This window comes from Bradyrhizobium sp. LTSP885 (genome assembly GCF_000938305.1).
In the GTDB taxonomy this organism is placed as follows: Bacteria; Pseudomonadota; Alphaproteobacteria; order Rhizobiales; family Xanthobacteraceae; genus Bradyrhizobium.
Genome location: NZ_JYMT01000033.1, coordinates 56753 through 114423, shown reverse-complemented (window position 1 = coordinate 114423; position 57671 = coordinate 56753). Strand labels below are relative to the sequence as shown.

At 63.0% G+C, this 57671-nt stretch carries 55 protein-coding genes and 1 tRNA gene (1 of these 56 cut by a window edge); 27 read left to right on the top strand and 29 right to left on the bottom strand.

Annotated elements, in window-relative coordinates; translation table 11 throughout:
* The 6 genes from UP09_RS20695 to UP09_RS37070 all read left to right on the top strand — a co-directional run.
* Positions 1-301: the end of a nucleotidyltransferase domain-containing protein gene (locus UP09_RS20695; RefSeq protein ID WP_044540119.1), read on the top strand. It extends 950 nt beyond the left edge of the window; 301 of the gene's 1251 nt are visible here — the last part of the coding sequence; the start codon falls outside the window, past its left edge; it ends in the stop codon at positions 299-301.
* Between the two features lie 8 nt (positions 302-309).
* Positions 310-759 (top strand): type II CBASS E2 protein, encoded by a 450-nt coding sequence (locus UP09_RS38185; protein ID WP_245302084.1) that lies wholly within the window; start codon positions 310-312, stop codon positions 757-759.
* Complete coding sequence (locus UP09_RS20685) at positions 752-1879, top strand: SAVED domain-containing protein (RefSeq protein ID WP_197082707.1); 1128 nt, start codon at positions 752-754, stop codon at positions 1877-1879. The genes UP09_RS38185 and UP09_RS20685 overlap by 8 nt, the downstream gene beginning before the upstream one ends.
* A 261-nt stretch (positions 1880-2140) precedes the next feature.
* Entirely contained in the window at positions 2141-3949 is a 1809-nt protein-coding gene (locus UP09_RS38590; protein ID WP_245302082.1) for a hypothetical protein, read from the top strand.
* Positions 3950-3976: 27 nt separating this feature from the next.
* Positions 3977-5203, top strand: coding sequence for a T6SS phospholipase effector Tle1-like catalytic domain-containing protein (locus UP09_RS36605; protein WP_044540117.1), 1227 nt, complete (start codon positions 3977-3979; stop codon positions 5201-5203).
* Positions 5204-5239: 36 nt separating this feature from the next.
* The gene (locus UP09_RS37070; protein ID WP_082070215.1) at positions 5240-8698 is read left to right on the top strand and encodes a TIR domain-containing protein; all 3459 of its coding nucleotides are present in this window, start codon (positions 5240-5242) and stop codon (positions 8696-8698) included.
* 201 nt (positions 8699-8899) lie between these two features.
* Here the strand turns inward: UP09_RS37070 and UP09_RS37705 are convergent, their stop codons facing one another.
* Complete coding sequence (locus UP09_RS37705) at positions 8900-9151, bottom strand: hypothetical protein (RefSeq protein ID WP_156164692.1); 252 nt, start codon at positions 9149-9151, stop codon at positions 8900-8902.
* A 471-nt stretch (positions 9152-9622) separates the two neighbouring features.
* Between UP09_RS37705 and UP09_RS20660 the strand changes: the two genes are divergently transcribed.
* The 3 genes from UP09_RS20660 (at position 9623) to UP09_RS37700 (ending at position 11478) form a co-directional block, all read left to right on the top strand.
* Positions 9623-10891 (top strand): site-specific integrase, encoded by a 1269-nt coding sequence (locus tag UP09_RS20660; protein ID WP_052833149.1) that lies wholly within the window; start codon positions 9623-9625, stop codon positions 10889-10891.
* Between the two features lie 127 nt (positions 10892-11018).
* Positions 11019-11210, top strand: a complete 192-nt coding sequence (locus UP09_RS20655) for a hypothetical protein (protein ID WP_156164691.1) — start codon at positions 11019-11021, stop codon at positions 11208-11210.
* 16 nt (positions 11211-11226) lie between these two features.
* Positions 11227-11478: a hypothetical protein gene (locus tag UP09_RS37700; protein ID WP_156164690.1), complete on the top strand. Its 252-nt coding sequence runs from the start codon at positions 11227-11229 to the stop codon at positions 11476-11478.
* Positions 11479-11526: 48 nt separating this feature from the next.
* On the opposite strand, the gene UP09_RS20650 is transcribed toward UP09_RS37700, so the two are convergent.
* The 3 genes from UP09_RS20650 to UP09_RS20640 all read right to left on the bottom strand — a co-directional run bounded on the left by UP09_RS20650 (position 11527) and on the right by UP09_RS20640 (position 12788).
* On the bottom strand, positions 11527-11937 hold the full coding sequence (locus tag UP09_RS20650) for a hypothetical protein (RefSeq protein ID WP_156164689.1): 411 nt from the start codon (positions 11935-11937) through the stop codon (positions 11527-11529).
* A gap of 64 nt (positions 11938-12001) precedes the next feature.
* A complete protein-coding gene (locus UP09_RS20645) occupies positions 12002-12520 on the bottom strand; it encodes a hypothetical protein (protein ID WP_044540113.1) in 519 nt (172 codons plus the stop codon).
* Positions 12521-12711: 191 nt separating this feature from the next.
* Positions 12712-12788, bottom strand: a tRNA-Pro gene (locus tag UP09_RS20640).
* A gap of 69 nt (positions 12789-12857) precedes the next feature.
* Here UP09_RS20640 and UP09_RS20635 point away from each other — a divergent pair.
* The 4 genes from UP09_RS20635 to UP09_RS20620 all read left to right on the top strand — a co-directional run bounded on the left by UP09_RS20635 (position 12858) and on the right by UP09_RS20620 (position 16408).
* Positions 12858-13850 carry an L-threonylcarbamoyladenylate synthase gene (locus tag UP09_RS20635; protein ID WP_044540112.1) on the top strand — a complete coding sequence of 331 codons (993 nt, stop codon included), beginning with the start codon at positions 12858-12860 and terminating at the stop codon, positions 13848-13850.
* Positions 13851-13917: 67 nt separating this feature from the next.
* Positions 13918-15345, top strand: coding sequence for an FAD-binding oxidoreductase (locus UP09_RS20630; RefSeq protein WP_044540111.1), 1428 nt, complete (start codon positions 13918-13920; stop codon positions 15343-15345).
* A gap of 17 nt (positions 15346-15362) precedes the next feature.
* Positions 15363-15806, top strand: a complete 444-nt coding sequence (locus UP09_RS20625) for a GNAT family acetyltransferase (protein ID WP_044540110.1) — start codon at positions 15363-15365, stop codon at positions 15804-15806.
* Between the two features lie 20 nt (positions 15807-15826).
* Positions 15827-16408, top strand: coding sequence for an NUDIX hydrolase (locus UP09_RS20620; protein ID WP_044540109.1), 582 nt, complete (start codon positions 15827-15829; stop codon positions 16406-16408).
* A gap of 158 nt (positions 16409-16566) precedes the next feature.
* Here the strand turns inward: UP09_RS20620 and UP09_RS20615 are convergent, their stop codons facing one another.
* Positions 16567-17325, bottom strand: coding sequence for an SOS response-associated peptidase (locus UP09_RS20615; RefSeq protein WP_044540108.1), 759 nt, complete (start codon positions 17323-17325; stop codon positions 16567-16569).
* Between the two features lie 62 nt (positions 17326-17387).
* Between UP09_RS20615 and UP09_RS20610 the strand changes: the two genes are divergently transcribed.
* From UP09_RS20610 to UP09_RS20590, 5 genes are all read left to right on the top strand, one after another.
* Positions 17388-17888 carry a hypothetical protein gene (locus UP09_RS20610; RefSeq protein WP_044540107.1) on the top strand — a complete coding sequence of 167 codons (501 nt, stop codon included), beginning with the start codon at positions 17388-17390 and terminating at the stop codon, positions 17886-17888.
* Complete coding sequence (locus UP09_RS20605; protein WP_044540106.1) at positions 17885-18307, top strand: NUDIX hydrolase; 423 nt, start codon at positions 17885-17887, stop codon at positions 18305-18307. The genes UP09_RS20610 and UP09_RS20605 overlap by 4 nt, the downstream gene beginning before the upstream one ends.
* Positions 18308-18382: 75 nt before the next feature.
* Positions 18383-18760: a TIGR02301 family protein gene (locus tag UP09_RS20600; RefSeq protein ID WP_044540105.1), complete on the top strand. Its 378-nt coding sequence runs from the start codon at positions 18383-18385 to the stop codon at positions 18758-18760.
* Positions 18750-19406 carry an HAD family hydrolase gene (locus UP09_RS20595; protein ID WP_044540104.1) on the top strand — a complete coding sequence of 219 codons (657 nt, stop codon included), beginning with the start codon at positions 18750-18752 and terminating at the stop codon, positions 19404-19406. Before UP09_RS20600 ends, UP09_RS20595 begins: the two co-directional genes overlap by 11 nt.
* Positions 19407-19558: 152 nt before the next feature.
* Positions 19559-19825, top strand: a complete 267-nt coding sequence (locus UP09_RS20590) for a hypothetical protein (RefSeq protein WP_044540144.1) — start codon at positions 19559-19561, stop codon at positions 19823-19825.
* 63 nt (positions 19826-19888) lie between these two features.
* On the opposite strand, the gene UP09_RS20585 is transcribed toward UP09_RS20590, so the two are convergent.
* On the bottom strand, positions 19889-21223 hold the full coding sequence (locus tag UP09_RS20585) for a dihydroorotase (RefSeq protein WP_044540103.1): 1335 nt from the start codon (positions 21221-21223) through the stop codon (positions 19889-19891).
* Positions 21224-21351: 128 nt separating this feature from the next.
* Here UP09_RS20585 and ygfZ point away from each other — a divergent pair, with 128 nt between their 5' ends.
* The 5 genes from ygfZ (at position 21352) to UP09_RS20560 (ending at position 26916) form a co-directional block, all read left to right on the top strand.
* Positions 21352-22233: a CAF17-like 4Fe-4S cluster assembly/insertion protein YgfZ gene (gene ygfZ, locus UP09_RS20580; RefSeq protein WP_044540102.1), complete on the top strand. Its 882-nt coding sequence runs from the start codon at positions 21352-21354 to the stop codon at positions 22231-22233.
* Entirely contained in the window at positions 22230-22856 is a 627-nt protein-coding gene (locus UP09_RS20575; protein ID WP_044540101.1) for a DNA-3-methyladenine glycosylase I, read from the top strand. The genes ygfZ and UP09_RS20575 overlap by 4 nt, the downstream gene beginning before the upstream one ends.
* Positions 22853-23464: a YfbR-like 5'-deoxynucleotidase gene (locus UP09_RS20570; RefSeq protein ID WP_044540100.1), complete on the top strand. Its 612-nt coding sequence runs from the start codon at positions 22853-22855 to the stop codon at positions 23462-23464. Before UP09_RS20575 ends, UP09_RS20570 begins: the two co-directional genes overlap by 4 nt.
* Positions 23465-23589: 125 nt before the next feature.
* Positions 23590-24096, top strand: coding sequence for a tyrosine phosphatase family protein (locus UP09_RS20565; protein ID WP_044540099.1), 507 nt, complete (start codon positions 23590-23592; stop codon positions 24094-24096).
* Between the two features lie 126 nt (positions 24097-24222).
* Complete coding sequence (locus UP09_RS20560; RefSeq protein WP_044540098.1) at positions 24223-26916, top strand: DUF2339 domain-containing protein; 2694 nt, start codon at positions 24223-24225, stop codon at positions 26914-26916.
* Positions 26917-26919: 3 nt separating this feature from the next.
* On the opposite strand, the gene UP09_RS20555 is transcribed toward UP09_RS20560, so the two are convergent.
* The 8 genes from UP09_RS20555 to UP09_RS37065 form a co-directional block, all read right to left on the bottom strand.
* The gene (locus tag UP09_RS20555; RefSeq protein WP_044540097.1) at positions 26920-28890 is read right to left on the bottom strand and encodes a methyl-accepting chemotaxis protein; all 1971 of its coding nucleotides are present in this window, start codon (positions 28888-28890) and stop codon (positions 26920-26922) included.
* A gap of 208 nt (positions 28891-29098) precedes the next feature.
* A complete protein-coding gene (locus tag UP09_RS20550; RefSeq protein ID WP_044540096.1) occupies positions 29099-29332 on the bottom strand; it encodes a DUF6894 family protein in 234 nt (77 codons plus the stop codon).
* A 147-nt stretch (positions 29333-29479) separates the two neighbouring features.
* The gene (locus UP09_RS20545) at positions 29480-30079 is read right to left on the bottom strand and encodes a hypothetical protein (RefSeq protein ID WP_044540095.1); all 600 of its coding nucleotides are present in this window, start codon (positions 30077-30079) and stop codon (positions 29480-29482) included.
* A 186-nt stretch (positions 30080-30265) separates the two neighbouring features.
* Positions 30266-31252, bottom strand: coding sequence for an acrylyl-CoA reductase (NADPH) (gene acuI / locus UP09_RS20540; protein WP_044540143.1), 987 nt, complete (start codon positions 31250-31252; stop codon positions 30266-30268).
* Between the two features lie 45 nt (positions 31253-31297).
* Positions 31298-32542, bottom strand: coding sequence for an MFS transporter (locus UP09_RS20535; protein WP_044540094.1), 1245 nt, complete (start codon positions 32540-32542; stop codon positions 31298-31300).
* 283 nt (positions 32543-32825) lie between these two features.
* Positions 32826-34301 (bottom strand): cell wall hydrolase, encoded by a 1476-nt coding sequence (locus tag UP09_RS20530; RefSeq protein WP_044540093.1) that lies wholly within the window; start codon positions 34299-34301, stop codon positions 32826-32828.
* Between the two features lie 306 nt (positions 34302-34607).
* Entirely contained in the window at positions 34608-37535 is a 2928-nt protein-coding gene (ppdK, locus tag UP09_RS20525) for a pyruvate, phosphate dikinase (protein ID WP_044540092.1), read from the bottom strand.
* A gap of 90 nt (positions 37536-37625) precedes the next feature.
* Positions 37626-37781, bottom strand: a complete 156-nt coding sequence (locus UP09_RS37065; RefSeq protein ID WP_082070214.1) for a DUF3096 domain-containing protein — start codon at positions 37779-37781, stop codon at positions 37626-37628.
* A gap of 270 nt (positions 37782-38051) precedes the next feature.
* Here UP09_RS37065 and UP09_RS20520 point away from each other — a divergent pair, with 270 nt between their 5' ends.
* Positions 38052-38408: a DUF1236 domain-containing protein gene (locus UP09_RS20520; RefSeq protein ID WP_044540142.1), complete on the top strand. Its 357-nt coding sequence runs from the start codon at positions 38052-38054 to the stop codon at positions 38406-38408.
* A gap of 154 nt (positions 38409-38562) precedes the next feature.
* Here the strand turns inward: UP09_RS20520 and UP09_RS20515 are convergent, their stop codons facing one another.
* The 8 genes from UP09_RS20515 to UP09_RS20480 form a co-directional block, all read right to left on the bottom strand.
* Positions 38563-38934, bottom strand: coding sequence for a GFA family protein (locus UP09_RS20515; RefSeq protein ID WP_044540091.1), 372 nt, complete (start codon positions 38932-38934; stop codon positions 38563-38565).
* On the bottom strand, positions 38931-39536 hold the full coding sequence (locus UP09_RS20510; RefSeq protein WP_044540090.1) for a class I SAM-dependent methyltransferase: 606 nt from the start codon (positions 39534-39536) through the stop codon (positions 38931-38933). The genes UP09_RS20515 and UP09_RS20510 overlap by 4 nt, the downstream gene beginning before the upstream one ends.
* Positions 39537-39539: 3 nt before the next feature.
* Complete coding sequence (gene glyS, locus UP09_RS20505) at positions 39540-41657, bottom strand: glycine--tRNA ligase subunit beta (RefSeq protein ID WP_044540089.1); 2118 nt, start codon at positions 41655-41657, stop codon at positions 39540-39542.
* Entirely contained in the window at positions 41657-42592 is a 936-nt protein-coding gene (locus UP09_RS20500) for a glycine--tRNA ligase subunit alpha (RefSeq protein ID WP_044540088.1), read from the bottom strand. Before UP09_RS20500 ends, glyS begins: the two co-directional genes overlap by 1 nt.
* 242 nt (positions 42593-42834) lie before the next feature.
* The gene (locus tag UP09_RS20495; protein WP_044540141.1) at positions 42835-43026 is read right to left on the bottom strand and encodes a hypothetical protein; all 192 of its coding nucleotides are present in this window, start codon (positions 43024-43026) and stop codon (positions 42835-42837) included.
* 115 nt (positions 43027-43141) lie between these two features.
* Positions 43142-44053, bottom strand: a complete 912-nt coding sequence (locus tag UP09_RS20490) for a S49 family peptidase (protein WP_044540087.1) — start codon at positions 44051-44053, stop codon at positions 43142-43144.
* Positions 44054-44298: 245 nt separating this feature from the next.
* Positions 44299-45078 (bottom strand): tRNA1(Val) (adenine(37)-N6)-methyltransferase, encoded by a 780-nt coding sequence (locus UP09_RS20485; RefSeq protein WP_044540086.1) that lies wholly within the window; start codon positions 45076-45078, stop codon positions 44299-44301.
* A complete protein-coding gene (locus UP09_RS20480) occupies positions 45071-45298 on the bottom strand; it encodes a putative signal transducing protein (RefSeq protein ID WP_044540085.1) in 228 nt (75 codons plus the stop codon). The genes UP09_RS20485 and UP09_RS20480 overlap by 8 nt, the downstream gene beginning before the upstream one ends.
* A gap of 135 nt (positions 45299-45433) precedes the next feature.
* Between UP09_RS20480 and UP09_RS20475 the strand changes: the two genes are divergently transcribed.
* Positions 45434-46444, top strand: coding sequence for a polyprenyl synthetase family protein (locus UP09_RS20475; protein WP_044540140.1), 1011 nt, complete (start codon positions 45434-45436; stop codon positions 46442-46444).
* A 318-nt stretch (positions 46445-46762) separates the two neighbouring features.
* Here UP09_RS20475 and UP09_RS20470 read toward each other — a convergent pair whose 3' ends face one another.
* From UP09_RS20470 to UP09_RS20460, 3 genes are all read right to left on the bottom strand, one after another.
* Positions 46763-47650 (bottom strand): 4-(cytidine 5'-diphospho)-2-C-methyl-D-erythritol kinase, encoded by an 888-nt coding sequence (locus UP09_RS20470; RefSeq protein ID WP_044540084.1) that lies wholly within the window; start codon positions 47648-47650, stop codon positions 46763-46765.
* A gap of 183 nt (positions 47651-47833) precedes the next feature.
* Positions 47834-49621, bottom strand: coding sequence for a tetratricopeptide repeat protein (locus UP09_RS20465; RefSeq protein ID WP_044540083.1), 1788 nt, complete (start codon positions 49619-49621; stop codon positions 47834-47836).
* Between the two features lie 376 nt (positions 49622-49997).
* Complete coding sequence (locus UP09_RS20460; RefSeq protein ID WP_044540082.1) at positions 49998-51659, bottom strand: electron transfer flavoprotein-ubiquinone oxidoreductase; 1662 nt, start codon at positions 51657-51659, stop codon at positions 49998-50000.
* A gap of 141 nt (positions 51660-51800) precedes the next feature.
* Between UP09_RS20460 and UP09_RS20455 the strand changes: the two genes are divergently transcribed.
* Positions 51801-52625, top strand: a complete 825-nt coding sequence (locus UP09_RS20455; protein WP_044540139.1) for a uracil-DNA glycosylase — start codon at positions 51801-51803, stop codon at positions 52623-52625.
* 103 nt (positions 52626-52728) lie between these two features.
* Here UP09_RS20455 and UP09_RS20450 read toward each other — a convergent pair whose 3' ends face one another.
* The 4 genes from UP09_RS20450 to UP09_RS20435 form a co-directional block, all read right to left on the bottom strand.
* Positions 52729-54234 carry a glycosyltransferase family 39 protein gene (locus tag UP09_RS20450; RefSeq protein WP_044540081.1) on the bottom strand — a complete coding sequence of 502 codons (1506 nt, stop codon included), beginning with the start codon at positions 54232-54234 and terminating at the stop codon, positions 52729-52731.
* A 268-nt stretch (positions 54235-54502) separates the two neighbouring features.
* Entirely contained in the window at positions 54503-55237 is a 735-nt protein-coding gene (rnhB, locus tag UP09_RS20445) for a ribonuclease HII (protein ID WP_044540138.1), read from the bottom strand.
* 70 nt (positions 55238-55307) lie between these two features.
* Complete coding sequence (locus UP09_RS20440; RefSeq protein ID WP_044540080.1) at positions 55308-55757, bottom strand: VOC family protein; 450 nt, start codon at positions 55755-55757, stop codon at positions 55308-55310.
* Between the two features lie 105 nt (positions 55758-55862).
* Entirely contained in the window at positions 55863-57041 is a 1179-nt protein-coding gene (locus UP09_RS20435; RefSeq protein ID WP_044540079.1) for a PA0069 family radical SAM protein, read from the bottom strand.
* 161 nt (positions 57042-57202) lie between these two features.
* Here UP09_RS20435 and UP09_RS20430 point away from each other — a divergent pair.
* Positions 57203-57671 (top strand): glycosyltransferase (locus tag UP09_RS20430; RefSeq protein WP_502689066.1); only part of this gene is annotated, 469 nt, incomplete at its 3' end.

Genomic DNA, 57671 nt, shown 5'->3' with positions numbered 1-57671 from the left:
GCAAACCGCCTATTCCGGGAGACTGCATCTGCTCGCAAACGGCCTCGAGGCCGCCCGCAACGGCAACGTGCAACTCGAAGATCTCCAGGAGTGGCTGCGCGAGCAGTTTGGCGAACGCGTCGTCACTCGTTCGATCAAGGCCTTCAACCAGCGGATTGGGAGTCAAGTTCAGGCGAGGCAGCATGGCTATACGCGCTCGGGTGGCCTGTTCACGCCGGCCGCGCCGGCGATCATCAGCACAGCAACGAGCTTGGCGCCGGTCACCGCCCGTGCGCACACCAACATGGGCGAGCGGCGCTGAAGGTGATGATGACCATCGAAGCACAGATTGCGGATATGGCCTCCCTGTGGCCGGGCTTCAGGCTAACCAACCGAGACGGTCCGACCGCATCCTGGCAGGGGCCCGTCCGGCCCCTCCTTCAGACGTTCGCGGTGGACATCACCTATCGCGCGCCTCTCATCATCGAGCAGCTCAATGTACGTGACCTTCAACCGCGGGTACGGGTCCTGTCGCCGCCGCTGAGGCGGCGTCCGGGCGATCCTTTGGGAAGCCTGCCCCACGTCTACTATACCCAGGATGGTGACGTGAGGCTGTGCATGCTCGACCCCGATGCCGATGACTGGTCGCCCTTCGATAGTCTGGCGCATACGACCGTGCCCTGGATCATCGAATGGCTCGCGGCTTACGAAGGTTGGCGCGCCACGCGCCGATGGACGGCGAGCGGCCGCCACGTCGAGGCGGGAGGCGCCGGTGTCTAAAAGCAGCATCCCGCAGAAAATCCAATCGGCACTGTGGGCTCGCACGGCGGGCCGCTGCCAATACCGGGGATGCAACGCCGATCTGGTCGGCGACCTCGTCGCCGGCCGCCAAGACGGGATATTCGGCTTCATCGCGCACATCGTCGCGGACGTCGAGGGCGGCCCGCGCGGCGATCCTGTCCGATCTCCCCGACTTGCCTGCAGCCTCGAAAACCTCATGCTGATGTGCGCGCGACACCATAAGCTCATCGATCTCGATGCCGTTGCCGATCATCCCGAACCCGTTCTTCTGGCCATGAAGGCCGAGCATGAAGCCCGGATCGCGGTCGTCGCCGGCATCGACGCAGACCGCGCATCTCACGTCATTAGGTTCGGTGCCACCATCTGCGACAACGAAGCGCTGGTGTCGACGCAGGCGATCTTTTCCGCGATGCCGCCTGCGCGTCATCCTGCCAGCAACCAGACCCTGGACCTCGAGATGGTGGGGTGCGCCTTTCGCGACGACGAGCCGGCCTATTGGAGTACTCAGCGCGAGAATCTGAGACGACAGTTCGAGGCCAAGGTACGAGGCCGCGTTGAGCGCCAGGAGATCAGGCATCTCAGCGTTTTTGCGCTCGCGCCACAGCCCCTGCTAATTGAGCTCGGCAGATTGCTCTGCGACATCGTTCCTGCCACCGTTCACCAGCGCCATCGCGAGCCGGCAAGCTGGCGTTGGGCCTCCGATGGGCCGCCCATTGTCATTCGGATCACAGAGCCCGATGCCAAATTGTCCGGCCCGGTCGCCCTGAAACTCGGGTTCAGCGCAACTGTGACTGATTCGAGGCTGCAGGCTGTGCTGGGGGCCGATGTCGCAATCTGGTCGTGTTGCGCCGATCAGCCGCACAACGACATTCTTCGTCGGGCGGATGACCAAGCAACATTTCGCCGAGAACTCCGACATCTCTACGACCGCGTCAAAGCTCGCCACGGCGAGGAAACGCTACTTCATGTCTTTCCAGCGCTTCCGGCCTCGCTCGCGGTTGAGGTCGGACGGGTGTGGATGCCCAAGTCGGATCTTCCGCTCCGCCTTTACGATAACAACCGATCCCGAGGCTTCATTTCGACTTTTGACGTCCCCTGAGCACGGCAATCCTTCAACAATACCCGAGACGAATTTCGCGATCATAACCGGGCTATTCTTACGATGGCCAGCAGCGCGTAGACGGCCAATAGGTGTGCTCATCCGGCATAAGGACTATTGAGCTCGTCAAGAGCTCGGCGTAGAACGATATATTCTACCTTACATTGAACAACAATACTCTACCCCGTTTTCTAAGGCTCAAGATGCTATCCGACAGTCTCTGCCAGAGGGTCACAGTTCGGCCGCGGGGAGGAATGGCGTTTGATCAATAATCTGCGTGTTGGCAAAACCGCCAACTTTCATAAGCTGAAACGTGCACTAAGCAACGCCGCCGTGGATGAACTTTTCCGTCACGTCCGCTCAGCCCAGCCATCTGCATCTCAGAATCTCTTTCACCACCGACGTGAGCGAGAAGGCGACACTGTCTGGTCGGCAATCTCGTTTCTCTACGATCGCTCGCCCGCGTTTTTGTTAGAAGAGGCCGCTGTCCGCGAGCGGATCTGTGGATTTCTGCTTTTGGTCGAACATCGTGGCTACGTTGCGGTCTTCAGGTCAAAGCTCGACATGCCCTCCGGCTTCGTGACGCGGTATCTTGGTCGCGTGCCCACGGAACGTATCGATATTGCGATCGCCAAACAAGACGGCGTCTTTCAAAAAATTCGCCTCCGTAACATGTCAGTGTCGAAACACGCCATGCGAAACAAAATGTTCGAGGCCAATGACCTGCGGGAGGTTGTTGGTCCCGCGGGCGCAAATCGTTATGTACCGCAAGCTTACGCAGTCCAATCGGGAGCAGAACATTACTCGACCACTCCTAGCACAGGAAGAATCGCTCAGCGTTCGGACCGCGTCGATCACCTTACCTTGGTCGACTACGCCAGGGCCGTAATCAACGAACTGGTCGATGGGGGGAAGCCGCCCGCGCCCTTCATCCGTACCTTCGCTCGTGCCATTGATTTGGCCAGCATCTCTGCACGCCCGACAACTTTCGCCGTAGACGTATCCAGCTTGACCGACGAATTGCATGAAAGCCGCGAGATAAGGCTTGTACGTGCAAACGGCGATCGAATCATTACGCTCACCAAAGCTGAAAGTGACTTGGTGCTCGCGGAGCTTGATAGTGTGCTCAAGATCAATGGCGATGGGCACATCATGGACATCCATACGGGCGCCGGAGACGTCAGGGTGGGATCCATTGCAATCAACAAGTCTCGCGTCGCTTTGCGCGATCTCCAACTTCCGCATACCGCAAATGTGGAGGTAGAAAGCACCAAATACCCGCTCGGACAAGACCCAGCTCGAACGTCAATTCGGCGCTACATCGACCGCGAGAACCGATTCATCTTGCTATTTGACGCTCTCTCCCTCGCATATATCGACGGAACTCTGTTTCGCGATGATGGGTTAGCCGATGGCGGAAAGTCCTTCCTGCGCTACTTGCGCCCACATCCCCTGCTTGCGGGCGTAACTGATGAAAAGGGAACCTTCAAGAGCAGGCAACGTGTATTCGATGCGGACTCGACATTCGGTACGATTGAAGCGGCGATCGCCGAGGGCGATGAGGTACTTGTTTGCGACGATCTGGGCGACGAGTGGGCAGACTTTATCGGCCTCAATAACACCAGTAGCCCGCCGCGCATCACGTTCTACCACGCGAAGCATGGCAACTTGTCGCTAGGCGCTGGGCCATTCCACATTTCGGTAAGCCAGGCGATAAAGAACCTACAACGGATGAGCTTGCCAGCAGAAGCAATGGCCGCAAAAATTCGTGGCTGGAAGAAAAATTACGTCAATGGTGGTGTGAAGACATCGATCCCGCGGGTCTCGCGCGGAAATTCCGACGAGCTCGCAAGGGAATTCGAACGCGCGCGCAGTGCTCCGGATGCGGTCCGTCGAGTCTTTATCGTCACATCCTCATTGAGCCGCGGGGCCGTCGAACGCGCACTAGCCGACATCGCCGCCGGCCGCGCGCCCGACCCCTACTTTGTGCAGCTTTATTGGTTGCTGCTGTCATTCTTCTCTGCTTGCACTGAAATGAACGCACTCGGCTATATTGTTTGCCAAGAATAGTGCGGCCGCGACCAAGGGAATCCAGAAATGCGACCCGGCGCAAAACGCATCGCGTTGTTTCTCGACGGCACGTGGAACACCGTGCGGGACAATACAAACGTTTGGCGCTTGCGAGCTCTTTGCGCGGAGCAATCCGCCGATGGTGCACGGCAGGTTGTCTATTACGACACAGGTGTTGGATCTCGCAAGGGCGAGAAACTTCGAGGTGGCATGTTTGGTTATGGGCTTGATTCAAACGTCATTTCTGCATATCGCTGGCTCATTGAGAACTATGAGCCTGGCGACGATGTTTTTGTATTTGGATTTAGTCGAGGGGCATTCACGGCCCGAAGCTTGACCGGATTGATTGCAAAGTGTGGCTTACTCCAGCCAGGTGCTCCCCTTTCAGTCGAGCAGATTTTCAAGCGTTATATCGACAGCAAGGCAACACGTCCGATTTATCAATTGCAATTCGAACAACGCGAGCTGAGCCGTCGCCTCAAGCGAGGCGAAAGTTCAACGGACGAGCCGCGCATATTCCCTCCATCGCGGGAAGAGCAGTGGCTGCTCAGCTATTCACAAAGAATCAATATAGAATTCACCGGTGTATTCGATACCGTAGGCTCGTTGGGTGTTCCATTTGGCAATTTTTGGTTTTCCAGCAAGCGTTCTCAATTTCATCATACCAGATTGAGCAACCTTTATCGCCGGACCTATCAGGCACTCGCGATTGACGAACATAGACGCCACTTTTCGCCGGCGATCTGGACGAAATTCACTCCATTGCAAACTGGAGCTCAAGCGCGAACACCCAGATTGCAACCGCTTGTGGAGCAACGCTGGTTTGTGGGCGCACACGCGAACATCGGCGGTGGCTATATTGACGATCGGCTCGCGCAAATCCCACTCGCCTGGCTCGTAGAAAAAGCGACCCTCACAGGCCTCAGTTTCAAATATCCCGTCCAAATAGACCCCGGTTCGTTCCGGGACCCCGTCGCGGACTCATACTCCCAATTCGCCGGCGGGTTTTATAAGCTTGCGACGTTCGGACAACGACACCTTCGTTCGATCGGATCCGGTCGCTTCGGCGTTGCGTCGCCACCTGGATACGTCAAATCCGTCAACGAAACTATCGACGCTTCGGTGTTTGACAGATGGCGGAGCGATGCCGCTTATCGACCGCAGAATTTAGCTACCTGGGCGACTCTCAGGCAGGTTGATCCGGCCTGTCTCATGGGAGCCGTCTCAGCTGACTCTGCCGAGGTGATAACTTAACTAGCGCGATTGCCGCAGCTTTGGTAGGAGCTAACCGTGTCAACATCCGCCGATTTTGACTTCGATGTATTCCTTAGCCACAGCGCGAAGGATAAAGCCGTTGTGCGCGTCCTCGCGGAACGATTGCGTGCGGATGGACTACGGGTGTGGCTTGATGAATGGGCGATAAGGCCCGGCGATAGCATTCCAGCCAAGATCGAAGAAGGGCTAGAGCATTCACGCGTGTTGGTCCTGTGTATGTCGGCTCAGGCATTTGGTTCTGATTGGGCGCAGTTAGAAGCTGGCACATTTCGGTTTCGCGACCCCTTGAACAAGCAACGGCGTTTCATTCCGCTGCGGTTAGATATCGCTCCGATCAAGGGGTCTCTATCGCAATTCCTGTACATCAGTTGCCTCCCTGATGAACACGAGCAGGCATATGCGAAGCTTTTCGAAGCTTGTATTCCACCCATAAAACCGGCGTTTAAAGAAATAGAGGTCCCGACCGAACACGCTTCAGAAGACTTCATCGAACTGCCAATTAATCCAACGTCGAGAATTCGGGCCTGCGCATTCAGTCCAGATGGACAGCGCGTTCTCGTCGGATCTAACTCAAACATCGAGTTATGGGATTTACAGGCGCGGACTCGCCTTCGGGCGCTCGAAGGCGATTTTGGCGAGGTCCGAAGTTTGGTGTTCAGCGCCGATCAACGTCGCGCGCTGTCCGGCTCCGCTGACGGCAACGTGCGCCTGTGGAATTTGCAGAGTGGCGAGTGCCTGAGAGTACTCTCAGGTCATACTGCTGACGTGCTATCTTTATGGTGGCTTCCAAACCAGCGTCGTGCCCTATCCGGAGCGGATGACTCAGACAATACTCTGCGTCTTTGGAATGTGGATATTGGCCGGACCCTTCAGGTTTTTAGGGGCCACACTGGACCGATCTGGAGTGTGGCATGGAGCGCCGACCAAGATCACGTTCTATCCGGCTCAGGTGACATGACCGTACGGCAATGGGACGTAACAACGGGGCAGTGCCTCCGTGTACTTGAAGGCCATACTGATCGCGTTTTCGGGGTAGCATTAAGCGCGGACCGTCGATTTGCCTTGTCAGGTTCCGCTGATCATACCGCACGAACGTGGGATTTGAAGACGGGTCGATGCACGCAGGCGCTTAAAGGTCATACGGATGGCATCCGGGCTGTGGCATGGAGCGCAGATGACCGTCGAATCCTGACTGGCTCCTGGGATAACACAGTCCGGTTGTGGGATGCAGAGACGGGACGATGTCTTAGCGTACTAGAAGGGCACACAGACGAAGTCCGGAATGTGGCATGGATTGCCAATCAAAACCGCGCTCTGTCGGCCGATCAACATGGGGGCATCCGAAAATGGAATTTATCGGAACCTATTACGGTAGAGAAAGCGTCGACTGCCGCGCCCTCCGGATCTCCCGCGTCCACCTATATTCAGTACACTAACGCCAAGGTGCTGCTTGTCGGCGAGAGTGGCGCGGGCAAGACGGGACTCTCTAAAATATTGGCGGGGCAGCAGTGGCAGGATAGCGGTTCCACAGTCGGCGCGTGGGCAACGCAATGGAAGCTGCCTGTGGCTTCCCTCGATGGCGTAGAGCGAGAAATTTGGCTGTGGGATTTTGGCGGCCAGGCGGATCAACGTTTGATCCACCAACTTTATATGGATGACGCGGCCCTGGCCGCGCTGGTCTTTGACGGCCAGAAGGACGACATCTTTGAAACACTGGGCCAGTGGGACCGCGATCTCGCGCGTGTCTCAAGCAAGGCTTTCTCTAAGCTGTTGGTCGTAGGACGGGTGGATACCGGTGGCTTACGTGTTAGCCGAACCCAGGTAAAGGCGTTTGCCAAAGAGCATGGTTTCTCTGGCCTGCTAGAAACGAGTGCAAAGATTGGCATTGGGTGCGAAGAATTTAAACAAGCAATTCTCGATAACATCAATTGGGAATCGATCCCATGGCGCTCATCACCCTTGTTATTCAAGCGACTCAAAGAGGAGATTATTCGTCTCAAGGACGAGGGGCGCGTATTACTGCGCTTTAACGAGCTGCGAGAGATACTTCAACTTCGTTTGTCCGCCGAAGCGGCGCGCTTTACTGACGATGAACTAATGGCCGTGATAGGTCTGCTATCGGGCCCGGCAGTCGTTTGGGAACTAAAATTCGGTAGTTGGATACTGCTCCAACCGGAGCTGATCAACGCCTATGCTCAAGCTGTGATTCAAAGTATGCGCGAGGATAAGCATGAACGCGGCTGCATTGCTGAAGAGCGCATGCTGGATGGCAAATCACTTACCTACCAGTCCTCGACGCCACGGATTGGGGAGGACGATGAACGGTTTGTTTTGCTGGCTATGTATCAAATGCTGGTTGAGCGCGGCCTGTGCTTGCGCGAAAACACGGATCAAGGCTCACTACTTATCTTTCCAAGCTACTACCGGCGCGAACGCCCCGAATTGGTTGACCATCCGGCGGTTCAAGTGAGCTATCGTTTCAACGGATTCGTCGATGATCTTTACGCCCGGCTGGTGGTGCGGCTCCATCACACTAAATCGTTCGAACAGGATCATCTTTGGAGGTACGCCGCCGACTTTAGGACGCTTACCAAAAAGCAGTTGGGTGTGAAGCTAATTCGCCGCGTCGCAGGCGCTGGCGAGCTGGAGTTGTATTTTGATCCCGTGATTCCAATGCAGGAACGAATTATTTTCAGCAAATACGTTCACGAGCACTTGCTACAAAACGCTAGAGACGTTGTGCGTTTGCGGCATTACGTTTGTCCCCATTGTTATACGCCGGTGGGCAATCGCGAAGTTGCAATGAAGCGGCTTGATGGATGGTTACACAGACGACCGGCCTCGGTCGGAGTTACCGATCAAGCTAAAACTCTCGTAAGCAATGGTGATTCTCCCACCATTGTCTGCTCAGAATGTGAAAAGAGGGTCCCTCTTTGGGATGAAATGGAGCAATGTTTCGCCAGTCCTGAAATTCAAAAAAAGGTGCAAGATCTTCAAGAGCAGGCGTCAATTGTATTGGATAATGAGAGCAAGGAGCGTGCGCTTGTTGGCGACGTGATCTCGACCGTGGCGTTGGCCGGTCAAATCTGTCGTGAGAAGAATGTAAGCGACCACGGCATCGACATGGAGGTTGAGTTTAAATCCGAGACGGGCCATGCAACTGGCCGAATGGTCTATCTGCAATTGAAATCCGGTGATTCATATTTGAAAACGCGAAAGAGCGACGGTGCAGAAATCTTTAGAATTGAGAAGCCGCGGCATGCTGAGTATTGGAGAGAACAGGCATTTCCAGTTTTGCTTGTAGTCCGAAATTCCAAAAGCGAAATCCGCTGGATGGACGTGCGAAGCTACTTGAACCGAGAAAGTGACAACGGCAAGAGGCTAGTGAAGCAGATTGTTTTCCAAAGCGAGCGATTCGACGTGATGAGTGTACGGCGCTGGCGGGAGGCGGCATTGAGTGGTAAAGTTCTGTAATTCGTCGTCCATGAATGGTTCTGCGACTAGCGAAAGGCAGATTACCGTCGCGCCGACCGGCCTGATCGCTTTTAGGCGCTTGCCCCCTAAAGGCAAATCCCGCGCGCCCACGGCCTGCAAATATCCGCAAGGTACGTCGAACGACGTTCGCCGATTTAGCATAGGCAGCGCATAGATAGCGGCGCCGGCTTCGACTATGCCTCAGGTCGACTTGGGCGCGTGGGTAATTGACGACGCGCGATATTGGATTGAGCGGATGAGATCGCGGTGCGATTCCATCGCGAGTTCCGTACATCCCTTTCCGATGGAAACGGCCGTTGGTCTCATCTCGCGGCCGACGTTTTGATCTCGCAGCTCGGCGGCAAGCATTTCACCTGCGGTGGCGCGGACCTTCAAGCCGCCGGCGCGGCCCGCGACACCTACATCGCGGCGCTCAGAGCCGCCGACAATCACGATCTCGTACCACTCGTCGCGTTCGCTCGATCCTAGCAGGGCATCCGCCGTTCGATTTTCAAGGAGTACGGGTTGTCCGCCGGCGGCTTCGCAAAAGCGTGTCCGATCTGCACTCCGAAGCCGCCGATTACCGTACAACTAAAGGAACAAAGCTTCCCGGAGAGCAAATTTCGCATACACCTTGAACGGAGCGGCCGAGCCAAAGGTCTCGCGAATTCAAGAGTACCGCGTCCAGATGCCAAAGCGTAACACCGACAAGCTCGCCCGCGCGAAAGCACGCCCGGATCCCCTCCAATGGGGTGAGGACGAAGTGATGACCCTTGTCGAGGCAGCTGCCATATTTTTTCCACACGGTCCATTGACATTATCATCATTGCGCAGGGCAGCGGCCGCTGGGACTCTTGAAATCGCCAAAGTGGTAGGCAAGGATCTGACCACGCCTCGTGCCATCCGCAAATTGGTCAAACCGTCATGCCGGGCCGCAAAGCCAAGCCGCCACGTCTCTGGTTCCGAGAAGACGAAGGGTGCTGGGTCATCCTCGATCGATCAGAGGGAAAGCGACGGCAGATCCGCACAGGTTGCAGCCGCGACAATGTTGATGGCGCTGCGAAGGCGCTCGAAACCTATATCGGCAGACGGCACACAACCACAATCGGCGCAACTGACCCCGGCGTCCTCGCCATAGCCGACGTCCTTACAGCCTACGAGATATCCAAACGGCCCAAGGACGAGAATGACGAGCGAGCCTGGGCGCAGCACGATCTGCTTCTCATCCGGCTTCTCGATCTTAATTGCTTCTTTGGTGACAAGACGGTGAGCAAACTCAAGGCCCAGCTGTGCCGCGACTTCGTGGACTGGTCCACCGGCACGCCGAATGAAAACAACAGGCAGACCGGGCTTAAGCCACGTCAAGGCAAAGTTTCCGATCAAACCGCCAGGCGCCGGCTTGAGGATTTGCGTGCTGCCGTCAACGCGTACCATGCAGAGCACACGCTGAGCGTTGTTCCGAAGATTACCCTGCCTCCCAAGGCGGAAGGGCGCCACCGCTGGCTGACGCGCAACGAAGCCGCGCGCCTGCTCGGTGCCGCAATCGGCTACGTGTGGGATAACCAGCGAAACGCCTGGAAACGAAAGGAAGATGGCAAGCTATTGCGTCGCGAGCGGTGGATCATCCGGCGACGTTATCCGGCCGCCCGCTTTTGCCTCATTGGCGTTTACAGCGCGCGGCGCGAGGAAACGATTCGGCGCACGCAATGGCTCCCCACCACCACGCATCCCTGGATGAACTTGGACGCCATGGTCTATCAGGGCAAAGGCGCACTGGAGCGTTCAACCAAGAAGCGACGCCCACCAGCAAAGATCGCCAGTCGTCTGCGCCCTCACCTGGTCCGCTGGCACCAGATCGACAAAACGCGGTCAGGCGAGTTGCGCTCGGCCGGCATTCTGAAGAGCGACGAGCAAATCCGCTTCGTCGTCAACCGCGTGAACGATGGGCAGCCGCTTGCCGGCAAAATCCGTTCGGCTTGGGAAGGCATTCTGCAGGACGCTGGGCTTGGCGAAGATGTCGTCCGGCATTCGCTGCGCCACACTGCGGCCACGTGGTTGATGCAGGCCGGCGTTGATATGTGGGAGGCCGCTGGCTGGCTGGGGATGACCGTAGAACAGCTGGAGGCTAACTACGGCCATCACCACCCGGACTTTCAGGAAGAGGCGGCAGAGGCGTTTAGGGGACGGCGTTAGCTAACAGCGAACTATCCGCTCGGCAGCCCAAGACTCTTTTTCCACCGATATTTCCTCACATTGCATTTCCCGTCATTGACCCGCCGCGAATCGGAGCCAACCTCTACTGGGATTGGAGAAGACAGTCATGGCTATTGAGATTTTAGGGGTGCAGATCGGCGCGCAGCACCGGTCGGCAAAGCCGGACGAATGGAACGTCACTTACTCGATCGACGGCCGCCATCGCTTGATTCATGGAGTTAGCGCCCCCTGGGTTCGATCATCGATGGATGCGATGAAGGTGGCGAGACGCGAGCTCGGTCTCGAGGATGCCACGTAACGAACGGGAGTTCGAAGTGCCGAATATTCAGGTTCCTGGCGAGCGTCGTCGCCAGATCATTGAAGAGCATCGGTTATGGCAGCGATCGCTTCCGCGCATCCCCGGCCAGATCGGTGGTACCATATCAAGCTTAGTTGAAGGTCCGCCGGTCATCGTAACGGGTCGGATCGAAGCTTATTCAGACTTCAGCCCAGTACGATTTATTTCCGTCGACGAGCCATTCTTAAAATTCCTCGATGAGAAGGGGATCTCCTACGAGAAAAATTGACATGCCACCACATCGTGTTTTCCTGGGATGAAGCGCTTAGAGACGCCGCTAATTCTTTCGAATCTCGCGTGCAGCAATTTCTGCGAAATCGAGTAAATCACCCCAAAGATCAAAAATATCTGCTGTTAGCTTATCAAGGTGATCGGCGGTTACCGTCATCGGCAAGCGACGTGGCCTGCCCTTGGGCTGAAGCAGGCTCGCGAAGGTCATTACCATCGCCTTGCCATTCATTTCTTCGCCAATACCGGCGCCATGGATTACGTCATGACGCTGAACGCTAAGCTGGTCGATCCTCTCAAGTATCGATCTGAGCTTGGCCGAATGCTCTCCCGACAACCTAGGCAAAAGGTGCTGTCGAACGAACTTTGTCTTTTCGCCCAATTGGTGCGGGGTCTTTTGGCGCGCAGAACTGTTCGCCGCTGTCGACGACAAAGCCAACAAGTCCAGACCCGTCTCCATGCTTGACCACGTGAGAACAAATCGCCCCACGGCCACATAAAATCGCTTTTTGAGAGCGCCGGCTCTAGGCGCCATCGTTCGGCATCACGATCACGTCATCCGGCTCAAGGAAAATGCCGATACGATCGTCATATTCGCCGAGCTCGAACTTGGTGCTGGCCGCCCGATAAAAGCTGTCGCTGCACTTTTCAAAAATGGGCAGCGCATCATTCGGCCGTTCCGCGCCGAGATCGCCGAAGATTCCGCGGCTCGCGCGGCAGCGGATACGCTTCCCGTCCGGGCGATCAAGCCAGAAGTAGAGGCCGTCCAGCTCGACATCCGGCTTCGTGTTGGCGATCGGCGACAGTGCGATCTTGCCGGTATGCGGGAGAAGCCCCGTGAGGCGCTCGTGCATGCGCTGTACTTCGACGCCCTTGTTGAAAAGCCGGCGACGTAGTTCATTCCAGATGCCCACCGGAATAGGCGACGTTCCAGCCACAAAGCGCCGAAGGGTGCGTTCGTTGATGCCGAGTTCGCTCGCAAGGGATGACTGCCATTGTCCCCCGAACATCAAGATCGCGATTTTGATGAATAGCTGCGCCATAGCTTTTGGGCCTCCTTGCCCATTTCTGGCGGGGCAAAATCCCCATCCATTCGACAGCGGAACCGTTCCCGCTGCACTAATCGGCATGTAAGTCGGCAAACGATGAGCGTCAAGAACACCGGAAACTCGCCAATTTCGTTGCGCATTTCGTTGCGCATCGTCAGAGGCGAAATTATAAGATATTGAAAAGATGGTCGGAGTGGCAGGATTCGAACCTGCGACCCCTGCGTCCCGAACGCAGTGCTCTACCGGGCTGAGCCACACTCCGACTAAGAGGCCGGCTTATAGCGTCGGGTTTCGGGGACCGCAAGGCACCGTATTGAGGATTTAAGTCACAGTGGAAACAGGCCTGAAAACGCTCGTTTTGCCCGCCGGCCTCGCCGCTACGGCCACCGCCGCCGGCGTTTTGGCCGAGGGCGGGCTGGTGGCGTTCCCGACCGAGACGGTCTACGGCCTCGGCGCCGATGCCGGCAATGCCGCCGCAATCGCCCGTCTTTACCAGGCCAAGGGCCGGCCGGCCTTCAATCCGCTGATCGCCCATGTCGCCGATCTGGCCGCCGCCCGCCGGATTGCCTTGTTCGACGGCCAGGCCCTGCGGCTCGCGACGGCCTTCTGGCCCGGTCCGCTCACCCTGGTGCTGCCCAAGGCCCTGTCCTGTCCGGTGGCGGAGCTGGCCACGGCCGGCCTCGATACCGTCGCGATTCGGGTCCCCGCCCACAAGGTGGCGCGCGACATCATCAAGGCCTTCGGCGGCGCCGTGGTCGCGCCATCGGCCAATCTCTCCGGCCACGTCTCGCCGACCACGGCCGAGCATGTCCATGGTGACCTCGCCGGCCGCATCGACCTGATCGTCGACGGCGGCGCGGTCGATGTCGGCGTCGAATCCACTATCGTCGGCTGCTTCTCCGATCCGGTGCTGCTGCGGCCCGGCGGGCTGCCGCGCGCCGATATCGAGCAAGTGCTCGGCCATCCGCTGCTGTCCTGGCCAGCGGACGCGGAGAGCGACAGCGGCCAGCCGCTCGCCCCCGGCATGCTCACGTCGCATTACGCGCCACGCACACCCGTCCGGCTCAATGCCGGCGATGTCCATGTCGGCGAGGCCCTGCTTGCGTTCGGGCCAGCCAAGGTGGCGCGGGCCGAATGCGCCTCCGCCGTGATGAATCTGTCCCCGCGTGGCGATCTCGCCGAGGCCGCCGCCAATCTGTTCGGCTATCTTCGCACGCTCGACACAAAAAACGCGGATGCCATTGCCGTCATGCCCATTCCGGACGACGGGCTGGGCGAAGCCATCAATGACCGGCTGCGCCGCGCAGCCGTCGGACGCGCATGATCCGAACACGTGAGAGCCGGTTTTTCGAAACGATCAAGACCAGACCGGGAGTGAAAGACCAAGAACAATGAATATCGTCCAGCCTGCCGTGCCGCCGCTTCCGCCCGAATTGATCCAGAGATTCCGCGCCATCGTCGGCGAAAAACATGCGGTCACCGATGCCGCCGACATCGCGCCCTACGTCACCGAGGAGCGCGACCTGTTTCACGGCCGCTCGCCGCTGGTGCTGCGCCCGGGCTCGACCGCGGAAGTCGCCGCGATCTGCAAGCTCGCGACCGAGCACCGGATCGCGCTGGTGCCGCAGGGTGGCAACACCGGCCTGGTCGGCGGCCAGACGCCGCATAATGGCGAAGTGGTGGTGTCGCTGCGGCGCATGGACAAGATCCGTGACGTCGATGCCGATTCCAACACCATGACCTGCGAGGCCGGCGTGGTGCTGCAGGTGGCGCAGCAGCGCGCCGCCGATGTCGACCGGCTGTTCCCGCTGTCGCTCGGCGCGGAAGGAAGCTGCACCATCGGCGGCAATCTCTCGACCAATGCCGGCGGCACCGCAGCGCTGGCCTATGGCGTGGCGCGTGAGATGGCGCTCGGGCTCGAGGTCGTGCTGGCCGACGGGCGGGTGCTGAACGCGCTGTCGAAGCTGAAGAAGGACAACACCGGCTACGATTTGCGCAACCTCTTCATCGGCGCCGAGGGCACGCTCGGCATCATCACGGCGGCGACGCTGAAACTGTTTCCGAGGCCGCGCGCGGTCGAGACTGCCTATGTCGGCCTGCAATCGCCGGCGGCCGCCCTGAAGCTGCTGTCGATCTCGCGCAACGAGGCCGCCGGCAGCCTGACCAGCTTCGAGCTGCTGGCAGACATCGCGGTCGATTTCTCGATCCGCCACGGCATCGACATCCGCGATCCCCTGACGACCAAGTACCCCTGGTATGTGCTGATGGAGTTGTCGTCGTCGCGCGAGGATGCCCGCGACACGCTGGAGGCGATCCTCACCAAGGGCATGGAGGACGGCATCGTCGACGACGCCGTGATCGCGGCGAATTTGAGCCAGCGCCAGGCGTTCTGGAAGCTGCGCGACGAGATGTCGGCGGCGCAGAAGCCGGAGGGCGGCTCGATCAAGCACGACATTTCGGTACCGGTGGCCGCCGTCCCCGCCTTCATCGAGGAGGCGAATGCCGCCGTGGTGAAGCTGGTCCCGGGCTCGCGGCCGGTGCCGTTCGGTCATCTCGGCGACGGCAACATCCACTACAATGTCTCTCAGCCGATCGGCGGCAATGCCGCGGATTTCCTGGCGCGCTGGCACGACGTCAATGCCGTCGTGTTCGCGATCGTGCTGCGCATGGGCGGCTCGATCTCGGCCGAGCACGGCATCGGCGTGCTGAAGCGCGACGAGTTGCCCGACGTGAAAGACAAGGTCGCGATCGAGTTGATGCGCTCGATCAAGGCGATGCTCGATCCATTGGGGATCATGAACCCGGGAAAAGTACTGTGAACGCGCCCTCGACGACAATGCCGACTGCCGCCCTCTCCATTGCTCCGATTGCCGACAGCGACGTCGCCGATGTCGTCGCACTCTGGCAGGCTTGCGGCCTGACCCGGCCGTGGAACGATCCCTCCGCCGACATCGCGCTGGCACGGCGCGGACCGAATTCGGCGCTACTGGTCGGCCGCGACGCTGGCGTAATCGTCGCAACTGCGATGGTCGGCCACGACGGCCATCGCGGCTGGGTCTATTACGTCGCGGTCGATCCCGCTCATCAGGGCAAGGGCCTTGGCCGCACGATGATGGTGTCGGTGGAAGACTGGCTGCGCGCGGCCGGCGTGCCGAAGCTGCAATTGCTGGTCCGGCGCGAGAACGCCAAGGCGAGCGGCTTTTATCAATCGCTCGGCTACGAGGAATCGACCTCCGTGATGCTCAGCAAGTGGCTCGACGGCCGTGCGCCGACGCCGTGAGTGAAAATTAGGGTCCACGCATGAGCATTTCCGACCGCGTCCGCGTCAAGGACGTCCGCGTCCTCTCCAAGGCGCGCTACTTGCTCACCAGCACCACCTTCGACTATCGCCGCGCCAATGGCGAATGGCAGACGCAGATCCGCGAGACCTACGACCGCGGCAACGGTGCGGTGCTGCTGCCCTATAATCTAAAGACCCGCACCATCGTGCTGGTGCGGCAGTTCCGCTACCCCGCTTTCGCCAATGGCTATGACGATCTGCTGATCGAGGCGGCCGCCGGCATGCTCGACGACGCCGCACCGGAGCAGCGGATTCGTGCCGAAGCGGAAGAAGAGATCGGCTATCGGCTCGACCATGTGCGGAAGGTGTTCGAGGCCTTCATGACCCCCGGTGCGGTGACCGAGAAGCTGCACTTCTTCGTCGCCGAATACGACGCCACGATGCGCATCGGCGCCGGCGGCGGCCTTGCCGACGAAGGCGAGGACATCGAGGTGCTGGAGCTTGCAATCGACGAGGCGCTCGCCATGATATCAGACGGCCGCATCGTCGATGCCAAGACCATCATGCTGCTGCAATACGCAGCGCTGCATTTGTTTCGATGAACGCCTACGCAAACTCCGCCGTCGTCCCGGCGAAGGCCGGGACCCATAACCACAGGGAGAAGTTATTGGAGCACGCTGGGGCCACAGCATCGCGCACAACATGCAGCTGTGGTTATGGGTCCCGGGTCAAGCCCGGGACGACGAAGGATGGATTTTTCCTAGAACAACGACCCCTGCCCGTCGTCCTCGTCGGCTCCCGTCTTGCGCGGCGCCTTCTTCGGCGGCGGCGCCTCTTCGGCGGCGATCTCCTCGGCGGTCATCGGCAGCAGCAATTGCGGATCGTCATTGGCGAACTGGTTCACCCGCGTCGTCACCTGGTGCCAGGCGAACTCGCCGACCTCGGGGCCCTTCAGCATCGGCATGACGTCGTCGACGTCATTGGCGCGGCAGTCGAGCCAACGCTCGAACGCGTCGGGGGCGATCGTGACGGGGACGCGGTGATGCAGCCGCGCAAGATCGGGACTCGCCGGCGCGGTGACGATCGCGACCGTGTCCTGCTCCTCGCCGTTTGGTCCCATCCAGGTTTCGGTGAGCGCTGCAAAGGCTGTCGGGTGGCCGTCGCGGCGGTGGATGAAGAACGGGCGCTTGCGGCCGCCGGCATCCTGCCATTCATAATAGCCGTCGGCCGGAATCAGCGCGCGGCGCCGCTTGATCGCATTCTTGAATGCGGGCTTCTCCCGCACCGTCTCGGAGCGGGCGTTGATCAGCAGCGAGAAGCCCCGGGGGTCCTTGACCCAGGATGGGATCAGGCCCCAGCGCATCAATTGAAAATGCCGGCCGCCATTCTCCAGGATCACCACCGGGATCGGTTGGGTCGGCGCAACATTATGTCGTGGCGGAAAATTAGGCTGCTCGATGTAGCCGAACATCTGCCGCAGCGCCGCCGGCGGCGAGGTGATCACAAAGCGTCCGCACATATCCCGTCCAGAATGGTACCCGTTTATTCCGCTTTAACCCGGAACGTTAAAAACTGCGACAGATGACCTCAACGGCCGCCATAGCGGGCTCGTCCCCGCGACCGACGTACCCCGACGAGGCGCGGGCCGCGCAGTTGCGCGCCGGCAACATCAATCCCCGCACCGGGCTTGCCACCGACTACCTCAATCACTTCAACGAAGCCATCATGCTGCTGGAGATGGTTCCGGACATGCCGGAATGCGCCAGCGATTTCCTGGAATGGAGCCCGCTGTCCTATGCGGAGCATTTCACCGCCTCCAATTTCCGGGCGCGCGATCTGGCGATCGAGGCCTATGAGATGGCGGATGCGAAAATCCGCACCGAGTTCGACCATCTCACCGACAACATGACCCGGATCCTGACCGAGGTCGGATCGGCGATGCGCCATGTGCAGCAGGACAGGAGCCGGGTGGCGCTCGCCGAACAGGCCATCGACTGGGTCAAGCCGCTGGTGATGCTGACCGCCGGCGTGATCAACGGCGCCGCCGAGGCTGATGTCGACAGCATCATGGCTGGCGCGTGACGACCACTCATGACCCGTCCACCCGTCCGCAGCTCGCCGTCTCCGGCGTGATCTTCCGCGACGGCAAGGTGCTGCTGGTGCGCCGCGCCCGCTCGCCCGGCAAGGGCTTCTATTCGCTGCCCGGCGGCCGGGTCGAATTCGGCGAATCCCTGCACACCGCCCTGCATCGCGAGGTCGATGAGGAGACGGGACTCCGGATCGATATTCTGGGGCTGGCCGGCTGGCGCGAGGTGCTGCCGACGGGCCCAGGGGCCGGACACTACATGATCATGTCGTTCGCGGCGCGCTGGGCGTCCCGGGAGGTCGCGCTGAACGACGAGCATGACGATTTCAAATGGCTGGCGCCGGAGGCGATCGGCGACCTCAAGGTCACCGGCGGGCTCCATGAGGTACTGGCGGCCGCCCGGCAGCTGATCTGAGGCTGGTTTCGCCGGGTCAGCCGCCTTGCCTCGGGCGCATTGAGGAGGCATACCACGGCCGTTCCGGAACCCCTGATGTCCAAAGCATTTCTCGCCGTTTTGATCGTGATGTCGGCATGCCTTCTGCCCCCCGCGCGGGCGCAGGACGCGGCTGCGCCGTTCGATGGCGACCTGGCAAGGCTGGCCGAGATCCTCGGCACCCTGCACTATCTGCGCGGTATCTGCGGGTCCAACGAAGGCGCCAAATGGCGCAACGAGATGCAGGCGCTGATCGACGCCGAAACCCCCTCCGGTGACCGCCGCGCCCGCATGATCGCCGGCTTCAACCGCGGCTACAACGGCTTCCAGCAGACCTACCGCACCTGCACGCCGGCGGCCGTGGTCGCGATCCGCCGCTACATCGAGGAAGGCTCGAAGATCTCGCGCGACCTGACGGCCCGCTATGCCAACTGAACCTGCGATCTTCTTCGACCTCGACGGCACGCTGACGGACCCGAAGCTGGGGATCACCGGCTCGATCCAGTATGCGCTGCGGAAGCTCGACCGCCCGGCGCCCTCACAGGACGAACTGACCTGGTGCATCGGACCGCCGCTGCGGGCGAGCTTTGCGATGTTGCTCGGCGGCGAAGAGCTCGCCGACCGCGCGGTCGAGTTCTACCGCGAGCGGTTCGGCGATGTCGGGCTGTTCGAGAACGCCGTCTATCCCGATATCGAACAGGTGCTGGCGCAGCTGCGGCGGGCACCGCGCCGGATGTTCGTGGCGACCTCCAAGCCGCATGTGTTCGCGACGCGGATCGTCGCGCATTTCGGGCTATCCGGCTATTTCGACCATGTGTTCGGGTCCGAGCTCGACGGCACCCGTGTCAACAAGGCTGACTTGCTCGCCTATGCGCTCGAGCAGACCGGCGTCGATCCCGCGCGGGCACTGATGATTGGCGACCGCAGCCACGACGTGATCGGTGCGAAAAAGAACCGCATCCGCGCGGTCGGAGTCACCTACGGCTATGGCACTGCTGCGGAGCTGATCGAGGCCGGCGCGAGCCACCTCTGCGCCTCGCCGCGCGCGGTGTTCGACCATATCCACAGCTCGTTTGGCTGACCTCCGCGAGAGGCGCGGAATTCTCCTTTAAATGCCCAAACGCGCGTTAACCTTTCTTAAAGATATGCCTAGCCGGTCCCCACCTGCGTGATACATCTCGCGCATCTTGCCGCGGTTCGCTCCTGGACCGCGCATACATTTTGATGGGTTTCATGCGCCACCCAGCGTCCTTTTCCCTCCCCCACGATCCGCGCCCCGATCACGAGCAGAAACAGGCCGCGCTGACCTATCTCAACGAGGCCTGGGCGGAAGCGCGTCACGACGGCGTCGATGGCGATTGCCTGGCGCAGGCGAGCCTGTTTGCAGCGCTGGCCGAGCTCGTCACCACCTATGGTGAGGACGCGGTGGCAAAATTCGCCGAGGGACTTGGCGCGCGCGTCCGCAACGGCGAATTCTCGCTGGTGTTGGCCAGGCAGTAATCAAAGCGTTTTCGAGCGAAGTGGACACCGGTTCGCGTGAAGAAAACGCGTCAAAACTAGAGTCTACGACTTCAACGTCTCGAGGAACCGCACCGGCTCGCCGGTCGACGGCGCCGTCACCTCACCCTGCCACATCACCCGCTTGCCGCGCACGAAGGTGCCGACCGGCCAGCCCTGCACGCGCACGCCGTCATAGGGCGTCCAGCCCGCGCGCGAGGCGATCCATTTGTTGGTAATGGTCTCGCTGCGCTTGAGGTCGACGATGGTGAAGTCGGCATCATAGCCGGCGGCGATGCGGCCCTTGCAGGCAATGTTGAACAGACGCGCGGGGCCTGCGCTGGACAGGTCGACGAAGCGTTGCAGCGACAACCGGCCGGCATTGACGTGATCAAGCATCAGCGGCACCAGCGTCTGCACGCCGGTCATGCCCGAGGGCGAGGCCGGATAGGTCTTGGCCTTCTCCTCGAGCGTATGCGGCGCGTGGTCGGAGCCAAGCACGTCGATGATGCCCTGCTCGATGCCGTACCAGATGCCGGCGCGGTGATCGGCCGAGCGCACCGGCGGATTCATCTGCGCGTGCGTCCCCAGCCGCTCGTAGCATTCGGGCGCGGCCATGGTGAGGTGATGCGGCGTCGCCTCGCAGGACGCGACGTCCTTGTGGTCGCGCAGATAGTGAATCTCTTCCTTGGTCGAGATATGCAGCACGTGGATGCGCTTGCCGGTTTCCCGCGCAAGATTAACCAGGCGTTCGGTCGCCATCAGCGCCGCGGCCTCGTCGCGCCACACCGGATGCGAACGCGGATCGCCTTCGATCCGCAGCGGCTTGCGCTCGTTGAGGCGGTATTCGTCCTCGGCATGAAACGACGCACGGCGCCGGATCACCTGGAAGATCCGCCGCAGGCTCTCGTCGTCCTCGACCAGCAGCGCGCCGGTGGAGGAGCCGATGAACACCTTGACGCCGGCGCAGCCCGGCGCCCGCTCGAACTCCGGAAGGTCTTGCACGTTCTCGCGGGTGCCGCCGATGAAGAAGGCGAAATCGCAATGCATGCGGTGACGGCCGCGCTTGATCTTGTCGGTGAAGGTCGCCTCCGTCACCGTCAGCGGATCGGTGTTCGGCATCTCGAACACCGCGGTGACACCACCCATCACGGCGCTGCGCGATCCGGTCTCCAGATCCTCCTTGTGAGTCTGGCCGGGCTCACGGAAATGCACCTGGGTGTCGATCACGCCGGGCAGGATGTGCAGGCCCTTGCAGTCGATCACCTCGCCGGCCGAGGCCTGGCCGAGGGAGCCGATCGCGGCGATACGGCCATTGGCGATACCGACATCGCGCACGCCCTCGCCGTCCTGATTGACCACGGTGCCGGATTTTAGAATGGTGTCAAAATGCTGATTCATCGGTCCTCGACGCCCGCTTTTCCGCTGTCGCGCGGGCCTTGTTCGGTGCACTCTAGCGCCTTAGCTAGGCAGGGGATATCCGCGCCGGGCGTTTCCCAAAGGAACTTGGAAAAGAGCCAATTTTGCGAATGAAAGCAGCGTTTCTTCCAGATCGGGGCGTGGTCAAGGTCTCTGGCGAGGACGCCCGTAACTTCCTCAACGGCCTCATCACGACTGATATCGAGCAGCTGCGCCCCGGGCTTGGGCGGTTCGGCGCGCTGCTGACGCCACAGGGCAAGATCGTCACCGATTTCCTGATCACCGAGGCGCCGACGGGCCATGGCGGCGGCTTCCTAATCGACGCTCCGCGCGCGCTGGCCAAGGGGCTCGCCGACAAGCTCGGCTTCTACAAGCTACGCGCCAAGGTCGTGGTCGAGAACCTCTCCGACAGCCTCGGGCTGCTCGCGGCCTGGGATGGCGAGCCGGCGATGACGCCTGATCTCAGCTTCGCCGATCCGCGCAGCGCTGCGCTCGGCTGGCGCATCCTGATCCCGGAAGACCTAAAGCAGAAGCTCGCCGACCTGATCGGCGCCGATCTCGTCGACAGCGACGCCTACGAGGCGCATCGCATTGCGTCCGGCGTGCCGCGCGGCGGCCTCGACTTCATGTATGGCGACGCCTTCCCGCACGAGACCAACATGGACCGCCTCAACGGCGTCGACTTCGACAAGGGCTGCTATGTCGGCCAGGAAGTGGTGTCGCGCATGCAGCACCGCGGCACCGCGCGCACCCGCACGGTGAAGATCATCCTCGACGGCCCCTCGCCCGAAGTCGGTGCGACCATCCTTGCCGGCGACAAGTCGGTCGGCACCATCGGCTCGACCGCGGGCCAGAACGGCCTCGCGCTGGTCCGCATCGACCGCGTCGCCGACGCGCTCGATGCAGGACTGTCGCTGACCGCGGGCGGCCTCGGGCTTCGTCTCGCCGAGCCGGAGGTCGTCCGTCCCGCCCCAAATAAGACCGTCGCATGAGCCGTTCTGCGCGAGAACATCCGGACGGCAAGACGCGGTGCCCATGGCCGGGCGAGGATCCGTTCTATGTCGCCTATCACGACACTGAATGGGGCGTGCCGGAATATGACGACCGCGCGCTCTATGAAAAGCTGATCCTCGACGGCTTCCAGGCCGGGCTGTCCTGGATCACGATCCTGCGCAAGCGGGAGAATTTCCGCAAAGCCTTCGACGATTTCCAGCCCGAGAAGATCGCGCGCTACAATGCCAAGAAGGCCCACGCGCTGATGAACGATGTCGGCATCGTCCGCAATCGCGCCAAGATCGAAGGCACGATCGCGGGCGCGAAGTCGTATCTGGAGATCATGGAGAAGGGCCCGGGCTTCTCGAAATTTCTGTGGGATTTCGTCGACGGCAAGCCGAAGGTCAATCTGTTCAAGACCACCGCGAGCGTGCCGGCCTCGACGCCGGTCTCGATCAAGATATCCAAGGAGCTCGGCGCGCGCGGCTTCAAATTCGTCGGCCCGACCATCGTCTATGCCTTTATGCAAGCGACGGGCATGGTCAACGACCACCTTATCACCTGCTTCTGTCACGCGGCCTGCAGCGGCAAAGTCCGCGCGCCGCGGCTCAAGACGAAATGACTGCGCGTAAATCGACCGAATCCACCCGCGCCTGGCAGCGCATGCTGTCCGGGCGCCGGCTGGATTTGCTCGACCCGTCGCCGCTCGATATCGAGATCGTCGACATCGCGCATGGGCTGGCGCGGGTCGCGCGCTGGAACGGCCAGACCAGCGGCGCGCATATCTTCTCGGTGGCGCAGCACACGCTCCTGGTCGAGGCGGTGATGCGCCAGCAGGTGCCGCGCGTCGACACCCGCGTCCGCCTGGCCGCGCTGCTGCACGACGCGCCGGAATACGTCATCGGCGACATGATCTCGCCGTTCAAGGCGGTGCTCGGCGGCGACTACAAGGTGGTGGAGAAGCGGCTGCTGTCGGCGATCCATATCCGCTTCGGCCTGCCGCCCGTGCTGGCGGACGAGATCACCCAGCAGATCAAGGCCGCCGATCGCGGCGCCGCCTATCTCGAAGCGACGCACCTTGCGGGATTTTCGGTGACCGAAGCCAAGCGGCTGTTCGGCCGCGATCCCGGATTGCCCGAATCGACCGTGCGCGACTACCTGACGCCGTGGACGGCGGCCAGGGCCGAGAAGCAGTTCATTGAGCGTTTCACGGCAGTGCATTTGCCGTAGGATGGGCAAAGCGAAAGCGTGCCCATCCTAACGAACACGACGCGGATGGTGGGCACGGCGCAAGCGCGCCTTTGCCCACCCAACTGTAACCGTTATAATCCGGTCACTCGACCCCAGGGACCATCATGCTCCACGTCTGTTCGCTCGCCGCGCTTCCCGACACCGTCAGAGCCACCGGCGCCAGCCACATTCTCACCGTGATGGCGAATGTCGCGCAGGTCCAGCGACCGCAATCCGTGCTCGAAGCCAATCATCTGCGCGTGCAGATGGATGACATCACGGAGGCGATGGACGGCTTTGTGGCACCGACCGAATCGCATGTCGAAAAGGTACTGACGTTTGTACGAGGCTGGGACCGCCGCGCGCCGATGGTGATTCACTGCTATGCCGGCATCAGCCGTTCGACCGCGAGCGCCTTCACCGCGGTCTGCGCGCTGAATCCGCATCGCGATGAAATGGCGATCGCCCGGCTGATCCGCGAGGCGTCACCGATCGCGGCACCCAACCGGTTGATCGTCAGCCTCGCCGACAAGGCGCTGGGACGCGAGGGCCGGATGCTGCGTGCGCTCGATGCGATGGGGCCGGGCAGCATGACCGTCGAGGGGCGCCCGTTCCGCCTCGATCTGGAATAGCACGAACGTGCCACGCCCAACCGCTTGAACTTCCCGCCTCCAAGAGTGCACAAAGATGGGTGCACATCATAGATTGCGACGGGCGGCCGACTGGCCGAAGGTCCGGCGCGCTTTGCCGGAGGCCCAATGCTCGATTTCCTCACGCTGGCCGTCGCCATCATCGCGATCATTGTCGCGCGCAAGGCGCAGACCCAGATTTCGGCGCTGCAGAGCCGGCTGGACGCGATCGAGGCCACCGCTGGCGCCGCACGGGCGGTCACACCGCCCTCGCCGACGCCGCTGCAAGAGTTCGAACAGACGCTGCCGGCCACGCCTCCAATCAGGCAGGCACCACCCCCGCTCCCCGAGACGATCTCCGCTCCGCCGGAGATGCCTGCACAGGAGACTGCGAGCGCTCCGAGCGCGACGCCCCCACCCCCGCCGAAGCCGGCGCCGGGCTTTGAGGAGACCATCGGCACGCGCTGGGTGGTATGGATCGGCGGCCTGACGCTCGCGCTCGGCGGCTTCTTCATGGTGCGCTACTCGATCGAGGCCGGCCTGCTCGGCCCCGGCGTGCGCACGATGCTCAGTGGCCTGTTCGCGCTGGCGCTGCTTGCCGCCGGCGAATGGACGCGGCGCAAGGAGAGCATCTCGACCATGGCTGCGCTGCCGATCGCCAACATTCCGGCGATCCTCACGGCTGCCGGCACCGCAGTGGCATTCGCCACCGTCTACGCCGCCTATGCGCTGTACGATTTCCTCGCGCCGGCGACCGCCTTCATCCTGCTCGGCATGGTCGCGCTCGGCACGCTCGCGGCCGCGCTGCTGCATGGGCCGGCGCTGGCCGGACTTGGCATCGTCGGCGCCTTCGTCACGCCGATCCTGGTGTCGTCAGACAAGCCCGACTTCTGGTCGCTCTATATCTATCTCGCGATCGTCACCGCGGCGTCGTTCGGGCTCGCGCGCATCCGGCTGTGGCGCTGGCTTGCGGTCACGACGATCGCATTCGCGCTGCTGTGGACCTTCCCCTGCCTGCAATGCGGGCCGGAGATGGTCGCGCCGCACGCCTTCCATGTGATCGCGGGCTTCGTGCTTGCGGCGCTGCTGGTGGTCTGCGGCTTCATGTTTGGCCCGGCGGCCGATGGCGAAGAGATCGAGCCGATCTCGTCCGGCTCGCTCGCGGCCTATCTGTTCGGCGCTGTCATGATCGTGCTGAACAGCGCCCACGCCGACACTGCAATGATCACCTTCGCGCTGCTGGTAGCCGCCGCGCTCGTTGTCGCGTGGCGTGCGCCTGCCGCCGCAGGTGCGGTCGGTGCCGCCTCGGTCTTCGTCTTCATCGTGTTCGGCGAATGGGCGGTCCGCCGCAATGTCGACATGCTGGTGCTGCCGGGCGGCGCGATCCCGGGCATCGGCCCGTCAGCGACCGATGGTTCAGTCTCGCTGCATCTCGTGACCGCGGCCGTCTTCGCGGCGGCGTTCGGCATCGGCGGCTTCCTCGCGCAGATGCGCTTCGCCACGACGAAGATCACGGTGACCTGGGCCGCGGCGGCCGTCTTCACGCCGGTCGGGCTGCTGGTCGCACTCTATGCGCGCATTGCGCATCTGGATCGTTCGATCCCGTTCGCGATATCAGCCGTGCTGCTCGCTGCGGCCTTTGCTACCGCGACCGAGGCGCTGACCCGGCGCGAGGAGCGACCGGAGCAGTCTGCCTCGATCGCGCTGTTCGCGACCGGCGCGCTCGCCTCGCTTGCCCTGGCGTTCACCTTCGCGCTCGACAGAGGCTGGCTCACCATCGCGCTGGCGCTGGTGTCGCTGGGAACGGCGTGGCTCTCGGTGCAGCGGCCGATCCCGTTCCTGCGCTGGCTCGCGGCCATCCTCGCCGGCATCGTGGTGCTGCGCATCGGCTACGAACCGCGGATTGCCGGTGACGCCGTCGGCACCACGCCGATCTTCAACTGGCTGTTGTGGGGTTACGGCGTGCCCGCTTTGTCATTCTGGGCGGGAAGCCAGTTCCTCCGCCGCAACGGCGACGATGTGCCGCTGCGCATGGTCGAGTCGGCGGCGATCCTGTTCACGGTGCTGCTCGCCTTCATGGAGATCCGCCACGCCGTCAACCGCGGCGACGTGTATCGCGATACCGCGGGGCTGACCGAGGTCGCGCTGCAGGTCTGCGTGACGCTAGCGATGGCGATCGGGCTGGAACGGCTGCAGCTGCGCAGCGGCAGTATCGTCCACAATGTCGGGGCGATCCTGCTGACCGGCTTCGCGGGACTTGGCAGCGTATTCGGGCTGCTGGGACTGGAGAACCCGATGCTGTGGCCGGAGAATGTCGGTGGCAGCTTCATCAACCTGCTGCTGCTCGGCTATGCCCTGCCCGCCGTGCTGGCGCTGCTGCTGTCCTACGCGGTGGCCGGCCATCGTCCCACTGGTTATGCCAACACGATCGCGGCCGGCGCACTGATCCTCGCACTCGCCTATATGAGCTTTGAGATCCGCAGGCTCTATCACGGACCGGTGCTGACATCAGGCGCGACCACCGACGCCGAGCAATACACCTACTCGATCGCCTGGCTGATGTTCGGCGTGGCGCTGCTTGGCATCGGTGTCCTGGTCAACTCGCAGCGCGCGCGGCTCGCCTCCGCTGCAGTGATCGGCCTGACGATCGCCAAGGCATTCCTGATCGATATGTCGACGCTGACCGGTGTCTACCGCGCGCTGTCGTTCATGTGTCTCGGCATCGTGCTGGTCGCAATCGGCTGGCTGTATCAGCGGATCCTGTTCCGCCGGCAGGCCGCGCCGCCGGCGCCACCCCCGCCTGTCCCGCAAGCGGGGGGATAGCGATCACGCGGCGCGGACGCCGTCGAGGAAGCGCGCGACCTCGAGCTTCAGACGATTGCTGTCACGCGACAGCAACTGGGCGGAGCTGTGAACCTGCGCCGACGCCGCGCCGGTTTCTCCGGCACCGCGTTGCACCTCGGCAATATTGCCGCTGACCTGCACGGTGCCCTGTGCAGCATTCTGAATGTTGCGCGAGATCTCCTGCGTGGCAGCACCTTGCTCTTCCACGGCGGCAGCAATGGTCGAGGAAATCTCCGACATCCGGCCGATCGTGTCGCCGATCTCCTTGATCGCAAGCACCGAGTCCTGGGTCGCAGCCTGGATACCGCTGATCTGCTGGCTGATCTCACCGGTCGCTTTCGCGGTCTGCTCGGCAAGCGCCTTGACCTCGGAGGCGACAACCGCAAAGCCGCGGCCGGCCTCGCCGGCGCGTGCCGCCTCGATCGTGGCGTTGAGCGCCAGGAGATTGGTCTGTCCCGCGATCGTATTGATCAATTCGACGACGTCGCCAATGCGCGCCGCCGCCCTCGACAACTCGCTCACGCGATGATTGGTCGTCTGCGCCTGACTGACGGCCTCGCTGGCGACGCGCGCGGATTCCTGCACCTGGCGGCTGATCTCGTTGATCGACGAGGTCATCTCCTCGCTCGCCGATGAGACCGACTGCACGTTGGTCGAGGCCTCCTCGGAAGCCATTGCGACAGCGGAGGCAAGTTCCTGCGAGCGCTCGGCCGACCGGGTCAGCGTGTCCGCCGAGGCTTCCAGTTCGGTGGCCGACGACGATACGGTTTCGACGATCTCCCCGACCGCGCCCTCGAAGGCGTCGGCGAGCTTGCACATGTCCGCCTTGCGCCGTGCGCCCTGGAGCTGCTCGGCCTCAAATTGCTCCGCGCGCAGGTGATCCGCCTCGATCTTGTTGGTCTTGAATATCTCTACCGCGCCGGCCATCTCGCCAATCTCGTCGCTGCGGCCAAGGCCGGGAATCGTGATCCGGACGTCGCCGCCGGCGAGTCGCGTCATCGCGTCGATCATGCCGGTCAGCGCCGTCGAGATCGAACGGCCGATCACGAACGACAGACCGAGCACGAGGAGCACGGCCAGCACGAAAGCTCCGAGCATCCAGATGCCGGTCTGTTCGCGGGTTGCAACCTCCGCCGCATCGGCCTGCTGGCGCATCCGCTCGACGCCGTCGCCGACCTCGACCATTAATGGCTCGAGGGCGCGGAACGTCTTCATCATGCCGTCGTCATAGATTGCAATCTGCCGTGCCGTTTCGGCCCAGGCCATGAAATCCTTCTGGTATGCGTCGAACTTGCCGTTGATGTCGTCCATTGTGTCGGATGGAATGGCCACGAACGACAACGCGCTGGCGAACTCGACAGCGGACTTCTTCAGCTCGGCGACATATTTCGGATCGCGCCGCAACATGAAGTCCTTTTCGTTCCGCCGCATCATCAGCATCCAGCTCATGAGGCGCGGATCATCGACCTGCTTGACCTTCGCCTCGACGTCATGAACCGCCGTGCGCAGCGAGCCCGTCAGGCCCAAGGTCTCATTCAGGCCAAGCCTGGTTTCCGCGGCCACCGTCGCGTTGAAGTCAGCGACATAGGCTTTGAAGCCGTCGCGGGCACGCGTGGCCCTGTCGAGCAGGTCAGTCATGCCACCGGCCCGCATCTGCGCCTGCAGGCGCTCGAAATCGCGATCGATCACGACGACCAACCCGGCATGCGCCTTGGCATAGGATTCATTGCGGCGCTGCTGAAAGTTCTTCTCGCTCCTGCGCGCCTCAAGCATCTCGATCGATATCTGCTTGTTGAGGTCGAAGATCGCGCGGGCATTTTTCGCGACAATGCGCGAGGCATCCTGCGACCGGTTACCAGCCTGATAGATCACACCGCATGCCAGCAGGCCGACGAGACCCGCCGCACCGATAGCCATGATCTTGTGCGTCAGACGAATGGAAATACCGCGCATGAAAATGTCCTGACCGCTCGTCTGTCCGGAATCGGAGCGAGTAAATGCATAGCAATCAGGCAAATCTAGCTTGTTCGTTTTTATGCTTCGTTAACTGTGCCACTTGGCGGGAATTGTGCCGTACAAATACGGACAAGATGCGGATCGCGGCACGAAGGCATCATGAGGGGCCGTCTCGAAGGCGACATGCGTCATGCCGCGAGGAGACTTAACTCACCGATTCCGCGACGAGGCGAATCCTGAACACCGGCTTCCTGCCCTCATCGAGCAGTTCCATATGCCATTCGCTGTCTTGCTTGAGATTGCGCGAGATACTGCCGAGGAAGTTGCTGCACACTTTCGTCATCTCGGCCCAGGCTACCTCGCGGCTCTCAAATTCCGTCGCCTGATCGGACGCGCCGGCGTAATCACCATGACTGATCCGAAAAAAATACATCGCCATAAGTCTACTCAAATGCAGGGGGCCAACGCCCGCCTCGTCCGCAGACGTTGAACATTGAGTAGCTACCAACGCATGAAGGCCGCCATCCGTATGACTACGGCTTGGCGGCCAATATTGATTGCCGTGCGGAAACCAGGAGCTGCGGCGTCAGTCGGTCGAGCGGCGCAATTCCGGCGCGCTCTCGGTCTTGGCCGGCTCGGACTTGGTCTCGGATTTGACCGGCTCGAGCTTGTTGCTCTCGACGCGTGGCGTTTCGACGCGTGCCGTCACTTCGGTGCGCGATGCGTCGGCCGAACGGGTCTGCTCGGGCGCACGAAGCGAGCGCGGCCGCGCCACTGCGCGCGCCATCAGCATCTGCTGGCCGCCCTGGTGATGGAATTCGCAATAGGCGAAGCCCATGCCGGAGACCGAACCGCGGAAGGAAACTTCGTCGTGCTTGTCGAGATTGAAGCAGGGTTCGAACGGCACGCCCTTCAGCGAGGCGCAAACGCTCTGGCCGCGGACCTGCAGCGTGTTGCCGGGCAGGCGCACATGGCGGACCGGACCCGAGCCGGAGAACTGGATGGAGCCGGTGGCGCCCATATCCTCGTTGATGCGACCGGCACCGCGGGTGCCATCGAAACAGGTGAAGGCGAACACCTTGCCGGCGACGAATTTGCGGGCCTCGTCGGCGTTCATCATGCCAGCGAATGCCGGCACGACCATTGCTCCGGCCGTGACGGCCCCCAACACCAAACGCGCAAGCATGCAACTACTCCAACTTACGAGCGCGGGCCCCCGCTCCTTGTTTGAGCACGACTCCTGCGAGAACGCTTTCGGCGTCTGCACCGGGGAAACGAGCCCCCGGATCATGCTGCAAGTCTCTTTACCCGCTGCTTACCATACCAACCGTGGCAACATTGGAGCAGCTTGGTTGGTAAAGTCTGAACGTCCTCAGACTATTTTTACCACGATCCGGCCGCGGACCTGGCCGCCGAGAATTTTCGAGCCGTAGCCGATGACATCGTCCAGCGAAATTTCGTGAGTAATATCAGCGAGTTTTGCCTTGTCCAGATCGCCGGCAAGGCGGCGCCAAGCGGTTCTCCGCCGCTCGATCGGGCACATCACCGAGTCGATGCCGAGAAGGCACACTCCCCGCAAAATGAAGGGCCCGACCGACGACGGCAGGTCCATACCGGCCGCCAGACCGCAGGCCGCGATGGCACCGCCATACCGGGTCATGGACAGCAGATTTGCGAGTGTGTTGGACCCGACGCTGTCGACGCCGCCGGCCCAGCGCTCCTTCGCAAGCGCCTTGGCCGGGCCTGACAGTTCGGCGCGGTCGATGACCTCTGATGCACCGAGCCCTTTCAGATAGTCGGCCTCCGACGTCCGCCCGGTGGAGGCGATGACCTGGTAGCCGAGCTTCGACAACAGTGCGATCGCGACCGAGCCGACGCCGCCGGCGGACCCTGTAACCACGACCGGGCCGCTCTTCGGGGTCAGGCCATGTTTCTCCAGCGCCAGCACCGAGAGCATCGCGGTATAGCCGGCGGTACCGATCGCCATCGCGTCGCGCGCCGAGATGCCATCAGGCAGCCGCACCAGCCAATCGCCCTTGACGCGGGCCTTTTCGGCATAGGCGCCGAGATGGGTTTCGCCCATGCCCCAGCCGTTGCAGACGACCTTATCGCCCGCCTTCCAGTCGGGATGGCTGGATTGCTCAACGGTGCCGGCGAAGTCGATACCGGCGATCATCGGGAACCGGCGGACCACCGGCGCCTTGCCGGTCAGCGCCAGCCCGTCCTTGTAGTTCAGCGTCGACCACTCGACCCGCACCGTGACGTCGCCGTCCATCAGCTCGGATTCGTCGAATTGGGTGAGCGCGACGGTGGTACCCTTGTCCGCCTTGTCGATCCTGATCGCCTTGAACGTTGCCACGATGTGCACTCCCGGAAATTCTGGTTTCGGGGGATGTTTAACCCATCAGGCAGGCTGCGCAACCGGGCGTGCGACCGGTGCTTCGACGATCGGCAGGTTGATCAGCGCCGACAGCACGCCGAACACCACCGAGAGCCACCAGATCGGCGTGTAGGAACCGAATTTCTCGAACACGATGCCGCCGAGCCAGACGCCGAGGAAGCCGCCGACCTGATGGCTGACGAAAGCGAAGCCGTACAGCGTGGCAAACCAGCGCGTGCCGAACATCAATGCCACCAGCGCCGAGGTCGGCGGCACCGTGGAGAGCCAGGTCAGGCCGGAGATCGCACCGAACGCGATCGCCGAGAAGGTCGTGATCGGGAACGAGATGAACGCGATGATCGACAGCGCGCGGGTCAAGTAGATCACCGAGAGGATATAGCGCTTCGGGAACACATTCTGCAGCCAGCCGACGCTGAGCGAGCCGATGATGTTGAACAGGCCGATCGCCGCGATCACCCAGCCGCCGCTCGACGCCGGAATGCCGCGATCGGCGAGATAGGCCGGCAGATGCACCGTGATGAAGGCGAGCTGGAAGCCGCAGGTGAAGAAGCCGAGCACCAGCAGCACGTAGGAGCGGTGACCAAAGGCTTCCGCAAGCGCGGTCTTGAACGATTGCTGATCGGCGGAGGGTACTTTGCTGGTCTCGACCGGCGGGGTCGAAAGCGCCAGCGACAGCGGCACGATCAGGAGCATCAGCATGGCGAACACCATAAGCGCGGTCTGCCAGCCAAAATTGTCGATCATCGCGACGCCGAATGGCGCGAACAGGAATTGGCCGAACGAGCCGGCGGCGGTGCCCGCCCCGAGCGCGAGGCCGCGCCGCTCCGGCGGCAGCAGCTTGCTGAACGCCGACAGCACCAGGTTGAACGACGAGCCCGACAGGCCGAAGCCGATCAGCACGCCGGCGCCGACATTGAGCGACAGCGGCGTTGCCGAGTAGCGCATCAACAGCAGGCCCGCGGCGTAAAGCAGCGCGCCGACTACCATCACGCGAAGAAGACCAAATCGGTCGGCAATCGCGCCGGCGATCGGCTGGCCGAGACCCCACAGCAGGTTCTGGAATGCCAGAGCGAGGCCGAACACGTCGCGGCCCCAGGCGAATTCGCGGCTCATCGGCTGTATGAAGAAGCCGAGGCTGGAACGGGGACCGAAGCTCAGCATCGCGATCGCGCAACCGCAGACGATGATCACAAGCGGCGTGCGCCATGTGCCGGAGGTCGGACGAAGGTCCCCGGTGGTTACAGCCATCTGATCATCCCCCCGCAACTGCAAGCGCAGGGCAAACGCCCCGCACAACATTACAGGGAGTTAATGCAACTGCATGAAAATCCCAAGGGGGCGCGGAGAACAATTTTTCCCTGCAGGGCAGCTCTGCGAAATTCTGGGACTGTCATTCCGGGGCGCGCCAAGGCGCGAACCCGGAATCTCGAGATTCGTTGACGCTTCTGCCCACCACGTCGGTCCCTCAACATCGGGATTCCGGGTCTGGCCCTACGGGCCATCCCGGAATGACGCGGTGGCTTAGTGGCAGCTATCGTTTCGCGCTGACCTGCTCGGCCGAGCTTTGCGCGGCTTCGGCGAGCTGGGCCGAGATCGCCGCGGTTTCGGCAGGGTTGCCCCAGCTCGGCGCATCGCTGCCGTCGCCCCAGGCGCGCGGACGATAGAAGGTATGGACGCCGAACTTGTACATCTTCTTCATTTCGCTGACCCAGGACGGCCGCACCCAATAGGCGTGGTAGTGGGTCGAACGGTCGACTTCCGGCAGCCACAATTTACCGTCGAGCATCGCCTTCGCAATCTTCTTCGCGCGGTCCCACATGTCGGGCTCGCGGATCACGTCGGGCGTGTTGTCGCATGCAAAGGTGAACTGACAGGCGTAATGGCGGTTCTTGTTCTGGTAGACCACGCCGCACACGGTCTCCGGATATTTGCCGGAGAAGGCGCGGTTCAGCACCACCTGGGCGACCGCAATCTGGCCGCGCACGGCTTCGCCGCGGGCTTCGAAATAGACTGCTTCGGCCAGGCACTTTTCCGACTTGGCGCGCGACTTCTCGTCGAGCAGGCCGAGCCGCTCGGCTGGAGTCTTGGTGCGCTGGTTGTCGGAATTGACCTCGCCCTTCGGCGCGATGCTCTCGCCCATCTCGCCAGCCTTGACCGGGCCGTCGGCATCGACCGGCAGCGAGGCCATCACCTTCATGTCGGGATCCGGCACCGCCGCCGGCGCAACAATGGTCGGCGCCTCGCCCGGCTGCCAGCGCTCCATACTCTCGGGCGAGCCGAGCGACGAACCGAAGAACAGGCTCGAGGTCTGGAACGAGAACGCCTCGTGCGGCGGCGTTACGTGGGTGACGGATGCCGGCGCCGCTGGCACAACCTTCCGATCATCGAGCGGGTCGGCCTCGAGTGACATCGAGACATCGTATTGCGGCAGCGCCGCCGAGTATTGCGGCAATGGCGGCGCGCGCAGCGCCTCCTGCAATTCGGGATCGAGCGGCGCGCTGTCAGCCGGTGCCTTGTCGGCAGTCTTCATGCCCCTGACGGACGAATTGGAGGTTGCGGGGTCTTCGTTCGTTGGTGCGGCGTTTGCGGGCGCGGCGGGCTCCGTCGCGTCGGGTTTTGCGACGACGAGACGATCGCCCTTCGACGTGCGGTCGACCTTGGGGAAATCCGAGGCCTGGTAGCGCGGCGGCGGCGTCGCGATCGGATTGCGCGTCACGGCCCCCGTGATATCGATGCCCTGATTGTCGAGGCTTGCGAGACGATAGGTTGCAGTCTCCGGCAACGACGTTCCGATCGGATGGCCGAAGCTATAGGTCGCGACCTGGATGGAACCGACCGCGGACGCGAACACGCGCTTCTGCCAGCGCTCCGCGACGCCCGGCTGGCGCGCCAGCAGTGAGGCGATATCCTGATATCCGATCTCGGTCGGCATCAACGCGAAGATGCTGAGACCTAAACCGAAGAGCGCAAGCCGTGCGCTCTTCGGCTGGTTACGCAACACAAACATCGTACGCTCACGCAACACTTACTGAATGCAGTCGAATGCGGTCCATCCGCGCAATTCGACCTTTTTTGTTGCTAACGTGTTTAGGTTGCCGCGGGGTTAATCGGCGTTGCGCGCCCGCCACACGCAAGTGATCGCGGTCTTTCTGCGCATTGCATCAAGTGTGTTGGTAAATGCGCGGACGATGAGAGTGGTAAATATCCGGTCAACGAAGGTGATGAAGAAAGTCTTGCGCGATCGACACTGACGGCAAATGCAAAAATGGCCGGGACATTGTCCCGGCCATTTTCGTTGAAGATTGCGCGTCACTTACGCCTGGCTTGCGACCGCCTTGCCAAGTGCGGCCTGCGCCGCGGCGAGGCGCGCGATCGGCACGCGATAGGGCGAGCAGGAGACGTAGTCGAGTCCGACCTCGTGGCAGAACGCCACCGACGCCGGATCGCCGCCGTGCTCGCCGCAGATGCCGACCTTGAGGTTCGGCCGCGTCTTGCGTCCGCGCGTGACGCCGATCTTGACGAGCTCGCCGACGCCGTCGCGGTCGACCGAGATGAACGGGTCGATCGCGAGGATACCCTTGGCGACGTAGGTGCCGAGGAAGCTCGCGGCGTCGTCACGGCTGATGCCGTAGGTGGTCTGCGTCAAATCGTTGGTGCCGAACGAGAAGAACTCCGCGGTCTCCGCGATCTCGCCGGCCAACAAGCAGGCGCGCGGCAGCTCGATCATGGTGCCGACCTGATAGCTCAGCTTGGCGCCGGTCTCCTTCATCACCGCCTTGGCGGTCGCATCGATCCGGGCCTTGACCAGGTCGAACTCGGCCTTGGTCGCGATCAGCGGCACCATCACCTCGAGGCCGACGGCCTTGCCGGTGCGCTTGCCGGCTTCGACCGCGGCCTCGAAGATCGCGCGCGACTGCATCTCGGCGATCTCTGGATAGGCAATCGCGAGACGGCAGCCACGGAAGCCGAGCATCGGGTTGAACTCGGAGAGCTCGCGAGCCCGATCGGCGAGCTTGCGCGGATCGGTGTTCATCGCACGCGCGACTTCCTCGATCTCGGCCTGGGTGTGCGGCAAGAACTCGTGCAGCGGCGGATCGAGCAAACGGATCGTGACCGGCAGCCCCTTCATGATCTCGAACAGCTCGACGAAGTCGGCGCGCTGCATCGGCAGCAGCTTCGACAGCGCGGCGCGGCGCGACTGCTCGTCCTCAGAGAGGATCATCTCGCGCACGGTGCGGATGCGGGTCTCCTCGAAGAACATGTGCTCGGTGCGGCAGAGGCCGATGCCTTCGGCACCGAACTTGACCGCGGTGCGCGCGTCATCGGGCGTATCGCCGTTGACGCGAACGCCGAGCTTGCGGACCTGATCGGCCCAGCCCATCAGCGTGCCGAACTCGCCGGACAGTTCCGGCTCGATCATCGGCATGCGGCCGGCCAGCACCTGCCCGACCGAACCGTCGATCGTGATGACGTCGCCGGTCTTGAAGGTACGCGAACCGATGCTCATGGTGCCGCGGCCGTAGTCGACGCGGACGGTGCCGCAGCCGGAGACGCAGGGCTTGCCCATGCCGCGCGCGACCACCGCCGCATGCGAGGTCATGCCGCCGCGCGTGGTCAGGATGCCTTCGGCGGCGTGCATGCCGTGGATGTCTTCGGGGCTGGTCTCGATGCGGACCAGGATCACCTTGCGTCCGTCGGCCTGCAGCTTGGCGGCTTCATCCGATGAGAACACGATCTCGCCCGAAGCGGCGCCGGGCGATGCTGGCAGGCCGGTCGCGATCACGTCGCGTTTTGCACTCGGATCGATGGTCGGGTGCAGCAGCTGATCCAGCGACGCCGGATCGATCCGCATCACCGCGTCATTTTTGGAGATCAGGCCTTCATTGGCGAGTTCGACCGCGATGCGCAGCGCCGCCTTTGCGGTTCGCTTGCCGCCGCGGGTCTGCAGCATCCACAGCTTGCCCTGCTCGACCGTGAACTCCATGTCCTGCATGTCGCGGTAGTGCTTCTCGAGCAGCGTATAGATCCGCGTCAGCTCGTTGAACGCCTCGGGCATCGCGGCTTCCATCGACAGCTTGTCGGAGCCACTATCCTTGCGCGCCTCTTCGGTGATGTCCTGCGGCGTGCGGATGCCGGCAACGACGTCCTCGCCCTGTGCGTTGATCAGGAATTCGCCGTAGAGCTTGCTCTCGCCGGTCGAGGGATTGCGCGTGAACGCAACGCCGGTCGCCGAGGTCTCGCCCATATTGCCGAACACCATCGCCTGCACGTTGACGGCGGTGCCCCAGGATTCCGGAATGTCGTGCAGCCTGCGGTAGGTCACCGCGCGCGCGTTCATCCAGGATGAAAACACCGCGCCAATCGCGCCCCACAACTGGTCGTGCGGATCCTGCGGGAAGTCGTGGCCGGTCTCCTTCGCCACCGCTTCCTTGTACTTGCCGACCAGTTCGACCCAGTCGTCGCCGGTCAAATCGGTGTCGAGCGTATAGCCCTGGCCGTCCTTGAAGGTATCGAGGATGTCCTCGAAGTGATGATGCTCGAAGCCGAGCACCACGTCCGAATACATCGTGATGAAGCGGCGATAGCTGTCAAAGGCGAAGCGGCGGTCGCCGGAGAGTTCGGCGAGCGCTTCGACCGTCCGGTCGTTGAGACCGAGATTGAGCACGGTGTCCATCATGCCCGGCATCGAGGCGCGCCCGCCGGAGCGGACCGAGACCAGCAGCGGGTTCTTGGCATCGCCGAACGACTTGCCGGCCAGCTTGCCGACATAGTCGAGCGCCTTCTCAACCTGCGCTTTCAATTCCTTCGGATAGGTCTTGCCGTGTTCATAGAAATAGGTGCAGACCGAGGTCGGGATGGTGAAGCCGGGAGGCACCGGCAGACCGAGATTGGCCATCTCCGCGAGGTTGGCGCCCTTGCCGCCGAGCAGATCGCGCAAGCCGGCCTGGCCCTCAGCTTTACCGTCGCCAAACGTATAGACCCACTTGCCTGCCTTGATTGCAGCAGGCGCAGCCTTCGTTACAGCAGGCGCAGCCTTGATTGGAGCGGGCGCAGCCTTGGCAACAGGCGCCTTGGCGGCGGGCTTTGCAGCAGGCTTGGCGACCTTCGGCGCCACCTTGGGCGCGCTCTTCTTCAGCGCCTTGCGGGCCGGCGGCGCAGCCTTGCGGGCCGGCGCAGAGGCCTTTGATTTCGCTGCCATTTTCTGGGGAGCTTTCTTGGATTTCGCGACGGCTTTGGCCATGTCAGACAACAATCCGTAAAGAGGGGTCGAAGATGCGCGCTTACACCATTTTGAGGGGTCCCGCGCAAGCCGCGAAACCCCGCTTTCCGGCTAGATGTGCAGCCAATGCAAGAGTCCCATTCCAACCAATCCGATGAAGATCAGATAGATCGCGACGATGAAATTGAGCAGCCGCGGCATGACCAGGATCAGGATGCCTGCGATCAGGGCAACGATAGCGGGCACATGCGCAGCGGTGATGACCATTTGAAATTTCTCCGGCTGTTTTCAGGGCGTTCGACAGGACATTCGAATCGAGGGCGGCAGTTATCCGCCGGGGGAGTTCCGACATCAAGACGCCTGTCGCGCCAACAGGTTCCCTCGCTCACGAAATTTGCACGAAATTGCCGCGTATATGGCAGTGATTTTTCCGGAACGTTGCCACATCGGATGAATTGGCTCGGCATGCGTGCTGGCGAATGCCGGCGTCTTCCAGTGTGAAGGAAGTCTTGCAGTGTGAAGGAAATGGAGCAAGCCATGCGAAACAGAATCCTTGCCGTTGCAGCGGTTGCCGCCGCGATCGCTATGCCCGCCACTGCCGCACAGGCGCAAACGGTCGGCGTCGCGCGCGGCGGTCCGGTCGTGGTTGACGAGAGCGAAGGCATCACGGTCGAGCAGCGTCCGGCGTTCCGCGAATACATAGTGAGCGAACGCGTGCCGACCTACACCATTCCGGATCGCGTCGTTGTCGGCAACTTGCTGCCGGAGGCCGGCGTGATGACTTACGACGTGCCGCAGCGGTTCGGCGCGACGCCCTATCGCTACACCGTCGTGAACGGCGAGACCGTGCTGGTCGAACCGCGCTCGCGTCGCATTGTTCAGGTGGTCGAATAGCCAGCCCCGCGATCCCTGAACGATGAGTCCGGGCGCCGCGCAAGCGGATCTGCGCGAAGATCGACCGGACCAGAAAGCCCCGCCCGGCCTCCCCTCCGGGCGGGGCTTTTCTACCTCGCTGCGAGCTGTGGTCGCCAATCAGGAATCGCTTCTCTCACCTGTCCACGACCCAGGTGTGGCGGCGCTGCGTGTAGACCGATAGTGAGGGCGCCGGAAAATCCGGGTCCGCGAAAGCGCCGACCGCAACGGCAATGACGTCGGGCGCGCGCCCAGGCTCCCAATAGACCGACGATCCGCAGGTCGGGCAGAAATGAAACACCACCGCAGAGCCGCTGTCGCCGATGCGGCTGTATTGCCGCGCCTCGCCCTGCGGCTCGACGTCGGCGCGGCGAAAGAAGGCGGCGATGCCATAGGTGCTGCCAGTTCGCTTCTGGCACTCAAGACAGTGGCACAGCGCGATCTTGGCTGGCTCCTGGTGGCAGGTCACCGAGAGCTGCCCGCAGGCGCATGTCGCGACCCTTGTCATGCCAGCCTCCCGCCACTCTTGCGTGCCACCAGCCGGTGAATCGTCTTGGCCGAAGACACGCTGACCAGCTCCTCATCGAGCAACAGGTGCGTCGCCTTGAGTTCGGCTCGCACCTGCGTCGCATCGAATGCCGCATACAAGCGGCCGTGCGCATCGCGCAGGTCGGCGCCCTCGGTGACGCGCCAGCTCAGATAGAACACGCCGCCGGGCTTCACGATGTCGAGCATGCGGCGCACCGACGGCGCGATCAGCGCGTGATCGAGATGCATGATCACAGTCTCGCACAGCACATTGTCGAAACTGCCGGAGGCGATGCCGGATAGCTCGGGCAATTCTGCACGCGTGAAGCGGGCTTGCGGATAGCGCGAACGGGCCTCCGTGAGCAGGCCCTCGGAGGCATCAAAACCTTCGGCCGGATAGCCGTTGGCGTTCAGCCACGCCACCTCGCGGCCGCTGCCGCAGCCGATATCGGCGGTTAAGCCGCCCTTGATGAAGAAACGGGCGACGATCTCTTGCAGGTCGACCGGCGCCGGCTGGTCGTGCCAGTCCTGCGCAAACGCCGCCGCCTCCTTGTCGTAAGCGGCGAGCGTTGCGTGGTCCATCGGTCAGCCCTCGATTTTGGAGAAATCCGCCACCGCGCGCGTCGCGGCCCGGATCTCGTTGAGCAGTTTCAGGCGGTTTTCGCGGACCGCAGCGTCGTCGTCATTGACCTTGACCTTGTCGAAGAACGCATCGACCGCCGGACGCAGTTTTGCCATCGCGCTCATCGCGGCGGCGAAATCTTCCTTGGCGACGGCGGCGGAGGCTTCGCTCTTCACCTGATCGATCGCTTTCGCCAGCGCCTTCTCCTCGTCGAGCTTGTAGAGCTCGGCGTCAGGCGCACCGTCGAAGCTGCGCTTATCCTTCTTTTCCTCGATCCCGAGGATATTGTTGGCGCGCTTGGTGCCGGCGAGCAGGTTCTTGCCGTCGTCGGTCTCGAGGAATTTGCCGAGCGCCTCGACGCGACGGACGACAAGCAGGAGATCGTCCTGACCGCCGAGCGAAAACACCGCATCGACGAGATCGTGACGCGCGCCTTGCTCTCGGAGCTGCACCTTGAGGCGGTCAGCGAAGAATGCGAGCAGGTCGGTCGGAAGCTTGTGACTATCCACGACCGGGTGCTGTGTCCCCGTTTCGAGCAAGCCGGCAATTGAAACCTGTGCTGCCTTCACGATCGGCAGGCGCAGGGTATTCTCGACAATCAGCCTGATCACACCCAACGCCGCGCGGCGCAGCGCATACGGGTCTTTGCTCCCCGTCGGCTTCTCGTCGATCGCCCAGAACCCAACCAGCGTGTCGAGCTTGTCCGCGAGTGCCACGGCCACACTCACCGGATCGGTCGGCACGCGATCCGCAGGCCCTTGCGGCTTCCAGTGCTCTTCACTTGCCGCAGCGACGGACGCATCCTCGCCTTGCGCAAGCGCGTAGTATTTGCCCATCAGACCCTGCAGCTCGGGGAATTCGCCGACCACTTCGGTCAGCAAATCCGCCTTCGCCAGATGTGCAGCGCGCTTCGTCTTCTCGACATCAGCACCGACCAGCGGCGCGATCTCCGCCGCCAAAGCTTCGATCCGCTTGATCCGCTCTGCCTGCGTCCCAAGCTTCTCGTGAAACACGATCTGCTCGAACTTCGGCAGCCGGTCTTCCAACTTCGTCTTCAGATCCGTCTCGTAGAAAAACTTCGCATCGCTCAACCGCGGGCGGATCACGCGTTCGTTGCCGGCAACGATGGTCTTGCCGCCGTCGGTTGCTTCGAGATTGGCCGTCAGCACGAACTTGTTGGTCAGCTTGCCCGTCTTGGGATCCTTGACCACAAAGCACTTCTGGTTGTTGCGGATGGTGGCGCGGATCACCTCGTCGGGGATCGCGAGATACTCCTTCTCGAACGATCCCATCATGACGACGGGCCATTCGACGAGGCCCGAAACCTCGTCGAGCAGCACCTGGTCCTCGACCAGTTCAAGGCCTTGCGCGAACGCCAGCTGCTTGGCGTCTTCAAGGATGATGTCCTTGCGCGCCTGCGGATCGAGGATGACTTTTGCCGCCTTCAGCTTGGCCTCATAGTCCTCGAAGCGGCGCACCGAGATCGCGGCTGGCGCCATGAAGCGGTGGCCGTAGGTGGTCTGTCCGGCCTCGATGCCGTCGACGGAGAAGTTGACGATATCGGGATCCTCGGTCTCGAGCCCGAAGGTCGCGGTGATCGCGTGCAGCGGGCGCACCCAGGACAGCGACCCTGATTTCGCCGAGCGCGCGCCCCAGCGCATCGATTTCGGCCACGGAAAGGTGCGGATGATCACTGGCAGCATCTCCGCAATCACGTCGATCGCGGGGCGGCCGGGCTTCTCGATCAGCGCGATGTAGAAATCGCCCTTCTTCGGATCGGTCTGGATTTTTGCTTCGCTGATCGAGGACAGGCCGGTGGCTTTCAAAAATCCCTGGATCGCGGGCTCGGCGCCGCCGACGCGCGGGCCGCGGCGCTCTTCCTTCAGATCGGGCTGGCGCCCGGGGATGCCGTGCACGGTCAGCGCAAGGCGGCGCGGTGTCGCGAACGCCTTGACGCCTTCGTAGACCAGGCCCTCGGCGACGAGCTTCTCAGTCACCATGCGGCGCAGGTCGTCCACCGCCTTCGCCTGCATGCGGGCGGGGATTTCTTCGGAGAACAGTTCGAGGAGCAGATCAGGCATCAGGCCGCCCTGCCCGTTTCAGTGTGGATCCACGCCTCGCCGCACGCCTTCGCCAGATCGCGCACGCGCCCGATGTAGCTTTGACGTTCGGTCACCGAGATGACGCCGCGGGCATCGAGCAGGTTGAACACATGGCTCGCCTTGATGCACTGGTCATAGGCCGGCAAGGCCATCAGGTGTTCTTTCGCGTTGCTTCGCTCGCGCCATCCAGCGGCGAGATATTTTTTGCAGGCCTCTTCGGCCATCCTGAATTGCTCGAACAGCATCGTGGTGTCGGCATATTCGAAATTGTGCCGCGAATATTCCTGCTCGGCCTGCAGGAACACGTCGCCATAGGTGACCTTGTCGGCGCCCTCGCGGCCATTGAAGTTAAGGTCGTAGACGCGGTCGACGCCCTGCACATACATCGCGAGCCGCTCGAGCCCGTAGGTGAGTTCGCCCGCGACCGGCGCGCATTCGACGCCGGCGACCTGCTGGAAATAGGTGAACTGCGAGACTTCCATGCCGTCGCACCAGCATTCCCAGCCAAGGCCCCAGGCGCCGAGTGTCGGGCTCTCCCAGTCGTCCTCGACAAAGCGGATGTCGTGGACGCTTGCATCGATGCCGATCGCGGCCAGCGACTTCAAATAGAGGTCCTGAAGATTCGGCGGCGACGGCTTCATGATCACCTGGAACTGGTAGTAGTGCTGCATCCGGTTGGGATTTTCGCCGTAGCGGCCGTCCTTCGGCCGCCGCGACGGCTGCACATAAGCCGCGTTCCAGGGTTTTGGTCCGAGCGCGCGCAGGGTGGTGGCGGGATGGAAGGTGCCGGCGCCCATTTCCATGTCGTAGGGCTGCAGGATGACGCAACCCTGCTCCGCCCAGAACCGCTGGAGGGCCAGGATGAAGCCCTGGAACGAGCGTTCCGGGCGCATGTGGTCAGGCAGGGCGTCCATCGTCTCTACGGGGCTCGCAAGGGGGGTGTGAAGCGCGCGGGACCGTATCGGCGGCGGCCAATGGAATCAAGGCGATGGGCCTGCCTTACCTCGCCCCGCTTGCGGGGAGAGGTCGAAATTCGCGCCCCGCGCGAATTTCGGGTGAGGGGGACTCTCCGCACACTCACATCTTTCGAGCTTGCGGAGGCAGCCCCTCACCCCAACCCTCTCCCCGCAAGAGCGGGGCGAGGGGGAACCACGCCCTAACCCGGCCGATAGGCGCCGGTCACAGGGTCGCGGCGCAGGGTTTTGACCTCGCCTGTGCGGGCGGGTTCGGCCACCCGGGAGAGGCGCGCCTCTTCGAGTTCCTGGTTGATCCGCACGGCAGTTCTGTACGCCCAGCGGACCACGGCCAGGCCACCCAGGGCGCCCGCAAATGCAATCAGCGGCGGCATCGGTCGATCCTTGTCGTTCACGTCGGTCAGGCCCCCAATACAGACCATTTTGGCGCAACCGGGCCCGCGCCGCAATCGGGCTTTTGGGGCTAAATGGCGCGCTCACAACCACGTGTCAGAACCCGAATTTGGCCCAAATCGCCCGGGTTTCCAGCGCCGAGATCAGGTCGTCGGGCAAGGCCCCGATCCCGTCCAGCAGCGCCATCGACCCCGCCCCCGGCGCGCGCCGGCCGAGCAGGCCGGACAGCATGCCGCTGGCCGGCGCGATCACCGGTGTCGACACCTTCTCGCCGTAGCGGGCACGGAGCGTCGATCTGATATCGCCGATCCCGTCGGCAAGCCCGAGACCGACCGAGGTCTCGCCGGCCCAATATTCGCCGGTGAACAGCAGATCGTCGGTGCCCTTCAGCCGGCCGGCCCGGCTCTGCTTCACCAGCGCGATGAAGATCGTGTGGATCTCGCGCTGGATCGCCTTCAGCCGCGCGACGTCGTCAGCGTTCTCGGGGAGGAACGGATCGAGCGTCGCCTTGTGCGTGCCGGCCGTATAGAGCCGCCGCTCGACACCAATTTTCTTGATCGCCTCCTCGAAGCCGAAGCCGCCGCCGACCACGCCGATCGAGCCCAGGATCGAGGACGGGTCGCAATAAATCTCGTCGCCCGCGCAGGCGATCATGTAGCCGCCGGAAGCCGCGACGTCCTCGACGAACACCAGCACCGGCAGCTTCTTCTCGGCGGCCAGTTGACGGATGCGCAGATAGATCTGCCGTGACTGCACCGGCGAACCGCCCGGCGAGTTGATCACCAGCGCGACCGCCTTGGCATTCCTGGTGCCAAAGGCGCGCTCCAGCAACTTGGCGACACCGGCGAGCGACATTCCCGGCCGCAGCGGCGTCACCGCGCCGATCACGCCTGATAGCCGCACCACCGGCACAACAGCCACGCCGCGACGCAGCCGGGCCGGAAGGAAACCCTGGATCCGCTCGAGCAGTCCCGGACGGGGCGCGCGATCACTTATTTGTTCACTCATTCAGTTACCTCGAATTAACCACTTTTTATCACGCCACTGTCATTGGAGTAGGCGGAACGCATTTTGCAGTTCGGCCGTTGGGGCGGAAATGCGCGGGCGGAGAGCCACATGAAAATCTATCTGCTGATTTTGCTGATCAGTACACTCCTTGCGGCGGTCCACTTCACGTCAACGCCGGAACGGCAGTCAGAAACGGCTCCGCAGTAAGTCGATCCCGATGACGACACGGGCAGCGACGCTGCCCGTTACGGCCGTGACAGCGGTAATCCTCCGTTCCCAGCTAATATCTCCTGCACCCATTTATTGGGCACCCCTGACTCATCATTGAGCAGCAGCGCGGCGTGCAGCTGCGTCGGCGCCCGTCCGCCCTTGGTGGCGCGCACCAGGATCCGGATCGCCGGTCCCCTCACATCGGCGTGAACCGGCAGGATCTCGACACTGCCGAAACCGCGGTCGAGCGCAGCCAGCACCTCGGCTATACCGTCGGCCCGCCAGATCATCGCAAGCCGCCCGTTCGATTTGAGCATCCGCCGCGCCACATGAACCCAACTCTCCAGCGTCGTCGCGGTTGCAACATGGGCGCGCTCGCGAACGCTGTCCGGCGAGGCGCGATGCCTGGCGGGATCGTTGAACGGCGGGTTCATCAGCACGACATCGGCGCTGTCAGGCGCGAGGCCGGCGGCGGCAAACACAGACGCTGTGGCCTCGACATCGAGCACGATCACGTCGGCGGCAATCGCATTGGCTGCGGCATTGCCGCGCGCGAGCGCCGCCAATGTCGGGTCGATCTCGACCAAAGCGAGATCGATCCCGGCCACGCGGCGGGCTACCGCGAGCCCGGCCGCGCCGACGCCGGAACCGAGGTCGACGACGCGATCGCCCGATCGTGCCGGCGTCGCTGCGGCCAGCAGGATCGCGTCATGGCCGGCGCGATGACCGGTCCGCGGCTGCCGCAATTTCAACTGCCCGCCGAGAAATCCGTCCTCGGTGACATCGGGGGCGGGATTATTCGCAAGATTATTCATCGGCTCGCAATTCGTGGGCGAGCCCGGCATCGGTCAGCAGCTGGCGCGCCTCGCGGTTGTCATCCTCATGGACCAGGATCCGCCGCGGCAGCACGCCGAGCGAGCCCTCGATAATGCTCATGTTCTGGTCAAGCACCAGATGATGGATGTTGGCGCCATCAAGCAGCGCGCCGACGGCGGAGACCAGCACGATGTCGTTGGTTCGAACCAATTCCCGCAAATTCAGCTCTCCTCTGGCCCCGGCTGTGCGGCCCCTGCGACACATGTCAACAACTTCGTGGCCTTGCCGCTTCACTGCGCAGTTTCTATTGTTATAGCTGAGGATAGTGCGAATTCGGCAAAATTGGAGACCAGCGTGGCGGTTATTGTACCCTTCGAAAGCCCGTCCAATGCTTCGATCGACGGGCTGGTGGGACTTGTCGCCGCCGACATGGAGCGCGTCAACGCGGCCATCCTGTCGCGCACCGGCTCGGAGGTCACCATGATCCCCGAGGTCGCCAACCATTTGATCTCTTCCGGGGGCAAGCGGCTGCGGCCGATGCTCACTCTGGCGATGGCCCAATTGTCTGACTATTCCGGCGACGGCCATATCAAGCTCGCCGCCGCGGTCGAATTCATGCACACCGCGACGCTGCTGCATGACGACGTGGTCGACGAGAGCGAGCTGCGCCGCGGCAAATTGTCGGCCCGGATGCTGTGGGGCAATGAGGCCAGCGTGCTGGTCGGCGACTTCCTGCTCGGCCAGGCGTTCCGGATGATGGTCGAGGTCGGCTCGCTGCGCGCGCTCGACATCCTCTCGGCCGCTGCGGCCACCATCGCCGAAGGCGAGGTGATGCAGCTTGCCGCGGCCAAGAACACCGCGACCACCGAAGACGAATATCTCGCCGTGATCCGTGGCAAGACCGCCGAGCTGTTCGCCGCGGCTTGCGAGGTCGGTCCTGTCATTGCCAACCGGCCCAAGGCGGAGCAGACCGCCTGCCGCTCGGTCGGCATGAATCTCGGCATCGCCTTCCAGCTGGTCGACGACGTGCTCGACTATGGCGGCAAGTCCGCCAAGCTCGGCAAGAATGTCGGCGACGATTTCCGCGAGGGCAAGATCACGCTGCCGGTGGTACTGGCATTCCGCCGCGGCAACGACACCGAGCGCAAGTTCTGGGTCCGTGCGCTGGAGCGCGGCGAGATCGGCGCCAACGATCTCGACCACGCCATCGGGCTGATGACCAAGCACCGCGCCCTCGAAGACACCATCAGCCGCGCCCATCACTACGGCGCCATGGCGGTCGACGCGCTCGCACTGTTCCCGCCCTCGCCAATGAAGACGGCGCTGCAAGAGGTGGTGGCGTTCTGTTTGGCACGGTCGCATTAGGCTCGCCGTATCCACCAATTGAGCCAAACACACCGCCGTCGTCCCTGCGAAAGCAGGGACCCATAACCACAGGGTTGAGTTGTTGAAGCGGGCCGTGGCCCCAGCATTCCGCAACAACTCGCATTTGTGGTTATGGGTCCCGGGTCAAGCCCGGGACGACAGCGAGTTTGTTGCGCGGTTTGCGACTCATAGATCCGCATTCTCGCGGCATGAATCGCCCGAGCTTGGCATTTGTCGTGTCGGGCGCCGGCAGGCGCCGGCTACTTTGCATGGGGTTGTTTTCGATATTTTGGCAGTGCGCCCCTGCGGAGGCAGAGCTCAGCTCAGCGTGCCCGCATGCACCCACCAGCCGGGGTGCGCGGCACGGAGCTTTTCGCTGGCAGCCTGCGCGGCGGTGTCATCGGCGAACACCGCAAAACATGTCGCGCCCGAGCCCGACATGCGGACAAGCCGCACGCCCGCGGTCTCGCGCAGCGCCGTCAGCACCTCGCTGATCACGGGCTCGATGCGCGCGGCGGGGCTCTCGAGATCGTTGCTGCCGCGCGTCAGCGCCTCGATCCAGTCGTCGATCGCGCAGCTCGCATCGGGCCAGGACGGCCGCTGCATCATGATGTCCGTGGCGCCGACCAGCAGATCGCCGTGGCGCAGGCCGAGTGCGTTGAAGACGTCCTTGGTTGCGACCGGCACGCGCGGATTGACCAGCACGCAGGGCAGTTTCGGCAGATCGAGCGACAGCAGGCTCTCGCCGACGCCGGACATGTCGCAGGCGTGCGAGGCGACGCACACCGGCACATCGGCGCCGGTCTGCAACGCGACCTCCATGATGCGCTTGTCGTCGAGCGCGAGCTCGTTGAGCCGCGCCAGCAGCCGCAGCGCCGCTGCGGCATCCGCCGAGCCGCCGCCGATGCCGGCTGCAACCGGCAGCACCTTCTCCAGCGTGAAGTGGCCGACCTTGAGGTCCGCGACGCGCTCACCGAGCAGCCGCGCGGCCTTGAGCACCAGATTATCAGAGGTATCGCCGCAGGCCTCCGCCAACGGTCCTTCCATCGTCAGCGCAAGCACGGAGCCCGGCTCCAGCGTGAGCCGATCGGCGCAGTCGGCGAACGCGACCACGCTTTCCAGATCATGAAAACCATCGACGCGCCGCCCGATCACCTTCAGCGTCAGGTTGACCTTGGCACGTCCCTCTTCAACAAGCGCCGGCACGGCGAAATACCCCTAAAAAACAAGATCGCGATGCGATTAGCGTAAATCGCACCACGATCCTATCTCTTTGTTTGGGTGGATATTCCGGACTTGCTGTCATTCCGGGGCGCCCGAAGGGCGAACCCGGAATCTCGAGATTCCGGGTCTGGTCCTTCGGACCATCCCGGAATGACGGAGCAAGCCCTAGCCGCCCTTGCCGTCGTCGTCCTTCTTCTTGTCGGCGGAGGCGGCGGACGAGGAGGCATCATCGGGCAGGCCGTTGTCGATCTTGGCCTGGATCTTCGGCAGCTCTTCCGGCTCGGGCTTGAGGTCGCGGGCATGTGCCCACTGGAACTTGGCTTCCAGCGTGCGGCCGATGCGCCAATAGGCGTCGCCGAGATGGTCGTTGATGGTCGGATCTTCCGGCTTCAGGTCGATCGCGCGTTCGAGGTTCTTCACCGCCTCTTCGTAATTGCCGATCCGGAAATAGGCCCAGCCGAGCGAGTCGACGATGTAGCCGTCGTCAGGGCGCTGATCGACGGCACGCTTGATCATCTTCATGCCTTCGTCGAGGTTGATGCCCTGGTCGATCCAGGAATAGCCGAGATAGTTCAGCACATGCGGCTGCTCGGGCTGCATGTCGAGCGCCTTGCGCATGTCGGCCTCGGCCTTTTTCCACTGCTTGGAGCGCTCCTCGCAGATGCCGCGGTAGTAGTAGGTGACCCAGGCGTTCTTGTCGCCGCCCTCCGGCAGCGCGTCGATCGCCTGCGAATAGGTGCCGACGCAATCGGCGAACTTCTTGCGGCCGCGCTCGACATTGCCGAGCGCCATGATGGCCTCGACGTCCTTCGGCGAGTCTGCGGTGACATCCTTCAGGATCTTGATCGCCTCGTCGCTGCGGTCGGCGGCATCGAGATTGGTCGCGAGCTGGATCTGCGCGTTGCGCTTCAGCGGCGAGGACGCCGGCATCCGCTCGTAGACCTTGATCGCCATCGCCGGCTTCTTCACCGATTCATAGAGATCGGCAAGCGAGAGCAGCGCCAACGGATGGTTGGGCTGCAGATAGAGCGCAAGCTGCAGATAGACCAGCGCGAGGTCCTCGCCGCCGCGCCGGGTCAGCGTCGCGCCGATGCCGTAGAGCGCCTCGGCGGCGCCGGCCTGCGGGCTCTCGACCAGCGGCGGCAGTTTCTTGCCGGCCTTGGCCTCCTTGATGCCTTCCAGCACCAGCGGATGGCGCGGCAGCTTCTTGTCGAAGGCCTCGTAAAGCGCGGTGGCGGCCGCCGCGTCCTTGTTGCGCGACGACCAGCGGGCATATTCGTCGACCGTGCGCAGCATCGAATCGTCGAGCTTGTAGGCGCGCTCGAAGCGGGTGCCGGCGTCCTTGTCCTTGCCGGCGAGCTCGAGGATCATGCCGGCGTGCAGATCCTTGAAGATCGGGTACCAGTCCGGCCCGGTCAGCTTGTCGATGCCGGCGACCGCGCCCTTGCTGTCGCCCGCGCCATAGCTCGCCCAGGCCGACAGCAGCGTCGCTACCAGATCGGTGATCGGGCCGCGGACCGACTGATTGATGTTGGACTGCGCGCTTGCGTATTTCTTGGTCTTGAGGTCGCGCACGCCGACGACGAGACGGGCGACGCGGTTGGCCTTGTCCAGGGTCAGGATGCGGTCGGCGAGCTTGACGGCCTCGTCGATGTCGCCATCGGCGAGCGAGGAGATGAAGGCGCGGTCGAGCAGCTCAGAGTTCTTCGGATCGGTGCGCAGCGCCGAGCGGTAAAACGCCGCAGCCGAGGTCGCATCGCGCTCGACGCTGGCGTGGCGGGCGGCGAGATAACTGCCCGCTGTGGTCAGCGACTTCAAGTCATTCCTGTTCGGGAATTGCGCTGAATTGTCGGTGGGATGATCGGGGGTTTGCGCCGACAGCTGCGCCGGCACGACAAGCGCGGCGGCGGCAAGAAGGGCAATCGTCAGGCGGTTGAAACGGGTGGACAGCATCACAGTCGCCTTGCTCCAGGGATTTACGGCCAAGATTCTTCTGACAAGAAAGATCCTTCTGACAAGATCTTGCGATCAGTCTCAAATGCGAACCCAAGCGGCGGCATCACAGCCAGCGACAATGCCGCTTTTGGCGCTCAACCGCAAGGATACGCGTGACGAATCGATTGGCAGATTAAGCCTTTAGGCCCGCCGATCCAGCCAGCGCTACCGGAAAACGCTGGTACTGTGGCGGTATCGTGGCCGGTGTCAGCACAATAGCGTTTGGAAACGTGACGGTGGCCACACAACCGGTCACCTCTCCCCTTGTGGGAGAGGCGAAGCGGAATTCGCGGAAGCGGTGGGACCCTCACGCAAAAATGGTCGGACTGCCCTGTTACATCGCCTCGTAGTTCGGGCCGCCGCCGCCCTCCGGGGGAACCCAGGTGATGTTGCCGTTGGGGTCCTTCACGTCGCAGGTTTTGCAGTGGACGCAATTCTGGGCGTTGATCTGGAAGCGCGGGGCCGCGCCCTCCTCGACCCATTCATAGACGCCGGCCGGGCAATAGCGGTTGGAGGGACCAGCGAACACGTCATGCTCCGACGTCTTCTGCAGGTTCATGTCGGCGACCTTGAGATGGACCGGCTGATCCTCCTCGTGATTGGTGTTGGACATGAACACCGACGACAGCTTGTCGAACGAGATCTTGCCGTCCGGCTTCGGATAGCTGATCGGCTGGTGCTGCTTCGACGGATCGAGCGTCTTGCGGTCGGGCTTGGAATGCGACAGCGTTCCGAACACCGAGATGCTAAACAGCGTATTGGTCCACATATCGAAGCCGGAGAATGCCATTCCGAGCATGGTGCCGAACTTCGACAGCATCGGCTTGGCATTGCGAACCAGGTACAAATCCTTGCCGATTGCGGACGAGCGCCAGGCGCTTTCGTAATCGACCAATTCGTCGTTGGCACGGCCGGCGCCGAGGGCTGCTGCGACGTGTTCGGCGGCCAGCATGCCCGAGCCCATCGCGTTGTGCACGCCCTTGATGCGGGGAACGTTGACGAAGCCGGCCGCACAGCCGACCAGCGCGCCACCCGGGAATGAGAGCCGCGGCACCGACTGATAGCCGCCTTCGGTGATGGCGCGCGCGCCATAGGCCAGACGCTTGCCGCCCTCGAACACGCCGCGGATCGACGGATGGGTCTTGAAGCGCTGGAATTCATCGAACGGCGACAGATACGGATCGTCGTAATTGAGATGCACGACGAAGCCGACCGCCACCTTGTTGTCGTCGTAGTGATAAAGGAACGAGCCGCCGCCCGTCTTGTTGTTCAGCGGCCAGCCCAGATTATGCTGGACCAGGCCTTTCTGGTGCTTTGAAGGATCGATCTCCCAGACCTCCTTCAAGCCGATGCCGAACTTCGGCGGCTGGCTGTTGGCGTCGAGCTGGTACTTGGCGATCAATTGCTTGGAGAGCGAGCCGCGCGCGCCTTCGGCGAACAGCGTGTACTTGCCGAGCAGCTCCATGCCGCGGGTGTAGGAATCCTTATGCGTACCGTCCTTGGCGATGCCCATGTCGCCGGTGGCGATGCCCCGCACCGCGCCCTTGTCGTCATAGAGCACCTCGACGGCGGCAAAGCCCGGATAGATCTCGACGCCGAGCGCTTCCGCCTTCGGTGCCAGCCAGCGGCAGACATTGCCGAGCGAGCCGATATAGCAGTGATGATTGTCCATCAGCGGCGGCATGATGAAGCCCGGCAGCTTGATCGCGCCTGCCGCCGTTGTCCAGTAGAAGCGGTCGTCCTTGACCTGCGTCTTCAGCGGGCAATCAGCATCCTCGCGCCAATCCGGGATCAATTTGTCGAGCGACACCGGATCGATCACCGCGCCGGAGAGGATGTGCGCGCCGACTTCAGACCCCTTTTCCACCACCACGATCGAGAGCTCGGGATTGAGCTGCTTGAGCCGGATCGCGGCCGACAGGCCCGACGGGCCGGCGCCGACGATGACCACGTCGAATTCCATGGACTCGCGCGGAGGGAGGTCTTCACTCATGATCTGGTCTCAGCCCGTTGAGAACACTTCTAAGTTTTCTAGGGGTCGTTGTTTCCGATTTTTGTCGGAAGGACAACCATGGAATTGTCATCTCGGACGTTTCGCGCGCGCCCAATCCGTCCTAGATTGCCGTCGACCATGGCCCTGATGTCCGAACCCGCACCTACATTGCAGCAATTGCTGGCCTTTTACCTCGAGGCCGGGGTCGATTGCGCACTGGGCGATGAACCGATCAACCGGTTGGAGGAACCCGACGCTGTTGCCGCGCCCTTAGCGCCGCGACCGGTCCTGGCGCCGAATCCACTGCGTCCGCCGCCGGTGGTCATGCCTGCTGTTCCGCGGAGCGAAATCACCGTCGCGCCCGAGGCCGCGATTGCGTCGGCGCGCGAGGCAGCGCGCACCGCGCCGACGCTCGAGGCGTTGCGCGCGCTGATGGAGAGTTTCGACGGCTGCGCGCTGAAGCATACCGCGACCAGACTGGTGTTCGCCGACGGCAATCCGCACGCGCGTGTGATGTTCGTCGGCGAAGCGCCGGGCCGCGACGAGGACATCGAGGGCCTGCCGTTTGTCGGCCGCTCAGGAAAACTGCTCGACCGCATGATCGCGGCGATCGGGCTCGACCGCAGCAACGCCTATATCGCCAACGTGATCCCGTGGCGGCCGCCCGGCAATCGCACGCCGACGCCGCAGGAGACGCAAATCTGCCTGCCCTTCATCCAGCGCCAGATCGAGCTGGTGAATCCCGACGTGCTGGTGACGCTCGGCAATCCCTCGACGCAGACGCTGCTGTCGACCCGCGAAGGCATCATGCGCAGCCGGGGCAAATGGTCCGACTACGACACCGGAACGCGCAGCATCCGCGCGATCGCGACGTTCCATCCGGCCTATCTGCTGCGCTCGCCGTCCTACAAGAAGATGACGTGGCTGGATTTGCGCGCGGTCGCGAAGGCGTTGGAACAGGTGACGTAGGATCGCATTGCGTAGCCCGGATGGAGCGCAAGCGTAATCCGGGTCTGATCGCGCGGAGAAAGTAGCCCCGGATTTCGCTGCGCTTCATCCGAGCTACGCCACATCACCCCTTCGGCCGCACGATCCCCCAGCCGATCCGCAACACCGGTTGCCTTCCGTTGACCAGCCGGTCGAAGGCGCGCGGGACTTCCGGCGCGAGGCCGGGAAAGCGCTGCGCGATGTCTGCTGGCGGCGTGCCCGCGGTGTCCTGCGCGCGCCAGACCACGACGCCGCCGGTCTCGTTGAACTTTGCGATCGACAGCCATGGCGTCCGATGCGGCGTCGCGTCGAGCAGGAGATGTGGACGCCGCGCCTGCATCGCGATCAGGCCGGCAAGCTCGGGATCACCGGCCACGGCGCGCAGCCGCTGGTTGGTGCGGCGCTCATAGCTGTCGTCGAAGAAGCGTCCGATCGCAGCCGCCGGCAGCGAGGTCGACGCCTCCGTGGTGCTGGTCCACGGCAGGAACAGCGCCGCGGCCAAGGCAACAACAGCCGGCGCGGCGACGGCGAAGGCCCAGACCGTGCGCAGCAGCCGCTGCCGCCGCAAAGGAATCAGGTCGCCCGCCGCGACGACGACGGCAAGCCCCGACATCAACAGCACCACGCCGGCGCCGCCGAACACGCGGTCGAGATTGAACAGGCCGGCGACGAAGCTTCCCGCAATGGCCGGCGCGAACGCAAAGACATAGACGAACTGCCGTGCCAGCGGCCCGACCGGCGGACGATAGATGATCGGCGCATCCTCGGCCTCGCGGGCGAACCCGCGCGAATTGAGGATCGCCAGCAGCACGACGGCCGCCGTCGCCACGATCAGCCCGCCGAGCACGACGCCCCAGCGCGCCGCGCGGGCACCGAGAGCCGCGATCGCAGGCAGCGGCGGCAGCGCCAGCACATCGGCGCGGATCAGCCAGATCAGATAGGGCAGCGCGAGCACGAGGATGACGAGCACCGCGTAGAGCGGATCGACCGACATCAGCATCCGCCGCCCGCGCGGGGTTGCGACCGCAAAGCCCGCGACCAGGAGGATCATGCCGATTGCCGCCGGCGTCGTCAGCAGCAGCAGGCCGCAGTCGATCGACCAGGCGAACCAGGCGCTGCGCCGGTTCTGGCCGATCAACTGCCAGGAATGCAGCAGCAGCAGCGCCCAAAGCGGCCGCGCCAGGATCAGCGGACCGAACTCGACGCTCGGCGAGGAGAACACCACGACCGTCATCGACAGCAGCACCGCGAGCACAGCCTGCGGGCCGCCGACAATGGCGCGCGCCAGCCGGTAAAAAGCGATGAAGGTCGCGACCGCGCAGATTTGCGCCAGCAGATAGACGCCGAACACATGGTTGCCGGCGGCGCGGAAGGCGATGTCGGCAAGCCAGAACGACAGCGGCGGCCCCATGTCGGTGCCGACCTGGTATTCGCGGCCAAACGCCAGCACACCGGCGAGGTCGCCGGGCGGGCTGCCGTAGAAGATCAGCGGCAGCAACAGCCAGATCGCCGCCTGCGCCAACACCACGATCCAGACCACCAGCCGTGGCCGGGCGCGGATCAGTTCGACATCCAGGGAGGTAAACCGCATGAAACGCCTGAAAAGCCCCAGCCACCGTGTCAGCGGCGCAATCCGATCCGGGGGATTTGATAGTCGCGGGCCGCGACGGACGCAACCGGGGTGAGATGTGTTCAAGCATCGAAGCGAGTTGGCAGACCGAATTCCGCCGTCATGCCCCGCTTTATGCGGGGCACCCAGTACGCCGCGGCTTCTCGGTGGACGGCTGCTGTCTCTGGAATACTGGGTCGCCGGCCAAGCCGGGCGATGACAGCGGAGGGTGGGGCGGCAGAGTCGTGCGCTACGCCGCCTCGGATGCTGCGGCTTCGCTGTCCACGTCCCCCGTGAACAGGTCGGGCTCGACCGTCGCTGGGAAATGCTTCAGCCGCGCCGCGACGACGGGGGCAAAGAAGGTGCGGTGATGGGCGCTCGGGCCGAGCCGGTCCAGCGCCGCGAGGTGCTCGGGGACGCCGTAGCCCTTGTGCTGCTCGAAACCGTAGCCGGGACAGTCCAGCGCCAGCGCGCACATCAGGCGGTCTCGCGTCACCTTGGCGATGATCGAGGCGGCCGCGATCGACAGCACCAGGCCGTCGCCGCCGATCACGGCCTCGCAGTCGCAGGGCGTGGCGAGCTTGTCGCGGCCGTCGACGAACACGTGCTTCGGGGTCTCCGGCAGCGCATGGACAGCGCGCGCCAGCGCCCACAGCGAAGCGCGTAAAATATTGTCGCGGTCGATCCGTGCGCGCGAGGCCACCACGACCGAGAAGGCTGCGGTTGCACAGATCTCCTCGAACAATTCCTCGCGGCGTTCGGCGGTCAACCGCTTCGAATCGTCGATGCCTTTTGGAATGCGGTTGGGATCCAGCACCACGGCGGCGGCGACCACGGGGCCGGCCAGCGGGCCGCGCCCGGCCTCGTCGCAGCCGGCGATCGGCCAGACGCCGCGCTTGATCAGCGCGCGCTCGCGCCGAAAACTCGGCCGCGTCACGACGACCACGCGCTTCTCAGGCTTCTTCTTGGATTTGTCCCGAATCATGCCGCGGATGGTGATCAAGCATGACGCGCGGCGCAACCGGGAACCTGCCGCCCCTCCCCGCTATTCAAAGCTAGTCGGGCAGCGATACCCGCCTGTCGTCGCCGACCTCAAAACCCGGTGCGCGTACAACTTCCCAGGCATGGCCGTCCGGATCGGCGAAATAACCGCAGTAGCCGCCGTAGCTCGTGGGCTGTGCCGGGTTCAACAGCTTGGCCCCCTTCGAGAGCGCGAACGCCATCACGATATCGACCTCGGCATCGTCGCGGCAGTTCCACGCGATCGCGACGCCGCGGAACGCCGCCGGACGTGGCTGATCAGGCAGCGCTGCATCGGCCGCAAGCAGATGCCACGGAAACAGCCCGAGCATGGTGCCGCCGGTGTCGAAGAAGGCAACCTCCTCGCCGGTCGCGCGCATCTTCCTGGTGAAGCCGAGCGATTCGTAGAAGGCGATGCTGGCGCGCATGTCGGCGACACCGAGCGTCAGGACGGTGAAGCGTGGAGTTGGGGCGGTGTTACTCATGTTTACCTTTCTCCGTCATTGCGAGCGGAGCGAAGCAATCCATCTATCCCGACGTTGTGACATGGATTGCTTCGCTTCGCTCGCAATGACGAATACAACGACCTGCTAAAACAAACTCAGTTGCTGCCCGTTGCGCTTCGGTTTGGCAAAATGGTCGGTGGTCAGCTTGGTCCGCCGCTTGTTGAGCCCGAGTTTTTCGCAGGCGATCTCGAAGCGGCGGCCGATCATCCAGGCCATCGGGCCGGTGCCCTTCATCCTTGTGCCCCATTGCGAGTCATAGTCGCGGCCGCCGCGCATGTCGCGGATCAGCGTGAAGACGTGGCGATAGCGGTCGGGATAGTTCGCCATCAGCCATTCGCGAAACAAATCGCGGACCTCGAGCGGCAGGCGGAGCAGCACATAGCTCGCCTCCTTTGCGCCGGCATGGGCGGCGGCATCGAGAATGCGCTCGATCTCGGAGTCGTTCAGCGCCGGGATCACGGGCGCGACCATCACAGTCGCCGGGATGCCGGCGTCGGCGAGGCGCTTGATGGCTTCAAGGCGCTTCGGCGGGCTCGACGCGCGCGGTTCCATGGTGCGCGCCAGCTTCGGGTCGAGCGTCGTCACCGACAGCGCGACCTTGACCAGGTTGCGCTTGGCCATCCGCGCCAGGATATCGATGTCGCGCGTCACCAGCGCCGACTTGGTCACGATGCCGACCGGATGACCGGCACGCTCCAGCACCTCAAGAATGCCGCGCATGATTTTCCGCTCGCGCTCGATCGGCTGATAGGGATCGGTGTTGGTGCCGATCGCGATCATCCGCGCCTCGTAATCGGGCGCCGCCAACTCCTTCTCGAGCAGTTCCGGCGCGTCGGGCTTGGCGAGCAATTTGGTTTCGAAGTCCAGTCCCGGCGACAGGCCGAGATAGGCGTGGGTCGGCCGCGCGAAGCAATAGACGCAGCCATGCTCGCAGCCGCGATAGGGATTGATCGAACGGTCGAAGCCGATGTCGGGCGACTCGTTGCGGGTGATCACCTTGCGCGAGGTATCGATCGTAACCGTGGTCTTGAACGGCGGCAGCTCTTCGAGACTCTGCCAGCCGTCGTCGAAGGCGACCCTCGCCTCGGCCTCGTAGCGGCCGCTGGCGTTGGACTGCGCGCCGCGGCCGCGTCGCCGTTCGCCTTCGATCGCGACTGCAAGCTCGGGAAACGGGGTGGGAAAAGGAGAAGCTGCACCCGCCGGGTTATCGGAGGGCGCCGTTACCGGCGGGTGCTTGAGGGCATGAGAGGATGCTCGGCTCATGCTGCGAAGCTAGCACAACGCGAGAACAAATCAAGAACAAGCGGAGAAGAAATCCACAAAACAGTGCTGTAAAAATCTGCAGGTGAAAAGGCTGCTTTGAAAATGACAAGGTGATAACACAGCGCGATTTTGCAACCGTTTGAGCCAACGAAGCCTCAATCATGCTGAGCGTGATCATTCCGACCGACGGCGTGGAACGCACCGCGGTCGCGACCTTGGCGGCGCTGGTGCCGGGCGCGGCTGCGGGAATCATCCGCGAGGTGCTGCTGGTCGATCGCACCAATACGGATGTGATGGAGCGCGTGGCCGATGTGGCCGGCTGCCGCTTCCTGCGTTTCGAGGGCACCCGCGCCGCAGCGCTCGCCGCCGGCGCCAGGCAGGCCCGCTCGCCGTGGCTGATGTTCCTGCATCCGGGCGCGGTGCTCGACCCGGGCTGGATCGAGGAGACCACGCAATTCATCCAGATCGTGGCGGCGAGCGGCAAGGATCGCGCCGGCATCTTCCGCTACACCCGCTCGCCCTACTCCGACGCCAGCCTGCGCGACGGCTTCAAATTCGTCGCCCGGATGATCGCGGGGCCCTCGGCCGAGCAGGGCCTCCTGATCGCGCGCGACCATTACGAGCGGCTCG

Bases quoted from the DNA above. Each gene is read 5' to 3' on its own strand.
- UP09_RS20535 (WP_044540094.1), bottom strand. From the start codon at position 32,542: ATGGCTGTAACCACCGGGGACCTTCGTCCGACCTCCGGCACATGGCGC.
- UP09_RS20515 (WP_044540091.1), bottom strand. From the start codon at position 38,934: ATGACAAGGGTCGCGACATGCGCCTGCGGGCAGCTCTCGGTGACCTGC.
- UP09_RS20510 (WP_044540090.1), bottom strand. From the start codon at position 39,536: ATGGACCACGCAACGCTCGCCGCTTACGACAAGGAGGCGGCGGCGTTT.
- UP09_RS20550 (WP_044540096.1), bottom strand. From the start codon at position 29,332: ATGGCGATGTATTTTTTTCGGATCAGTCATGGTGATTACGCCGGCGCG.
- UP09_RS20495 (WP_044540141.1), bottom strand. From the start codon at position 43,026: ATGCCGCCGCTGATTGCATTTGCGGGCGCCCTGGGTGGCCTGGCCGTG.
- UP09_RS36605 (WP_044540117.1), top strand. From the start codon at position 3,977: ATGCGACCCGGCGCAAAACGCATCGCGTTGTTTCTCGACGGCACGTGG.
- UP09_RS20435 (WP_044540079.1), bottom strand. From the start codon at position 57,041: ATGAGCCGAGCATCCTCTCATGCCCTCAAGCACCCGCCGGTAACGGCG.
- UP09_RS20530 (WP_044540093.1), bottom strand. From the start codon at position 34,301: ATGTTTGTGTTGCGTAACCAGCCGAAGAGCGCACGGCTTGCGCTCTTC.
- UP09_RS20585 (WP_044540103.1), bottom strand. From the start codon at position 21,223: ATGAATCAGCATTTTGACACCATTCTAAAATCCGGCACCGTGGTCAAT.
- UP09_RS20565 (WP_044540099.1), top strand. From the start codon at position 23,590: ATGCTCCACGTCTGTTCGCTCGCCGCGCTTCCCGACACCGTCAGAGCC.
- UP09_RS20520 (WP_044540142.1), top strand. From the start codon at position 38,052: ATGCGAAACAGAATCCTTGCCGTTGCAGCGGTTGCCGCCGCGATCGCT.
- UP09_RS20600 (WP_044540105.1), top strand. From the start codon at position 18,383: ATGTCCAAAGCATTTCTCGCCGTTTTGATCGTGATGTCGGCATGCCTT.
- UP09_RS20450 (WP_044540081.1), bottom strand. From the start codon at position 54,234: ATGCGGTTTACCTCCCTGGATGTCGAACTGATCCGCGCCCGGCCACGG.
- UP09_RS20545 (WP_044540095.1), bottom strand. From the start codon at position 30,079: ATGCTTGCGCGTTTGGTGTTGGGGGCCGTCACGGCCGGAGCAATGGTC.
- UP09_RS20625 (WP_044540110.1), top strand. From the start codon at position 15,363: ATGCCGACTGCCGCCCTCTCCATTGCTCCGATTGCCGACAGCGACGTC.
- UP09_RS20615 (WP_044540108.1), bottom strand. From the start codon at position 17,325: ATGTGCGGACGCTTTGTGATCACCTCGCCGCCGGCGGCGCTGCGGCAG.
- UP09_RS20500 (WP_044540088.1), bottom strand. From the start codon at position 42,592: ATGGACGCCCTGCCTGACCACATGCGCCCGGAACGCTCGTTCCAGGGC.
- UP09_RS20595 (WP_044540104.1), top strand. From the start codon at position 18,750: ATGCCAACTGAACCTGCGATCTTCTTCGACCTCGACGGCACGCTGACG.
- UP09_RS20575 (WP_044540101.1), top strand. From the start codon at position 22,230: ATGAGCCGTTCTGCGCGAGAACATCCGGACGGCAAGACGCGGTGCCCA.
- UP09_RS20645 (WP_044540113.1), bottom strand. From the start codon at position 12,520: ATGGCGCAGCTATTCATCAAAATCGCGATCTTGATGTTCGGGGGACAA.
- UP09_RS20630 (WP_044540111.1), top strand. From the start codon at position 13,918: ATGAATATCGTCCAGCCTGCCGTGCCGCCGCTTCCGCCCGAATTGATC.
- rnhB (WP_044540138.1), bottom strand. From the start codon at position 55,237: ATGATTCGGGACAAATCCAAGAAGAAGCCTGAGAAGCGCGTGGTCGTC.
- UP09_RS20650 (WP_156164689.1), bottom strand. From the start codon at position 11,937: ATGGAGACGGGTCTGGACTTGTTGGCTTTGTCGTCGACAGCGGCGAAC.
- UP09_RS20490 (WP_044540087.1), bottom strand. From the start codon at position 44,053: ATGAGTGAACAAATAAGTGATCGCGCGCCCCGTCCGGGACTGCTCGAG.
- UP09_RS38185 (WP_245302084.1), top strand. From the start codon at position 310: ATGACCATCGAAGCACAGATTGCGGATATGGCCTCCCTGTGGCCGGGC.
- UP09_RS20620 (WP_044540109.1), top strand. From the start codon at position 15,827: ATGAGCATTTCCGACCGCGTCCGCGTCAAGGACGTCCGCGTCCTCTCC.
- UP09_RS20590 (WP_044540144.1), top strand. From the start codon at position 19,559: ATGCGCCACCCAGCGTCCTTTTCCCTCCCCCACGATCCGCGCCCCGAT.
- UP09_RS20655 (WP_156164691.1), top strand. From the start codon at position 11,019: ATGGCTATTGAGATTTTAGGGGTGCAGATCGGCGCGCAGCACCGGTCG.
- UP09_RS20465 (WP_044540083.1), bottom strand. From the start codon at position 49,621: ATGCTGTCCACCCGTTTCAACCGCCTGACGATTGCCCTTCTTGCCGCC.
- ygfZ (WP_044540102.1), top strand. From the start codon at position 21,352: ATGAAAGCAGCGTTTCTTCCAGATCGGGGCGTGGTCAAGGTCTCTGGC.
- UP09_RS20610 (WP_044540107.1), top strand. From the start codon at position 17,388: ATGACCTCAACGGCCGCCATAGCGGGCTCGTCCCCGCGACCGACGTAC.
- UP09_RS20570 (WP_044540100.1), top strand. From the start codon at position 22,853: ATGACTGCGCGTAAATCGACCGAATCCACCCGCGCCTGGCAGCGCATG.
- UP09_RS20560 (WP_044540098.1), top strand. From the start codon at position 24,223: ATGCTCGATTTCCTCACGCTGGCCGTCGCCATCATCGCGATCATTGTC.
- UP09_RS20440 (WP_044540080.1), bottom strand. From the start codon at position 55,757: ATGAGTAACACCGCCCCAACTCCACGCTTCACCGTCCTGACGCTCGGT.
- UP09_RS20555 (WP_044540097.1), bottom strand. From the start codon at position 28,890: ATGCGCGGTATTTCCATTCGTCTGACGCACAAGATCATGGCTATCGGT.
- glyS (WP_044540089.1), bottom strand. From the start codon at position 41,657: ATGCCTGATCTGCTCCTCGAACTGTTCTCCGAAGAAATCCCCGCCCGC.
- UP09_RS37065 (WP_082070214.1), bottom strand. From the start codon at position 37,781: ATGGTCATCACCGCTGCGCATGTGCCCGCTATCGTTGCCCTGATCGCA.
- UP09_RS20660 (WP_052833149.1), top strand. From the start codon at position 9,623: ATGCCGGGCCGCAAAGCCAAGCCGCCACGTCTCTGGTTCCGAGAAGAC.
- UP09_RS20485 (WP_044540086.1), bottom strand. From the start codon at position 45,078: ATGAATAATCTTGCGAATAATCCCGCCCCCGATGTCACCGAGGACGGA.
- ppdK (WP_044540092.1), bottom strand. From the start codon at position 37,535: ATGGCCAAAGCCGTCGCGAAATCCAAGAAAGCTCCCCAGAAAATGGCA.